The following is a 56,643-nucleotide window of genomic DNA, read 5'->3' on the forward strand; positions in this document are numbered from 1 at the left end:
GATGAAAAAATGGTGCCGCTTGCAGGACTCGAACCTGCGACCCCATCATTACGAATGATGTGCTCTACCACCTGAGCTAAAGCGGCATCTGCGGACGGGCGTGGCCCGTTGCTTGCGGTGAGGGGCTGATACAGGGATTGCCGGGTGATTTCAAGCCGGTTTTCCGGTGCCGGGAAAAATTTCCCCGGCCTGGTCGAGTGTGGCCGCCTTGATGCCATAGGCGACCAATGCGTGACCTATTTCACCGGCCAGGTCTTGGGCCAACTGCCGGGGTCGATCTCGTCGGTTTCGCTGAACTGTTCCGGGCAGTCGCGAAAGGTTTCCTCGGAAAGCACGAGCTGCGGGCCCATGGCGCCTTCGGCCAGGCGCCACCGGCTATAGGTGCCGCAATCGCCGATACCGCGTCCCTTGAAGAAGGAGGAGAAGGTCTTGTTTGTCCAGTCATAGGCGAGGTTGAAGGCCTGGGGCGTTGCACTCGGCGCGCCGTCGACCATGGTCGGGAAGGCGAGCTGGGCGATCATGCCGAAACTGTCGACATAAGCGACATAGGGGACGTTATAGGCGCCGCTCATGCCGCAGGGGGTCACGTAGAGCGTCGTGTTGTCATCGATCTTGTGCGACAGCGCATTGCCATTGAACATGCTCGAATCCGTGTCGGCGCAATCACTGCCTTCGGCGAAATGTGCGCGGATCGCGTCGGGCAGTTCGTCGATCGTCGCAATGTCGCTGATCGGCAGCGGCGGGTTGGGCGCCTTGTCGCCTGTGGCGTTCATCGCGTCCGTGTGGCCGATGCGGTCCTGATACTCGTCGATGAACAAGAGGCTCGCGGCCGCGCCGGCGAGCGGAAGATCGCCCTTGGCGATCTTGTCACCACGTTTCATGGTGATCGTCGCGGTCGTGCCGTTTTTCAGGCTCTCGATGAGACCGGTCCCGATGAAGTCGCCGTGGAGTTGGAAGGCATAGCTGCCGGCATCGGCCGTGACCGAGGGGGCCTTGAGTACCAATGGCGCGGCCCCGTCGACCGTAATGGTGACTTCCGGCGCGCCCTCGCTTTCGGCGACGGCACTGTCGCTCGGCGTGACCACAAGCGTCACCGGCGCTTCCGGCTTTCCGCTGCGTTGCAGCTCGAAGCCGGACAACGGGTTGTCGGAAATGAACTGCCGCATGGTGCAGGAGCGGGTCTGCGAGCAGAGAACCTGCCAGGATTTGAACTCCTTGTAGGAGCCGTCATCCGCCTGGCTAGAAAGGGTGCTGCCGACAAGGGCGGCGAGCGTGATGGTAAGTTTCAGCGCGTGCATGAGGTCCTCGCAAATCAGATCTGCGGGGACGCTAGCAGCGTCGGCCTCAGCCGCAAATCGCCTTTTTTGCGTATATATATTCGCGCTCCAGCCGGTCGACGACGGCGGCGACCGGTTCGATCGCCTTGACGACGCCGATCCCCTGACCGCAGCCCCAGATATCCTTCCAGGCCTTGGCCCCTGTCGTTGCCTTGTCGAAGTCCATTTTCGACGGGTCTGCGACCGGCAGATTGTCGGGGTCCATGCCGGCCGCAACGATCGAGGGCTTCAGGTAGTTGCCGTGGATGCCGGTGAAATAGTTGGAATAGACAATGTCATTGGCATGGGCATCGACGATCGCCTGTTTATAGGCATCCGACGCGCGAGCCTCTGTGGTCGCGATGAAGGGCGAGCCGATATAGGCCATATCCGCGCCCATGGCCTGGGCGGCCAGCACCGCGCCGCCGTTTGCGATCGCACCTGCCAGCAGCAGCGGCCCGTCGAACCATTCACGAATTTCCTGGACAAGGGCGAACGGTGAGAGCGTGCCGGCATGGCCGCCGGCCCCGGTGGCAACCGCGATCAGGCCATCGGCACCCTTGCGGATGGCGGAATTGGCGTGGCGGTTGTTGATCACATCATGCAGCACGATGCCGCCATAGGAATGCACGGCGGCATTCACCTCCGGCACGGCGCCGAGCGAGGATATCACGATCGGCACCTTGTATTTGACGCACATCATCAGGTCGTGCTCAAGCCGCTTGTTCGACATGTGCACGATCTGGTTGACCGCGAAGGGGGCTGCCGGGCGACCCGGGTTCTTGGCATTGTGGGAGGCAAGCTCTTCCGTGATCTCGGCCAGCCACTCGTCGAGCTGCGCTTCAGGGCGGGCATTGAGCGCCGGAAACGATCCCACGATGCCGGCCTTGCACTGCGCCAGCGTCAGCTGCGGATGCGATATGATGAAGAGCGGCGAGGCGACAACTGGCAGCCTCAGAGTGTCTTTCAGGATCGACGGCAGGGCCATCACTTCACCTCCCAGGAAGTTTACGTTTACGCAAACGTCAAATAGCAGATGAGGGGCGGGCTGAAAAGAGACGCAGATTAGGCGCGGATTCGCAAAGCTGTGGCAAGATCGATGCTCAAGGTCTCAATCCTGTGTTTATTCGTGACCATAGGAGGTTTCCGGGCTTGCCCTTGAAAAATCGAGCGTTTACCGAATCGAAACTATGGATGCGATGTGGCAGGGGCGATCCCCGAAGGAGTATGGCGACCAATGAGCGGATTGGAAACAGCCATCCGGAACGCCCTGGAGCGCTCTGACCGGGCCAATGCCGAATCACGGGCACGGGTCTATCAGTCGGCGCGCCAGGCACTCGAAACCGGTCTGCGCAAGCAGAACGTCGAGGATCCCGAAGCGATCAACCACCAGCGGCGCCGATTGGAGGCGCTGATCCATGCAATCGAGCTCGAAGAGCGTGCGCGACTTGATATGCGCGTTGAGCCGGCTGTCGAGCCGCCCGTCGTCGCAGCATCCTCCCAGACAGCGGCTGGTGATCGCCGTGTCGAGCCGCCGGTTGCACCACCAGTCTTCGGCGATCGGCCAGCCGGTCGCGTGGAACCTGGCTTTGCTGCCGACCCTGTGGACCATGCGGCCGCGGTGCCACCGGTTGACGATCGTGAGCCGGCCTTCGACGAAGACGTCGAGCCACCGAAGCCGGATCTGCGCGAAGCGCATCTGGCGGACGAGGGCCCGATGCCCGACATGCGGTCCGAGCGTGCCGTACAGCCTCGCAAGCGCAGGCGCGGCGGCGTGGCCCGGCTGATGATCTTTACCATTTTTTTGGCAGCCCTCGGGATCGGCGCCTGGTGGGTCTACACCTCAGGGCTGTTGCTGACGGCGGAACAGCGCGACACCAGCGTTCCCAATCCGCCGCCGCGCGCCGAGGAAGAGGACTTTGCCGGCAATGCCCAGCCGCCGGTCGAGGCGCCGAAAGGCCCACAGGCGATTGATACCCGCGGCGGCTTCACCGACGACTGGATCAGCGTCTTCACGCCGGACCAGGTATCTGCCCTGCATGCCCGTTCCAATGCGACGGTCGACATGGTGACAGCCAGCGACGGTACGGCCGCCCGTATCGTCTCGCGCAGCGGCGATGCAGCCGGTGCGATCGAGATCACCGTGCCGGCCGACGTTCTGCAGGAACTGGCCGGCCGCACCTCGACCATTGCCTTGACGGTGCAGTCGCCGGACGACAATCCGGTGCAGATATCGGTGGAATGTGATTTTCCCCGGATGGGCGACTGCCCGCGCCATCGTTTCACCGTCAATCCGCAGAAGCTGGACGCGCTGTTCCGTGTCACCTTCGACAGCGGCATGGCGCCCTCGACTCCGGGGCGTCTGATCGTGAACGCTGATGTGACGGGCAAGGGGAGGGGCATCAACCTCTATGCCGTTCGGGTTCTGCCGGGGCAGTGATCGCCCCGGTCCTGGACCTACCGGCCGCTTTGCCTCCAAACCAACAGTCTCAATCGAGAAAGCCCGGGCCGCTGCCGATAATCTTTTTGTCGAGCTTGCCGATCTTGTCCTTGTCCTTGCCCTCATAGTCGAGAGACAGAAGTATGTGGCGGATCAGGTTCAGCCGCGCACGGCGCTTGTCATTGGCATGCAGCACTGTCCACGGCGCGCGCTCCGTATGGGTTTCCTTCAGCATCCGGTCGCGCTTCTGGGTGTAATCGTCCCATTTGTGCAGGGCCGCAATATCCATTGGCGACAGTTTCCAGCACTTGAGCGGATCATGCCGGCGGTCGTGGAAGCGCTTGAGTTGCATTTCCTGCCCGGTATCCAGCCAGAACTTGAAGAAGTGGATGCCCTCCTGCTCGATCAGTTTTTCGAAGCGTGGCACCTGCTTGAGGAAGGCTTCGTACTGCTCGGGCTTGCAGAAACTCATGACCGGCTCCACGCCGGCCCGGTTGTACCAGGAGCGGTCGAACAGCACGAATTCCCCAGCTGACGGGAAATGGGAGATGTAGCGCTGGAAATACCACTGCCCCATCTCGGTCTCGGTAGGCTTGGTGAGCGCGACGACGCGGGCGGAGCGCGGGTTCATGTAAGCGAGGGTCGCGCTGATCGCACCGCCCTTGCCGGCGGCATCCCGGCCTTCGAACAGCGCCATCACGCGCTGCCCGGTTTTCTGCATCCAGAACTGTACCTTGACTAGCTCGATCTGCAACTCCGTCAGTTCCGCCACATACGCCTTGTCCGAAAGCTTCTTGTCGTAGGGAAAGCCTCCGGACTTCAGCGCCGCGTCCTCGATCCAGTCCGGCAGCTCCGGCTGGTCGATGTCGAAGATCCGTTCCTTGCCCCGGATCTTCAAGGTAACGGCGCGGCTTTGCGTTTGTGCGTCCATGATCTTCCTCCGGCCCGATCGGCTTTGTCTGTTTTCCATAATTGAGCGCAAGCGAAGATAGAGCGCAAGGCTCGGGCGCGAAGATGGGGGGCTTGGTGACGCGTGTGGGGGATAAAGCAGCACCAGCCATGGCAGGCCACCGGAACTTCTGTCATGAATCCCGTCTATCAGGCTTCATAGGATTGAAACGCGAGGTGCATCGCAGGTGGCAGACAACGGGCAGAGCAGCGGCTGGCGCCGTTCCCTGAGGCACATTCTGTCGCGCTGGTTCGCCATCGTCGTTTCGGGGCTGATGGCCCTGGCCGCCTGGTATTCCGGCGCGGCTGCCAGTTATTCCCTCGTCCTTTTCGCTTTGTTCATTGGCATGGTGATGGTGCTTGATCCGCCGGGCGAAGAGAAAGCAGGCCCGACGATCTCGATCCCGCAGCCGGCCCTGCCGGCCGATCCGCTGCCGTCGATTTGCGCCTCGATCGAGGCGCTCGACATGCCGGTCTTGGTGATGGGGTCGCAAGCAGACTTGCTGGCTCAGAATGCGGCGGCCGAGCGCGCCTTTGGTGACCTGGGCGAGGGGCGGCACGTCTCCGCCCGCTGGCGATCCCCGGGCATTCTCGACATGATAAGGGAGACAATCGACACGGGTTTGCCGAACCAGATCGAGCATTCCGAGCGTCTGCCGTCGGAACGCGTTTATATCGTGCGCGTCGCACCGGTTCAGGCGGATGCGCGGCAACTGTTTCTCCTGTCCTTCCGCGATATCTCCGAGCTACGTCGCCTCGATCGCATGCGCAGCGATTTCGTCGCCAATGCCAGCCATGAGTTGCGCACGCCGCTCGCCTCTCTTCGAGGTTTTATCGAGACGATGCAGGGTCCGGCGAAGGACGACGCCAAGGCCAAGGAACGTTTCCTGGCCATCATGCTCGATCAAGCGAACCGTATGAGCCGTCTCGTGGACGATCTCCTGTCACTCTCGCGGCTTGAACTGAAGGCGCATCTGCCGCCCGACCAGATGGTCGATCTGAAGCCGGTGCTGGGCCATGTGCGCGACAGCCTTGCGCCTCTGGCGGCGGACCTCGGCGTCGAGATCCGCCTCGACCTGCCGGATGATAAGATCGAGGTCATGGGCGACCGGGACGAACTCGTCGAGGTCTTCGAAAACCTCATGGAGAATGCCTGTAAATATGGTCAGGAGGGCAAGGTGGTCGATGTGGTGCTGCGCCGCGAGCCGGGTGTGGGGACGGAAGTGCGCGTCCGCGATCGCGGCCCGGGCATCCCCGCCGAGCATGTTCCACGCCTGACGGAGCGCTTCTACCGGGTCAATGTCGAAGACAGTCGGTCGAAAAAGGGCACCGGTCTGGGACTCGCCATCGTCAAACATATCCTCACCCGCCATCGCGCCCGCCTGATTGTGAAGTCGGAGCTGGGCGTCGGCAGCGAGTTTACCGTCAGATTTTGACATAAAACCTCCACCTCCTGTGATGGCGTTGAAAATTCATCAGTGTTTTCAGTCGGATGAATTGTCACAAATGTTTCATTCAACTGACATAAAAGCGTGAGCTGAGAGCCGCTATGAACGCAGCTGCCGGTGCTTGGCAGACGCCGCACACGGCCGCAAAGACACACAAGCCCATTCCGGGAGATGACTATGACCGCTCTGAAACTTTCCCTTGCTGCCTTGGCGGCCACCGTGGCCTTCGCCGGCGCAGCAATCGCCCGCGACCAGATCCAGATCGCAGGCTCCTCCACCGTTCTGCCGTACGCTTCGATCGTTGCTGAGGCCTTCGGCGAAAACTTCGACTTCGGCACCCCGGTCGTTGAAGGCGGCGGCTCCGGCGCCGGCCGTAAGAAGCTCTGCGAAGGCGTGGGTGAAAACACCATCGACATCGCAAACTCTTCGTCGCGCATCAGCAAGTCCGACATCGAGCTCTGCAAGACCAATGGCGTGACCGACATCCAGGAAGTCCGCATCGGTTACGACGGCATCGTCTTCGCCTCTGAAATCAGCGGCCCGGAATATGCCTTCACCGCAGCCGACTGGCACAGCGCTCTTGCAGCTCAGGTCGTCAAGGACGGCAAGCTGGTCGACAACCCGTACAAGAACTGGAACGAGATCCGCGCCGACCTGCCGGCTCAGCCGATCCTCGCCTTCATCCCGGGCACCAAGCACGGCACCCGCGAAGTCTTCGACGTGAAGGTCATCGAAGCCGGCTGCGAAAAGGACGGCACGATGGAAGCCATTCTCGCTTCCAACGGCGGTGACAAGGATGCGGCGAAGAAGGCGTGCAACGTCCTGCGCACCGACGGCGTATCGGTTGACATCGACGGTGACTATCCGGAAACGCTCGCCCGTATCGCCGCCAACAAGAACGCCATCGGCGTCTTCGGCCTGTCCTTCTACCAGAACAACACCGACAAGCTGCGTGTTGCCACCATGGAAGGCGTCGTCCCGTCCGTTGAAACCATCGCCAAGGGCGAATACCCGGTTTCTCGTCCGCTCTACTTCTACGTCAAGAACGCCCACCTCGACGTTATCCCGGGTCTCCAGGAATACGTAGAGTTCTTCGTTTCTGACGAAATCGCCGGCCCGAACGGCCCGCTCGCCGCTTATGGTCTGGTTTCGGATCCGGAACTGGCCAAGACGCAGGCAGCCGTCAAGGCTCGCACGCCGATGGCGCCGCTGAACTAAGTCTCGAGTTGACCGGCGGCACTCAAGTGCCGCCGGTTTCCGTTTCCAGGAGCATGGCGGGGCAAAATGGACGTGAGTATCATCATCCTGGGCGTATTGGCCCTTGCGGCGATCGGTTACGCGCTGGGGCGCCGACGGGCGATGTCCCTCTCGGCCGAACGCGGCAGAAAGCTGCATTCTCTTCCCGGTTTCTACGGTCAGACGGTCGCCCTGATTACCGCCGTCCCGGCGCTGATCCTGCTGATGCTCTGGCTGACCCTGCAGCATCCGATCATCGATGGCCGGATCAGTGGCATGATCACGGACGCCTCCGTGCCGGAAGGCGGCGCGCACAGTCTCGTGATGGCGGATGTCCGCCGCATTGGTGATGGTCTTGCTGTTCTGCGCGAAGCCGATGCGAAGGCGGGTGCCGATGTCGACATCAAGGCTCTCGACGCCGACAACATTCGCAGCCGCCTTGCCGGTGCTGGCATTGCGCTCGGTGCCGATGTCCCGGCCGAGGTTTTCGAGGCCGCCAAGGCATACCGCGCGGACATCGATTTCAGCCAGCTCCTGATGACCATCGCGGTCTTGGCGCTTGCGATTGGCGCGCTGCCGCTCGCCTATATCCGCATCGATCCCGAACTTCGGGCGCGCAACATCAGCGAGAGCTTCGTCAAGGCGATCTTGATGATCTCCTCGCTCGTGGCGATCATGACCACGGTTGGCATCGTCGGTTCGCTGGTCGTCGAAACCTATGTCTTCTTCACCATCTATCCGGCCCAGGACTTCTTCTTCTCGACCGTCTGGAACCCGCAGTTCCGCGGTGGATCCGACCTCGGTATCCTGCCGCTGCTATGGGGCACCTTCTACGTCTCGCTGATCTCGCTGATCATCGCCGTTCCGATCGGCCTGATGATCGCGGTGTTCCTGTCGGAATATGCCGGCCCGAAGACCCGCAGCATCGTCAAGCCGGCGATCGAAATGCTGGCCGGTATCCCGACCATCGTCTACGGTCTCTTCGCACTCGTTACGGTCGGCCCTTTCCTGCGCGACTGGCTGGCCCAGCCGCTCGGCCTCGGAAGTTCGTCCTCGTCCGTTCTGACGGCTGGCCTCGTGATGGGCGTGATGATCATCCCCTTCGTCTCCTCGCTGTCGGACGACATCATCAATGCCGTTCCCCAGGCGCTGCGTGACGGTTCTTATGCACTGGGTTCCACCCAGTCGGAGACGATCAAGCAGGTCGTCCTGCCGGCCGCTCTTCCGGGCATTGTCGGCGCCGTCCTGCTCGCCGCCAGCCGCGCGATCGGCGAGACCATGATCGTCGTGCTCGGGGCAGGGGCCTCGGCGAAGCTCGATCTCAATCCTTTCGAGGCGATGACGACGGTGACGGTCAAGATCGTCAGCCAGCTGACTGGGGATACCGAATTTGCAAGCCCCGAGACCCTGGTTGCCTTCGCGCTCGGCCTCACCCTTTTCGTCATCACGCTCCTCCTGAACGTGATCGCCCTCTACATTGTCCGTAAGTACCGGGAGCAGTACGAATGACCGACCTCACCGCATTCGGAGCCCCCGCAGCAAAGGGGCAGGCCAAGTCTCTTTTGAGCCTCGACGAACGGACCCGCAAGCGCAATGCCGCTGAAGCGCGTTTCCGCCTGCTCGGCAAGGCCGCCGTCGCCTTCGGCATCATCGCGCTCGTCGGCCTTCTCGCCTCGATCCTGTCGAACGGCCTGTCCTCCTTCCAGCAGACCTACATCACCATCGACGTCTATCTGGATCCGGCCAAGCTCGATCCGTCCGGTACCGGAGATCGCGCTGCCATCGCCAAGGTCTCGACCTTTGGTTACGCGCCGCTGATTCAGAAGGCTCTGGGTGACGCAATAGCCGCCAAGGGCCTGGCCTCAGAGGGTTTGACTCCCAAAGCTGTAGGCGAACTGATCTCCAAGGATGGGCCTGCCAACCTCCGCAACTACGTGCTGGCCGACCCCTCCGTCATCGGCAAGACGGTCTCGTTCGACCTCCTGGCTGCCGGTCGCATCGACGGCTACTACAAGGGCCGCGTGACGATGGAGAGTGCCAAGCTCGACCGCAATGTTTCGCCCGAGCAGCTGGTGCTGGCCGACAAGCTGAAGGAAGCCGGCATTCTGGTGACCAAGTTTAACTGGTCCTTCTTCACCTCGGCAGATGCCTCGGACACCCGTCCTGAAGCCGCCGGCCTCGGTATCGCCATCATCGGCTCCGCCTACATGATGCTGATCGTCTTGGTGCTTTCGCTGCCGATCGGCGTCGCCACGTCCATCTATCTGGAAGAGTTCGCGCCGCAGAACTGGTTCACCGACCTCATCGAGGTGAACATCGCCAATCTGGCGGCCGTTCCCTCCATCGTCTTCGGTATTCTGGGCCTCGCCGTGCTGATCAACTTCGTCGGGCTGCCCCAGTCGGCGCCGATCGTCGGCGGCTTGGTTCTGACCCTGATGACCCTGCCGACCATCATCATTGCCACCCGTTCGGCGTTGAAGGCCGTGCCGCCTTCGATCCGCGACGCCGCCCTCGGTGTCGGCGCCTCGAAGATGCAGTCGATCTTCCACCACGTCCTGCCGCTCGCCATGCCGGGCATCCTCACCGGTGCGATCATCGGTCTGGCCCGTGCGCTGGGCGAGACCGCACCGCTGCTCCTGATCGGCATGGTCGCCTTCGTCAAGGAATTCCCCGCCGGCCCGCCGGACGGTTTCTTCCAGCCCGCCTCGGCGCTGCCGGTGCAGGTCTACAACTGGACCCAGCGCGGTGACCCGGCCTTCGTGGAGCGTGCCTCCGGCGCCATCATCGTCCTGCTGGTCTTCCTGATCCTGATGAACCTGGTTGCAATCATTCTTCGTCGCCGCTTTGAGCGCCGTTGGTAAGGGGGTGTATGATGATGAACAATCTCTCGACAAAGATGACGACGACGAAAGCGCCAATCATGACTGAATCCAAGATCACCGCACGCGACGTGCAGGTTTACTACGGCGAGAAGCAGGCCCTGCGCGACGTGAACATCGAGATCCGTCCGCGCTCGGTGACCGCCTTCATCGGTCCGTCGGGCTGCGGCAAGTCGACCTTCCTGCGCTGCATCAACCGGATGAACGATACGATCGCCAGCTGCCGCGTCGAGGGCAACATCCTGATCGATGCGGAGAACATCTACGACGCCAAGGTCGATCCGGTGCAGTTGCGCGCCAAGGTCGGCATGGTCTTCCAGAAGCCGAACCCGTTCCCGAAGTCGATCTATGAGAACGTCGCCTACGGCCCGCGCATCCACGGCCTCGCCAAGAACAAGGCCGACCTCGACGAGATCGTTTCGACCGCCCTGCAGAAGGCCGGCCTCTGGAACGAAGTCAAGGATCGCCTGGATGCGGCCGGTACCGGTCTGTCCGGCGGTCAGCAGCAGCGCCTGTGCATCGCTCGCGCCGTTGCCGTCAGCCCGGAAGTCATCCTGATGGACGAGCCCTGCTCGGCGCTTGACCCGATCGCAACCGCAAAGGTCGAGGAACTGATCCACGAACTGCGCGAGAACTACACGATCGTCATCGTCACCCACTCGATGCAGCAGGCCGCCCGCGTCTCCCAGCGTACGGCCATGTTCCATCTGGGCGAGCTCGTCGAAGAGAACGACACGGACAAGATGTTCACCAACCCGGACGATCAGCGCACGCAAGACTACATCATGGGCCGCTTCGGCTGAGGTCACTCGGTCACATCGGGCTCACTTCAACATCAAGGATCTAGGTTATGGCTTCCTCACACATCTATTCGGCCTTCGACGAGGAACTGAAATTCCTGATGCGCCGCATTTCCGAGATGGGCGGTCTGGCGGAGCAGATGGTCGCTGAAAGCGTGCGTTCGTTGGTCAATTCCGACGCAGCACTCGCCCAGAAGGTCATCTCTGACGACGTCGTCATGGACGCGATGGAAAAAGAAATCGGCGAAAAGGCTGTGGTGACCATCGCCAAGCGCCAGCCGGTCGCTTCGGACCTTCGCGAAATCATCGGTGCCCTTCGCATTGCCGCCGATCTGGAGCGCGTCGGCGATCTCGGCAAGAGCAACTCCAAGCGCGTTGTCGCCATCCAGGCGACGGGCGTTCCGCGCAAGCTCGCCCGCGGCCTTGAGCATCTCTCCGATCTGGCACTCGCCCAGCTCAAGGAAGTGCTCGACGTCTACACGACCCGCTCCGCCGAGAAGGCGAAGTCGATCCGCGACCGGGACGAAGAGATCGATGCGATCTACACCTCGCTGTTCCGTGAGCTTCTGACCTACATGATGGAAGATCCGCGTAACATCACCAGCTGCACGCATCTTCTCTTCTGCGCCAAGAACATCGAGCGCATCGGCGACCACGCGACCAACATCGCGGAGACCATCTACTACATGACAACAGGTGCGCCGCCGGAAGGCGAGCGCCCGAAGGAAGACCTGACGTCTTCCGTCGGTGCGATCACCGAATGAGCCTTGGCCACAGCGAGGTGATGGTCTGATGCAGCCGAAGATTGCCGTGGTGGAAGACGAGGAGGCGCTGAGCGTCCTCCTGCGCTATAATCTGGAGTCGGAAGGATATGAGGTCGAAACGATCCTGCGCGGCGACGAGGCCGAGATCCGTCTGCAGGAACGGGTACCGGACCTGCTGATCCTCGACTGGATGCTCCCGGGCGTCTCGGGCATCGAGCTCTGCCGGCGCCTGCGCGTGCGACCGGAGACCGAGCGCCTGCCGATCATCATGCTGACCGCGCGAGGCGAGGAGAGCGAGCGAGTGCGCGGACTGGCGACGGGGGCCGACGACTATGTCGTCAAGCCCTTCTCGACGCCGGAACTGATGGCCCGGGTCAAGGCGATGCTCCGTCGTGCCAAGCCCGAGGTTCTGTCGAGTGTGCTCCGCTGCGGCGACATCGAGCTCGACCGCGAGACGCATCGCGTGCACCGCAAGAGCCGCGAAGTGCGCCTCGGCCCGACCGAGTTCCGGCTTCTCGAATTCCTGATGACCTCGCCCGGCCGCGTTTTCTCGCGTTCGCAGCTGCTCGACGGCGTGTGGGGTCACGACATCTATGTCGACGAGCGCACGGTCGACGTGCATGTCGGGCGCCTGCGCAAGGCGCTGAATTTCTCCAACATGCAGGATGTGATCCGGACCGTTCGCGGTGCGGGCTATTCGATGGAAGCCTGAGGCTTCGAGCACTTGCCAACCAACCGAGGCCGCACGGAGGATTGTCCGTCGCGGCCCTTTTTGTTTTAACCTGCGGTTCAAAAGAAACGGGCCCCGAAGGACCCGTCTACATCATCTGATGTTCTTTCGATCGCTTAGCGAGCGGCCTTGCGGCGGTCGCTCACCGGCTGATAGGCCAGCTTTGCGTGATAAGTGCAGTAAGGCGATGCGTCGTTGATTTCGCAGCCGCAGAAGTGGAAGTCGTCCTTCATCGGATCGCCGATCGGCCACTTGCAAGTGCGTTCCGTCAGTTCCGTCAGCGCCAGACGGCGCGAGATCGGAACAACGACGTTCAGCGGACGGCTGACCTCGACTTCGTGGAAAGCGTCGACTTCGACTTCTTCTTTCAGCAGGGTGGCGCCGGAAGCCCGGGCAACGGTGCGGGTGGTGGCATTGGCGGCCGGACGGGCCTGGAAGGTCGTCGGGCGTTGCGTCTGTGTGGCGCGCTTGGCAGGACGCGCCGCAGAGGAACTGCCGCCGGCCTTGGCCCGGCCCGGCAGGTTCAGCCGGTGTACTTTGCCGATGACGGCGTTTCGGCTCACGCCACCCAGTTGCGCTGCGATCTGACTTGCGCTCAGGCCTTCGGCCCAGAGACGCTTCAGTTTTTCGACCCGCTCATCAGTCCAATTCATGCCATACTTCTCCGCCGCTCGCGTGTGTCATGGCAGAATCCGTCACCGTTGCTTCGAACGAATTCGAAACAAAACCGCCTCGTAACTGTCGGTGATCACTTCCGCCGCATGCAATCTCTTAATGAAATTTAACCTAGAGGCAGGCTGACTCTGTGACAAGAGTCGCAGGAATCATCTGGAATCGATTTTCCGGTTTTCCCCAACTTGCTTCCCGAGTGAGTCAAGTATGCAACAGGTGGAATCTGCGCCCGGGACTCGCGCGCGGTTCGGATCCGTTTTCCCCCGCGGACCCAAGTTTCGCCAAGTTTCGTTGACATTGCAGGGTTAAATGAAGATAGTGCCCTCGCCGCCGCAAGGCGGCATTTTTAATTGTCTCGAGCCCGCGGGGCTCGACCCCCGTACCCACTGCGGGATCAAGAAGGAATGCAATCGCCATGGCAGACGCTACGCCGCTCTATCAGACCTACAATCGGGCGCCGCTGCGTTTCGAGCGAGGCGAGGGCGTCTGGCTGATCACCGAGACCGGCGAGCGCTATCTCGATTTTGCCGCCGGCGTCGCCGTGACCTCGGTTGGCCATGGCAACCCGCATGTGGTAGGCGCGCTGAAGGATCAGGCCGACAAGGTCTGGCACCTGTCGAACCTCTATGAGGTGCCGGGTCAGGAGAAGTTGGCCAAGCGCCTGACGGATGTCACCTTCGCCGACCGCGTCTTCTTCACCAATTCGGGTGCCGAAGCGCTGGAATGTGCAATCAAGACGGCGCGCCGTTATCATTTTGCCAAAGGCCATCCGGAGAAGTTCCACATCATCACGATGGAAGGCGCCTTTCATGGCCGCACCATCGCGACGATCGCTGCCGGCGGTCAGGAAAAGTATCTCGAAGGTTTCGGTCCCAAGGCGCCCGGCTTCGACCAGGTTCCCTTCGGTGATCTCGATGCCGTCAAGGCCGCCATCACGGATGCGACGGCCGGTATTCTCGTCGAGCCCGTTCAGGGCGAAGGCGGCATCCGCCCGATCCCGGTCGAGATGCTGCGGGCACTCCGCGACCTGTGCGACGAGCATGGCCTGCTTCTGATCCTCGACGAGGTCCAGTGCGGCGTCGGCCGTACCGGCAAGCTATTCGCCCATGAATGGGCCGGCATCACGCCCGATCTCATGGCGGTTGCCAAGGGCATCGGCGGCGGTTTCCCGCTTGGCGCCTGCCTGGCGACCGAAGAGGCCGCCCACGGCATGAAACCGGGCACCCATGGTTCGACCTATGGCGGCAATCCGCTTGCCATGGCCGTCGGCAATGCCGTGCTTGACGTCGTGCTGGCCGAAGGCTTCCTCGACCATGTTCGCGATGTGGCGCTTGTCTTCCGCCAGGGTCTGGCCTCACTCGGCGACCGCTATCCCGATGTGATCGAAGAGGTCCGCGGTGAAGGCCTGATGCTCGGCATGAAGGCCAAGGTGCCCAACACCGAACTTTTGATGGCGATGCGCGACGAGCATCTGCTTGGCGTTCCCGCCGGCGATAACGTCATCCGCCTGCTGCCGCCGCTTACCGTCAGCGTCGCCGAGGCCCGTGAGGGCATCGCCCGCATCGAGCGCGCCGCAGAACACATCCGCGCCAAGGCCGCTGTAACCGCGTAAGGTCAAGACAGGTACAACTCATGGCATCCCCGAAGCATTTCCTCGATCTCTCCGCCGTTTCAGCGCAGGACCTGCGTCACATGCTGGACGACGCGCGCACCCGCAAGCAGGCGACGAAGGTCGGCAATGCCGACAAGCCGCTTGCCGGCAAAATGCTGGCGATGATCTTCGAGAAGCCGTCCACCCGTACCCGCGTCTCGTTCGACGTCGGCATGCGCCAGTTGGGTGGCGAAACCCTGTTTCTCTCCGGCACCGAAATGCAGCTCGGCCGTGCCGAGACCATCGGCGATACCGCGAAGGTGCTTTCGCGTTACGTTGACGCGATCATGATCCGGACGACGGATCACTCCCGTTTGCTGGAACTGGCAGAGCATGCGACGGTGCCGGTGATCAACGCCCTGACGGACTTGACCCACCCCTGCCAGATCATGGCAGACATTCTGACGGTCGAGGAACATCGTGGCCCGATCGCCGGCAAGACGCTGGCCTGGACCGGGGACGGCAACAATGTGCTGCATTCTTTGGTCGAAGGTTCGGCCCGTTTCGGTTACAAGATGAACATGGCCGTGCCGCTGGGCTCCGAGCCGGATGACAAGATCCTCAACTGGGCCCGCAACAATGGCGGCGAGATCATGCTCTGCCATGATGCCGACCGTGCCGTTGCCGGCGCCGACGCAGTGATCACCGACACCTGGGTGTCGATGAACCAGGAGCACAAGGCGCGCGGCCACAACGTCTTTCAGCCGTTCCAGGTCAATGCGGAGTTGATGAAGAAGGCGAAGCACGAGGCGCTCTTCCTCCACTGCCTGCCGGCTCATCGCGGCGAAGAAGTAACGGACGAGGTGATCGACGGCGCCCAGTCGGTGGTCTTCGACGAGGCGGAAAATCGCCTTCATGCGCAGAAGTCCATTCTCGCCTGGTGCCTCGGCGCCATCTGAGGCGCGGGGCAAGCGGGCAGGGCGATGTCTTGACCTTTGGCGCAGGTGATCCCATCTGTGCGCTTTCTGATCGGGCTGCTCAAGCCCTGCGATTGGGCGTTTCGGCGCCAGGAGTACATTCATGTCGAATAGACAAGCAGAACTCGGCGAATTCGGTTTCGCCGGTGACGACAGCGTGGTGCCCTTTCAGGTCGAAGGGCTCGACGTGCGCGGCCGTGCCGTCCAGCTCGGGCCGCTGATCAACACCATTCTCGACCGCCACGCCTATCCGCAGCCGGTTGCACGCCTGCTCGCGGAAGCCATCGTCCTGACCGTCCTGATCGGCACGTCGCTGAAATTCGAAGGCAAGTTTACGGTTCAGACCAAGGGTGACGGGCCGGTCGACCTGCTGGTCGCCGACTTCACCACGCCGGAAAACGTCCGCGCCTATGCCCGCTTCGATGAACAGGCGCTGGCCGACGCCGTTGCCGCCGGCCGCTCGTCGCCGGAACAGCTGCTGGGCACCGGCGTGCTTGCCTTCACCATCGACCAGGGCTCTTTCATGCAGCCCTATCAGGGCATCGTGCCGCTAGACGGAACCTCGCTCGAAGACATCGCCGGCGTCTATTTCCGCCAGTCGGAACAGATTCCGACGCGGGTGCGCCTGGGGGCTGCCGAGCTCTTCGACCGCGACGAGAATGGCAAGCCGCGCCGCACCTGGCGGGCCGGTGGTCTGATCGCGCAGTTTCTGCCTGAGGCACCGGAGCGCATGCGTCATCCGGACCTTCATGGCGGCGACGGTGACGATCGTGAAACCGACCTGCATGGTGACGAGGCGTGGGACGAGGCCCGCATGCTAGTCGACACGATCGATGCCGACGAACTGACCGACCCTCAGGTTGGCGTCGAACGGCTGTTGTTCCGACTCTTCCACGAGCGCGGCGTGCGGGCCTTCGCCCCCCAGGCGGTACACGACAGGTGCAATTGTTCGCGTGACAAGATCAAAGGCGTGCTGCAGGGCTTTTCCGCAGAAGAGATCGAGTCGAGCATGGAGGAGGGTCAGGTGACGGTTACCTGCGAATTCTGTTCGACCAGCTATCACTACCAGCCAAGCGAGCTTATTGCCGCGTAAACATAAGCTCTGCCGGCCGGCACTGATCCGGCCGGTCTACCCCAGTTAGATTGCATGCCGCGAATGGTTGTATCCTATCGCGACATTCATTTATTCTAAACGGCAGATGCCTAAAATCCGGCAATACCTTCGCGAGGGATGCCATGGGGTTTAATGCAAATAGAGCAGTGCCGTACGACACATCGCGCAGGGACAGGGACGCGGAAGGCACTGTTGATCCCCCGGGGTTCGGCAAACTCCTTCGTCATCTCAAGAGCCAGTATCATGTCTGGACCAGCGCTACGCGCCGCCGCGCCATGGCGGATGCGTATCGACCGATTGTACGGGGTTTTCTGCTGCCAGGTTGTGCCTATTATGTCTTCGTGACATGGGGACACTGGGAAGACGAGACGGGACTCCCGTTCCTGATCCTCGCCGGCATCAGCCTTTCTACCGCAATCCTTTACGCCATCTTCCGCTGGGTTATGCTGCCTGCTGGTGGCACACCGCTCCGCAGGCTCGAGGCGATCGGTCTCATCACGAACCTGCTGATGTATGCAAACGTCCTCGCCTATATGACGCTGCATTTCGAAGAGCAGAAGCTCATCTATTTCGTGCTCATGGCGGTGGTTTTTTCGACCACCGGCGTCACACTGCGGGCAACGCTTGCGAGCGTCGTCATTTCCATCGGCACCCTCTTCATTTTCGCCCGCCAGGCCACGCCCGAGATTGCACATCAGTTCGCCTTCATCGGCGTTGCCACCTCCTTCGCCTCGCTGGGCATGGCGACGCTGTTGCGCAAGGCGATCCTGCGCCAGATCGACGCGCGCCTCTTTGCCGATCAGCTTGCGGCTCTCGACAGTCTGACGGGGATCGCCAATCGACGCTCGATCTTCGCCCGCGTCGACAGGCTGGTGGAGGAGAAGACGCCCTTTTGGATCGGCATTCTCGACCTTGATGGTTTCAAGTCGATCAATGACATTTATGGCCATGCCGTCGGTGATCATGTCCTGTGCGAAGTCGTGGATCGGCTGGGCGATCGGGGTGATGCCGGCATCCAGTTCGGCCGCATCGGTGGCGACGAATTCGCCGTTGTCGTCATCGGAGAACACGAGGCAAGCGAAATAGAGGCAATCGGCAATGGTCTGATCAAGGCAATCAGCCGGCCCTATGAAATGCAGCCAATGCTGCTTTCCCTGGGAGGTACGATTGGCTTCGCGCAGTTCCCCGCCATGGGAGACAGTACGCGACAGATCTACGAGAAGGCTGACTTTGCGCTCTACCGCGGCAAGCAGTCTGCCCGAGGGCAGACGGTGGTCTTTACATCCGACCAGGATCAGGAGATGCGCGAAGCGCTTTCCCTGGAGCGGGCGCTGCGCGAGGCCAATCTGGAGCAGGAACTCTACCTGCTGTTCCAGCCGCAATTCGACGTCAAGAAACAGGCAGTCGTCAGCTTCGAGGCGCTTGCCCGCTGGCAAAGCCCGGCCCTTGGATTGGTCCCGCCTGATCGCTTCATCCGTGCTGCCGAGCGGGCCGGGCTGATCCAGAGTGTCACGCAGGTCCTTTTCAGCAAGGCGCTGGACGCACTAGACCTGTGGCCGGAGCACATCACCATTTCCTTCAATCTCTCGGCTCAGGACCTGGCCGATCGCGCCTTTCTCTTTTCGCTTGTGGCTCAGGTCACGAAGCGGGGCATCGCGCCGTACCGGGTAGAATTCGAGATCACCGAGACGGCGGTGATGAAGGACATCGCCGCCTCCAGGCTCCTGCTCGAGGATCTTTCCGGCCTCGGCTTCAGGATCGCCCTCGATGACTTCGGCTCCGGCTATTCAAGCTTCGAATACCTGGACCAGCTGCCGCTGAACAAGGTGAAGATCGACAAGACATTCGTGCGCAAGGTGGCGCAAAGCGCAACCTCCCGCGAGATCGTCGCTGGCATCATCACCCTGTGTCGCAATCTCGACCTGAAATGCGTTCTGGAGGGCGTCGAGACGGAAGAAGAGATGCGGAACCTCAGCCCGCTTTCGCCTCAACTGATCCAGGGCTATCTCTACGGAAACCCGATGTCACAGCGCGACGTACTCGGCCTGTTGCTCGCGGCAGAGCATGCGGAGGAAGCCGAGTCCACCGCATAAGATGCGGTTACGCTGACTTGCCATCGCAGTCACAGCACGTTAGGACATCCGCATCCACTAGGACCCGGTGCAAATCCGGGTGGCTCTTCTGGCCGCCGATCCGCCAGACAACCTCAGCAACGCAATCCTCCCCCAGTCAGGCTCTGCCCGGCTCGTTGTCCTATTCTGTGGTTTTTATGACATCCTTCATCACCTATCGACGCGAGTGGTCCGCCAACCCTCTGCGTGAAATGCTCGCCGGCGCGGTTGCCACTTTCGCGCTCATCCCCGAGGTCATCGCCTTCTCCTTCGTCGCGGGCGTCGATCCGCAGGTCGGCCTCTTCGCCTCCTTCGTGATCGGCATCGTGATTGCCTTTGCCGGCGGGCGTCCTGCGATGATTTCCGCAGCCGCAGGCTCCGTTGCTCTCGTCGTGGCACCCTTGGTCGCGGCACATGGTCTGCCTTATCTGCTGGCCGCCGGCCTGCTGGCGGGCCTGATCCAGATCGTCTTCGGCCTTCTGCGTCTCGGCGCTCTGATGCGCTTCGTGTCGAAATCCGTCCGTACCGGCTTCGTCAACGCGCTGGCAATCCTCATCTTCGCGGCGCAACTGCCGCATATCCTGGATGGCGGCTGGCTGAACTATGCGATGATCGCAGCCGGCCTTTGCATCATCTATCTCGTGCCTCGGCTGATGACGGCCATCCCGTCGCCGCTGATCTGCATCCTGGTGCTTACGATCGGCGCCTCGGTCCTCGATCTGCCGGTCCTGACGGTTGCCGATCTCGGTCACCTGCCGGACTCGCTTCCCACCCTTTCCTGGCTCACTGTGCCGCTCAATCTGGAAACGCTGCAGATCGTTGCCGGTCCCGCAGTGGCCATCGCGATGGTTGGACTGTTGGAATCAATGATGACGGCAAGCGTGGTCGATGACCTGACGGACACACCGAGTTCCAAGAACCGGGAAAGCACCGGCCTTGGCCTTGCCAATGTCGCTGCCAGTCTCTTCGGCGGCATTGCCGGTTGCGGCATGATCGGCCAGACGGTCAGCAATGTGAAATACGGTGGCCGCGGCCGCCTTTCCACGCTGTTCGCCGGCGCGCTTCTGCTTGTCCTGATGGTTCTGCTGAAGCCTTGGGTGTCCCAGGTTCCGGTCGCGGCACTCGTTGCCATCATGGTGATGGTTTCGATGGACACCTTCGACTGGTCGTCGCTCCGGAGCCTCATTGTGCATCCGAAGATGTCGAGCGTCGTGATGGTCGCGACCGTGATTGTTACGGTGCTGACGGCAAACCTCGCACTCGGCGTCGCCGTTGGCGTGTTGTTGAGCGGCGTCTTCTTCACCTTCAAGGTCGCGCGCCTGCTGAAGGTCGAGACGGTAGCCGACGAGGCGGCGGGCCTGCTTCGCTACCAGGTCTCGGGACAGGTCTTCTTTGCCTCTGCCGATCTCTTCGTCGACGCATTTGATATCCGTGACGCCGAAGGCCTTCGGGTCGTGATCGATCTAACTCAGGCTCATCTCTGGGACATCACGGCGGTCGCTGCCCTCCACCGTGTCGTCCAGCGGTTCCAGGCGCACGACATCCCCGTAGAGGTGCTGGGCCTCAATCAGGCAAGCGCGACGTTGATCGACAGCGTTGGGCCGGCAGGAGAAGCGCGCCCGGCCTGACCTCCTATAGGCGACAACAATCCGCCGGGTTCCGAGGGAGCGCGGCGGCTTAACATTGTAAAGGCATTGGCGTTTCTCAGGCCGGTACGGAGGCCGACCTTTCCGCCAAAGCGGCCTCCACCGCAAGATCCGCCATCGCCAGGATCGCCTCGCGGGTCGAGGCGGCGGCGATGAAGCGGCCGTTGTGACAGAAGCTGGCGCCCTTGACGCCGCAAATGGCTTCGAGCTCGCCATTGCTCAAGCCCGCCCAGGCGGCCGGCAAGTCGGCTCGAAGTTCAAAACCTTCGTCCGTTCGGCGGATACCGGTGATGCACCAGTCCTTGTCCCGAGGATGCACCACGAAGAGCAGGTGGTCGGCACCGGCCTTCACAATGGCCGGGCGGAACGGCATGCCGACGGGAAGTTCCAGCACACGCCCCTCACCAGTCTGCGCGATGGCTGCGGTCACCACAGACTCCGCCCGGCATTTGGCGGCACGCTGGGCGATGCCCGCTTCGACGAGGCTCCGGGCGATGGCGAGCGCCGCTTGGAACCCGCGCTCCTCAGCCTCTGTGCTGCGGTCGTCAAAGACGGGTTTCAGCGTCTCCAAGAGGCTGGGGAGCGTCAGGTCGGCAAGAGGGCCGGCGCTAGCCGGGCTCAGGGCGCCATTGTCCATCAGGTCCACCGGCAGCACAAACTTCCGGTCGAAGCCTTGATGAATGTTCTCGATATCGGCTTCGGGAATGCCGAGTGCCGCGAGATAGGCTTGGCCGTAGTGTTTCCAGACTAGGCCGAACGAGCTGTAGGGCTGGCCGTCGTCGCGCAAGGGCGCGCCGCGCTGGTGGTGGTCGAAGATTTGCGCCTCGGCATCATAGCGGCCGCCGACATCAAAGATGATCCTGTCTGTCGCCGGCGTGATCCACTCCGGCGCCCGGCTGCGCACGATGCGTGCCTGCGGAAAAAGCCGCGTGAGGATGACGCTGGACAGAAGTTCATCGGCATGGAAGCCACCATTATGGGTGACGAGGAAGGCTGGGTTCATGCCGGGATACCTTTTGCCAGACGAAACGGGTGCCAGCTCTGATAGCGTCCGCCGCAAGCGAACTCAACCCGCTCTAGTTCAGCGTACGATGCATGCCCGGGCTGTCGAGAGAAAAGGCAGGAATATCGACATCGAACGTCTCCCCATCCTCGGTTTCCATGCGGTACGAGCCGTACATCATGCCAGACGGCGTATCGAGCGGGCAGCCGGAGGAATATTCATAGGTCTCGCCTGGGTCGAGCCGTGGCTGCTCGCCAACCACGCCTGGGCCGCTCACCTCGTCGACCTGGCCGTTCTGGTCCGTGATATGCCAATAGCGGTGGGTCAGCCGCACGGCCGAGCGCGAATGGTTTGAAATCACGATCCGGTAACCCCAGACATAGCGGCTGTCGTCCGGGTCGGACTGTTCCTCGAGATAGTAAGGTTCTACGAGAACCTCGATGTCCCGTGTCAGTGCGCGATACATGCCTGGACCCTGCTCAATCTGCCTGCGTTCATGTCAACATGGAAACCTTCTCACCGGCAACAAGGACCGGCGCGACATTTGTAACCATGCCATGGGATAACGACGCAACGGTGTGCGTCAAGGCCGATTGCTCAGCCGCAGGCTTGGCTGCGGCTGAATATTTTTGGGTTTGGTTCAGTCCTGCGGCGATTTCATAGCCCTTTGAGGGCCTTGGCAAAATCTTCCAGCAGGTCAGCAGTGTCTTCGATCCCGCAAGACAGGCGCACGGTTCCGCCCGAGATGCCGAGCTCGGCCCGTGCCTCGTCGTTGAGGTTCTTGTGCGTCGTGGTCGCCGGATGGGTGATCAGGCTCTTGGCATCGCCGAGATTGTTGGAGATCTTGATGATCTCGAGCGCATTCTGCAGCTTGAAGGCTGCTTCCTTGCCGCCCTTCATCTCGAAGCAGACCAGCGTCGAGCCGCCGGTCATCTGCTTGGCGATGATATCGGCCTGCGGATGGTCCTTGCGGCCCGGGTAGATGACCTTCGCGACTGCATTTTGTTCCGCCAGGAAATCGGCGATCGCTGCTGCATTGGCCGTCTGCTGCTTGACGCGCAGGGGCAGCGTCTCGATGCCCTTCAAAAGCGTCCAGGCATTGAACGGCGACATGGCCGGGCCGGTATGGCGGAAATAGTCGTGCAGATTCTCATCGATCCATTCCTTCGACGACAGCACCACGCCGCCGAGGCAACGGCCCTGGCCGTCGATATGCTTGGTCGCGGAATAGACGACGACATGGGCGCCGAGTTCCAGCGGCTTCTGGAAGAGCGGGGTCGCGAAGACGTTGTCGACAATCAGCTTGGCGCCGATCTGGTCGGCGAGCTTGGCGACGCCGGCAATATCGACCACTTCGAGCGTCGGATTGGTCGGGCTTTCGAGGAACATCACCTTGGTGTTCGGCCGGATGGCGGCTTCCCAGTTGGCGAGATCGCGGCCATCAACGAGCGTGCATTCGACGCCGTAGCGCGGTGCGAGCGTCTCGACGACATAGCGGCAGGAGCCGAATAGGGCACGGGCGGCGACGATATGGTCGCCGGCCTTGACCTGGCAGAGCACGGCAGCCGCAACAGCCGCCATGCCCGATGCCATGGCGCGGGCATCTTCGGCACCTTCCAGCAGGCACATGCGCTTCTCGAACATGTCGTTCGTCGGGCTGCCGTAGCGGGCGTAGATATAGCCGTCATTCTCGCCCTTGAAGCGTGCTTCCGCCGCTTCCGAGCTGTCATAGACGAAGCCCTGGGTCAGGAAGATCGCTTCCGAGGTTTCGCCAAAGGGAGACCGCAGCGTGCCGCCATGGACGAGTTGGGTGGCCGGGCGCCAGTTCTTGCTCATGCACGTGCCTTTCGAACACAAAAAAACCGGTCGCGTGAACGGACCGGTTTCGTAAACCCGGTCTATTTAGCTACTTGTTTAACGTGGCTGCAAGCCGACCGGCCAAATCACCACGGGATAAGGCTGCCTTACGCCTTCGCGGGCCTTGCGTCAATTGGCGGGCTTTGGTTTTGTCAAGCCCAAACAGGATAGAGAAAATGACCAGTAAACCCGGCATTCTGGCGGATCGCGCCATCGGCGCCTTGTTCGGCGAGGGGCGGCTGATCAGCGAAGCCATGCTCGACCACGACCAGATCCAGCCGGCGAGCCTGGATCTGCGGCTCGGCGGCAAGGCGATCCGCGTGCGCGCCAGCTTCATGCCGGGCCGGGCACACACGGTCGCCGAGAAGCTGGAGCGGCTGACCCTGCACGAAATCGATCTCGAAAACGGCGCGGTGCTGGAAACCGGCTGCGTCTACATCGTGCCCTTGATGGAAAGCCTCGACCTGCCGGCCGATATCTCGGCCTCGGCCAATCCGAAGAGCTCGACCGGCCGCCTCGACATCTTCACCCGCGTGATGGTCGATTACGCGCAGGAATTCGACAAGGTGCCGGCCGGCTACAAGGGAAAGCTCTATCTGGAGATTTCCCCGCGCACCTTCCCGATCATCGTCCGGCGTGGCTCGCGCCTGTCGCAGATCCGCTTCCGCGTCGGTCATGCGCTGCTCGCAGAAACCGAACTCTTCGACCTGCACAAGGCCGAGACTCTGGTCGCGAGCGACATGCCCAACGTCTCCGGCGGCGGCATCGCGCTGTCGATCGACCTCAAGGGCTCCGGCCCGCAAGGACTGATCGGCTATCGTGGCAAGCACCACACCTCGGTCATCGATGTCGACCGCAAGGGCGCTCACGAGGTTCTGGATTTCTGGGAACCGCTCCACAGCCGTGGCCGCGACGAACTGATCCTCGACCCGGACGAATTCTATATCTTGGTGTCCAACGAGGCCGTGCACGTGCCCCCGCTCTATGCCGCCGAGATGACGCCCTATGACCCGCTTGTCGGCGAATTCCGCGTCCATTACGCCGGCTTCTTCGACCCCGGCTTCGGCCATGCCCCGGCCGGCGGCTCCGGCAGTCGCGCGGTGCTGGAAGTCAGAAGCCACGAGGTTCCCTTCATCCTCGAACACGGCCAGGTCATCGGTCGCCTGGTCTACGAGCACATGCAGGAACGCCCGGAAGGCCTCTACGGTACGGGCCTCGGCTCCAACTACCAGGCTCAAGGGTTGAAACTCTCCAAGCATTTCCGCCTGCCGGAGTAACAAAGGCACCGGCAAACCCGGCCGCCGCCGCTTGACACCGGCGGCGAACTGTTGGATTCCTCTCCCCGTCGCGGGTGTAGCTCAATGGTAGAGCAGCAGCTTCCCAAGCTGAATACGAGGGTTCGATTCCCTTCACCCGCTCCAGCTCACCGTTGTAAGTGCGCCTAGATTTGCGCCCGTTTGTCCCCCATAGGCGTGGGACTTCAGAGTAGATAGAGCTATGATGTGGGCATGAGCAGTGATGAGTACGGGCACCAATGCTAAGCTTTGCACGTCAAATTAGACAGAACCTTTTCCCAAAACCGCGAGAAAAAGGGTTACGGCGTACTCCTTTTTATGTTCGCTATCCCTATTCGGGACGAGTAAGCATTGTCATGGCGGACATGAGGGGGATGTGTGGCATCGAACGCGGCTTCTTCTTCAATCGGATTCCCAAGTCGGCGAATTCGACCGTGTCGGTGTTTGTTGCCGGCAGCAGTGGTATCTCAAGTGTGCCGGGCGATCTGGTGGGCAATTGGGCAAAGTATGCCTTCCCGAAGCCGAGTGATCTGGAGACCGAGCAGCTCGAAAAATTCGAAGCTAGTTTCAAGTTCACATTTGTCCGAAATCCTTACACGAGGGTTCTATCGGCCTACCTGGACAAGGTGAAGACTGGCAAGAAAATGCCCCCTCTGCCGGATTTTTACAGTTTTTGCCAATACCTCGATCGGGGAGGCCTGCATGCAAACGCTCATTGGGCACCGCAGTCCAGTTTGCTCTTAATCCCGCTGCATCGGTTCGATTTCATCGGCCGCATGGAGACCCTGTCTCAAGACATGTCGGTAGTTGGAAGACGATTGGGTTTTCGGGCGGTAGACGGTAATGTTCGTGCGGGGCCAAAATCCACCAATGCGGACAAGTTGCTGGCTGAACATCTTGATGACGGCAGTCGCCTTATCCTGAATAGGCTGTACGCCGAGGATTTCGACGCCTTCGGCTATACCAAGTTGTGAGCAGGGTGCAGGTCCACGAGTAGGGCTGGATAGCGTATGGCGTTAGGATCCCCTTTACTCGAACTCCCCCGCAAACCGCCCAAACGCCGCCAGCAAATCCCCCAGTCGCTTGGCTGTAGCCTCGTCCGTCAGCTTGCCCTCCGCGTCGAACAGCGTATGCGCCCGCGACACCATCAGGCGTTTCTCCGAAAACACCCGGCAGCCAAGCGTATGCAGGACCGAGAGCCAGGCATTCTGGCTGAGCAGCGTGCCGAAATTGCCGGGTGAAGCGCCGACCAGGGCGAAGGGCTTGCCGCCGAAGACCTTGGCTGTGTCAGAGGAGGGGCGCGACAGCCAGTCGATGGCGTTCTTGAAGGGGCCGGGAATGCCGTTATTGTATTCGGGGGTGAACAGGATCACGCCGTCGGCGGCGATGATCTTGTCTTTCAGCGCCGTGACGGCAGCCGGGATGCCTTCGGCCTCTTCCAGATCGCCGTCATAAAGCGGAATGCCATGGATGCCCGCAGCCTCCAGCGTATAGCCTTCGCCCTTGATCTCTGTCGCGGCCCTGAGAAGCGCCGTGTTGAGCGAGCCCTTGCGCAGGCTTCCCGAAATGCCGAGCAGTGTCACCATGGTCTTTTCCTCGTCTCGATTTGTTGTAAGGGAGGGTAGAACAGGGAGACGACCATGACCAGCGGCCTGCACCACATCACGGCAATAACCCGCAAGATCCAGGCCAATGTCGACTTCTACTGCGGCTTCTTGGGGTTGCGCCTCGTCAAGCGCACCGGCGGCTTCGAGGATGCGGCACAGCTGCATCTCTTCTATGGGGATGCGGTGGCAAGCCCCGGCTCGCTCGTGTCATTTCTTGCTTGGGAGGACGGCTCTCCGGGCCGCGTTGGTCACGGTGCGGCAAGCGAGATCGCCTTTGCCATTCGCCCTCAGGCGTTCGGCTTTTGGCTGACCCGGGCGCTGCAATCGGGAATTGGAACCGAAGGTCCGGCGATGGAGTTCGGCGAGCCGGTGCTGCGGCTGAAAGATCCCGATGGTATCATCGTCAAGCTTGTGGGGACCGAGGCGGTCAAGGGCGGCACGCCCTGGAACGCACGTGGCATCGAGACTGACGACGCGATCATCGCCCTGCGCGGGGCGACGCTTCTGTCCGAGCATACGACCGAAACGACAGGTTTTCTGGCGCGCCATGGCGGGTTTGTGCCTGTGGAAACGGCCGGCAGCATCACCCGCATGATATCGCAGAGCGGCCAGATCCTCGATATTAGGGACGCGACCGGTTTCTGGCCGGCAGCACCTGGCACCGGCGCCATCGATCACGTGGCACTGCGCCTGCCCGATGTCGCCGCCGTGGATGCCGAGGTCGCGTCGCTGGCGAGCGAGGGGATCGATGCGGTCAACGTGCATGACCGCAAGTATTTCTATTCGCTATATGTCCGCGAGCCGGCCGGAGGCCTGATCGAACTGGCGACGGATGATGGTCAGGGCTTTTCCATTGATGAACCCCTGGAGGTGCTCGGAACCACCCTCTTCATTCCCGATCATTTTCGCCTGCGCCGCGAGGATATCGTGCCCATGCTGCCGCAGTTCGGTTTACCCGGCGAGCCGCGCATCCTCTATCGCGACCTGCCTTTCGTCTATCGAATCCACGAGACTGACGCCCCGGATGGCTCAACCCTGATGCTGTTGCACGGGACAGGGGGTAACGAAGCGAGCCTCCTGCCGCTCGGCCGCAAGATCCGGCCGGCAGCCACCCTGATCGGGTTGCGCGGTCGCGCAACGGAAGAGGGTGTCGCGCGCTTCTTCCGCCGCTTCGGGCCACTTGAGTTCGACCAGGCAGACATCCGTGCGGAAGCGGACGCCTTCGCGGCCTTTGTCGAGCAGGCGGTTGAGGCTTATGGGCTGGCGGCGCAAGAGACGGCCTATCTCGGTTATTCGAACGGGGCCAATCTCCTGGCTGCGGCAATGCTGCTGCATCCGGGTCTCGTGCGCCGAGCCGTCCTGATCCGCCCGGTGCCGGTGCTGGATCCCTGGCCAGAGACAGACCTTCGGGGAAGTGATATCCTGATCCTTGCTGGAAGCGAAGACCCTTACCATGCGCGCTCAGTTCGCCTTGCAGACGGTCTGCAGGCGCTTGGGGCCAAAGTGACGCTGGAGGATGTCGACGCCGGTCACGAACTCTCCGGCGAGGACACGCTGCGCGCCGCCGCCTTCTTGCGCTGATCCATCGCCAAGCGGCTGGGGCTGTGGGGCGTCTTGTTCCAGTAGAAGGGGCGCAGACGCAGCTCCACCACGGCTTTCCAGGCGGCCAGAGAGACGGACATCCAGTAAACCGGGATCATCAGCCATTTCCACCCCATGCCCTGCTTCTCGCGGTCCGTCATCGGTGTGGCGCCGAGCGCGAAGAAGACCGTGTAGCTGCCGATGATGTTGACGATGTCGATGCCGAGCATCATCGAGGTGAACAGGCCGGGCTGAGGGGCGGGGATCTTCAAGAGGGACAGGATCGAGAGGGTCACAAAGATCAGCATGCCGGGATGGCTGAGTGCCGCGACCAGCATGCCGCCGACAAGCAGTTGAAAGACCAGAAAGGAAAGCCAGCCCATGTCCCGGCCTGTGCGAAGCGGATGGCGCATCAGCACCAGCCAGGTTTGCAGCCAGCCCTTGTACCAGCGGGTTCGCTGTCCGAGCCACACTTTGAATGAAACGGGAGCGTCTTCCAGTGTGGGTAAGGTGATGGTCGAAGCGTGATAGCCCATACGATGAAGTCGCATGCCGAGATCGGCATCCTCCGTCACGTTGAACGGATCCCAGCCGCCGCTGTCGATCAACACCCGGGTGCGGAAATGATTGGACGTTCCCCCGAGCGGCAACGGCATGCGATGAAAGCCGAGCGCCGGCAGAAGACGGCGAAACAGGGCGGAATATTCGAGCGCGAAGATGGCGCTGATCCAGCTTTCGCCGGCATTGGCGATCACCAGCGGCGCCTGCAGGCAGGCGAGTTCCGGCGGGCCTAAGCGAAAGGCGTGATAGGCTTCGCGCAGTTGCTGCGGATGCGGGCGGTCCTCTGCGTCGTAGATGGTGAGGAATTCGCCGCGCGCACCCGCAAGCGCATAGGTGAGCGCCTTCGGTTTCGTCCGCGGCGCCAGCGCCGGAACCTCGACAACCTCGATATGCGGCCCGGGCTTGGCGGCACGAATGGCGGCCAAGGTCTCTTCATCATCCGCCTCGCAGACGAGCTTGATGTCGAGCCGGCTCTTCGGCCAGTCCAACGTATTAAGGGCTGCCAGCAATTGCGGCACGACAGCCGCCTCCCTGTAGATCGCCACCATCACGGTGTAGACCGGAAGCCGCCCCGTCTCCGCCTCCAGCACAGCCCGGCGCGGCGGGTTCTTTCGGCCATAGGCCACCACCATCAGCCGGAGGAAGAGCCCGCCAAGATGGAAGACGGACAACAGCATGTGAATGATGGCGAGACACAGGAGGGGCGCGAGCATGGCCGAAAGGCTCACGACGCAGAGAAAGAGGCCTGCAACAAAGCCCTGGTCGCCGGTCACCACCAGCCGGGCGGAATTCGGCCGGGCCGTGTCAAATAGCTGGTGCACCGCCAATCTCGCACGTCGGTCCTGCCCGACCTGCCATACGGCGCGCCGAAGGGCAGTCGGCGTGGTGATTACCATCTCCTCTGCAAAACGGTCGCTTCGCTGCAAACGCGCGCGCATGCTTTCCATTGACGTGATGCAGGGCACGATGGCCATGACCGGCGGCCGATCGGGATAATAGAGTCGCAACAGGCGCGGTTCGGTCAGCTGACTGTCGATCGCCCGATGGTCGACCACGAGGTCAGGTGAAATTTCGGCCAGGAAGGACAGGCCATACATGCGCGCCAGACCGGCGAAGTAGGCGTCTTCCTCCACATCGCCGCTCTTCAGCAGCTCTTCCTCAATGGTCGTCCCGGTCTCTAGAGCGCGCCTGATCATGCGCGCGAGGAGCGGTTTGGATATGCCGAGAGAATGGAGAAGCCGCGCCTCGGCCTCAAGGTTCGATAGGGGACGTTCCAAACCGGCCGGCTGGCTTTCGCCTGACCCGTTCTCATGTGATGCAGAAGCATTGCGCACGGCGACGAGCCGCGGGCCGTATTCCCTCGTCCACACCAAACTGATACACGTCACCGGATCACGACGACGCCCCCACTCACCCGGTTGATGATGATAGAGATGCGCGTAAAAGTTACATCCCTAGATTTTAAAGGGTTGTGCCAGGGGCTGGCGTTGCTGTCCCTTGTCCTCGTCCTGCAGGTCGGCCAGGCTCAGGCTCAGCCGGCAGATCTGCCCGTGCTCTTCGATGCGCGTGAAAGGCTTGTGCGTCCGGATGTGAACGGCATGCTGCGTCTGCGCTTCCTGACAACCACGGATTTTCCGCCCTTCAATTTCATTGACCAGGCCGACCGTCTGTCCGGCTTCCATGTCGATCTTGCCCGCGCGCTTTGCGAAGAGCTGGCGATGCAGGCGCGCTGCCAGATCCAGGCGCTGCCTTACGAGCAACTCGCCGATGCCCTGGACGCGGGGCAAGGCGAGGCAGTCCTTGCGGGCGTTGCGGTGACGCCTGAGTTGCGTAAGCGGTTCCGGTTTACGCGTCCTTACCTGCTTTTGCCTGCCCGCTTCCTCGTCGACCGAAAACAGCATCCTGCCGGGACCGGTGCGCAAGATCTCTTCGGTCGCCCTGTCGGAGTCGTTGAAGATACAGCCCATGCGGCGATGTTGAAGACCTTCTTCCCCGACATCCGCGCTGTTCCGTTCAAGGATCGGGACACGCTGATGGAGGCACTGAGAGACAAGCGGATCGATGCGGTTTTCGCCGACGCGCTGCAACTCTCCTTCTGGATGCAGAGCTCGGCCGCTGGCAATTGCTGTGCCTTCCTCGACGGTGCCTATCTTTCGGAAAGCCATCTGGGTGAAGGCATGACCATCATGGTCGCAGGCAAGGACGACAGCCTTGCTGCAGCGCTTGAAAGTACGCTGGCCGCTCTGTCGAAGAACGGGCGGCTGGAAGAAATCTACCTACGGTATTTCCCGGCCGGCCTTTATTGAGCTTGGACTCCGGCCGAGCCCCGTCAGGCCCGCCGATAGCGGGCAGAGGCACTGCGCTCCAGGGCCGCGCAAGTAAGCTTGTCTAGGTCGAAGCGGTCGCGCAACAATTGCAGCAGGCGCAGTTCTTCCGGCTTGACCGACAGGTCGACGGCAATGATTTCCACTGCCAGCGCATAGGCCGTTTCCCGCAGCCATTCCGGCAGCGCGTCGCGGATCGTCTCCAGCGCAATATCAAGACCTTCCGGCCCCGAAAGAAGCTTCGCGCAGCGCTGCGAGACCTCGATCAACTGGTCCTTCTCGAAGTCATCGAAGACGGGAAGGATGTCGATCAGCTGGCCGATACGCGTGAGTTCGGTTTCGGCCATGGCATTGTCGACCGCAGACGCCATCACCATGACGAAGATCAGGGCTTCTTGCGGGGAAACGTGGTTGTTCATCTGTCTTTTGTTCCTGTTGGCTGGCGAAAGAGTAGGGAGCATGACGACCCGTTTCAAGCAATGCCGCAGCCTTTCGGCCTAGGACGGCAAAGGCGCGGCTCGGAGGGACGCGGTGCAGCACAGTGGAATGGGTTGGTGCTAGCGTACGGCATCACCAAAAAGCCCGCGTCTTTCGGCGCGGGCGATTTCGGTGAGGGAGGCAAGAGAGGAGGTCGGCTCTGCCTCCGCCCATCCCTGTTTGGCAAGCCAGGCAGAGACGTCCTGCAGGCCGATCCAGCAGCGCGTGCGGATCTCGCCCGTCCACACCGTGCTGGCGGCTTCGCAGGCGAGTGAACGGTTGCGGATGAACAGACGCTGCTGAGTTCTGGCCATCACCCCGCAAGCCCACTGGCTGCCTCCGGAATCCGGACAGCTGCGTTCGAGCGTCGTGGGGGTGACATCGAGCAGTCGGATGGTCTGCGCCGTGCCGAAGCTGATCAAGCCTGCCTGGAGACTGGTCGGCCGGTGCAGGAGGACAACCGCGGCCCTGGCCCGCTTGGGCGGGTCGGCACGCGGCATCCGCGCCTCGATCCGTTCCAGGTTCTCGGCATCAGCAAAGGCCGGTGAGGCGAATTGCTGCGGCTCGATGGCCCGGACCCGACGAGATGGCTCAAGGACCGCATCTGGAGACGACGTCCCGGCATCAGCCGGCGGCGCGGCACTGACATCCGGCAAGTCAAGCTCTGCCGGGTCGGGAACGTCGAGGTCCTGCATGTCGTAATCAACGGGATCCTCACGGAAGCTCTGGCCCGCAGTGACCACGAGAAAACCCCAGATGAGAAGGCCGATCACGCCCAGGATGATGGTGACGGTCCGTCGCATAGGTTCCAATTCCTACTGGCTGGCCCAGATGATCCGCGCCACCCATTCCACATCGCTCATCTCGAGACTGCGCGGCGGATGCTCCGGATTGAGCGACTGCAACTCGATCGTCTTGGCGCTCTGCCGGGCAAGGATCTTGGCCATCACCTCGCCTTCGCGGGTCTTGACCACGACGCGGTCGCCGCGCCTGACCTGAGCACCCGGCTCGACGATCAGGATGTCACCGTCGCGATAGAGCGGCTTCATGCTCTCGCCCTGAACTTCGAGCGCATAGACGCCGTTGTTGCGCCCGGGCGCTGCCGGAAACTCGACCAGATCCCAGCCCTGGCCGGCGGGAAATCCGCCGTCGTCGAAAAACCCGCCCGCACCCGCCTGGGCCATGCCGAGCAGGGGGATCGAGCTCGCCTGCGGCGGGAAAGATCCCTCCGGCAACTGGTTTCCGCGCAGGCTGTCCGGCGACACGTAGCGCATGAACTGGTCGAGGCTGGCGCCGGTTGCCTCCAGCACCTTGGAGATGGATTCGGTGGAGGGCCAGCGCATGCGGCCGTCGGCGCCGACGCGCTTGGACTTGTTGAACGAGGTTGGGTCGAGCCCAGCACGGCGTGCGAGACCGGAAGGCGTCAGCGCGTGCTGCTCCGCCAGCCTGTCAATCGCGGCCCATATGCTGTCATGCGAAAGCATTTTTCGCGCCCCACCTTTAACCGGCAGGTCGGATGGGTCCTGTCCGGCAGTCGCCAGAACCATACTGGAGCGGAAACGCCGAGTAAAGCGAAAAGGAATAAAATCCTCAACAATGGAGGTTGATCAGGCCACCATCGCCATGTTGATCTTGCCGAGCTGGATGACCGCCTGGGTCCGGCTGTCGACCTTGAGCTTCAAGAGGATGGCCGAGACATGGGCCTTGATCGTCGCTTCGGATACCCCCAGCTCATAGGCAATCTGCTTGTTGAGCAGGCCTTCGCCCAGCATGCCGAGCACGCGGCTCTGCTGTGGCGTGAGCGTGCGCAGGCGGTTGATCAGATCGGCGACATCAGGGTCGGTCTCCTGCCCACCGGTATAACTGGCGGGCGTTGCGATATCGCCTTCCAGAACCGACTGGATTCCAGCCCGGATGTCCTCGATCCCGGCCGATTTCGAGATGAAGCCGGAGGCGCCGAGCTCCAGTGCGCGGCGGATGGTGACGGGATCGTCGGTCGCAGACACGATGACCAGCGGCAGGCTGGCGAATTCGGCCCGAAGCGCCATCAGGCCGGAAAAGCCGGAGACGCCCGGCATGGCAAGATCGAGCAGCATGAGATCGGCATCGGGATGACTGGCGGCCGCCTTGCGCGCCGCCTCGAAATCGCCCGCCTCAATGATGGTCTGGTTTCCGTCTATGCCCGTGACCGCCTGGCGCAGGGCGCCGCGAAACAGCGGATGATCGTCAGCGATGATGAAGGTCGATGCAGCCATGTCAAAGCCCCCTCCCAAGAGCGTTGTCATTTGCGCGTGATCGCGTCTTCATCTTTTAGCGCTTGCTGCGGCACTAGACAATGGTTGTGCGACGATTGGCACACGCGGTGCCATGCGCGTCAGGTTCTGTCGGGCGCGGGCTTGTTCTCTTCGCCCCGGAATTCTTGCACCAGGTTGAAGAAGGCGCGCATGAAGCGTTCCATGATGCCGATCGATCGGTCGATTTCCGCATCGCTCGGCAAGGGGGCGCTGGCGGCCGGGCGTCCGCTCGCCAGTTGCTGCTCCAGTGCCTCCACGCGCTTCTCCAGTCGGGCGAGATCGGCATCGTAGGCCGCACGTTCATCGGCGCCCATCCGGCAGGTCAGAGTGCCTTCAGCCTCGGTGCAAAGCGTAACCGCTCCGGTCTGGCGGTCGAGCCGGACGAAGCCGCTATCGGATTTTTCCAATGTGTAGCGGTCGGCGACACCGTCCTGAGCCAGGACCGGTGCGGCGAACCGCAATGGAGCGAGACTTGTGACCGCGAGCAGCAGAATTGCGGGTTGGGAAAAACGCATGGTGACCTCCTCTTGATCGGGACCGCAGGCCTGCGGCGTGGACATTTGGCGCGGTTTCCGGCAAACCGCAGCCCGACGCCTGATCAACGAGAGAGGAGCCGGACCGTGGTGAAAACCATATACAAGATCGTGCCGCAGGAATTGTGGCGACAAGCCCGGCAAGAAGGTGTTTTCCGGGGCGCTCCGATCGACCTGAAGGACGGCTACATCCATTTCTCCACCGGGTCACAGGCCGTGGAGACGGCGCGGCTGCATTTTTCCGGCGAAGCGGACCTTGTGCTGGTGGCGGTGGATGCGGGTGTCTTTGGCGAGGCCTTGAAATGGGAACCGTCGCGCGGCGGCGATCTTTTCCCGCATCTGTTCGCCGATCTGCCGCTCGATGCCGTGCTCTGGGAAAAGCCGCTGCCGCTCGGGGCTGATGGCGTCCACGTATTTCCCGCCGACATGAAGGAGGCTTGACCGATGCCCGATCTTTTCTCGCTCGGCCGTCGTGGCCTCTTCCTTTTCGATGCCGAGACGGCCCATGGCCTGTCGATCGCAGGGCTGAAGACGGGCCTCGTACCCGCTTGCCGGACCGCTGCCGATCCGCGCCTCGCCCAGACTGTTGCCGGCATTCGTTTCGCCAATCCGCTCGGCATGGCCGCCGGCTATGACAAGAATGCAGAAGTGCCGGATGCGCTGCTCTCGCTCGGCTTCGGTTTCGCCGAAGTCGGCACGCTGACGCCCAAGGCCCAATCCGGCAATCCGAAGCCGCGCATCTTCCGGTTGGAGCGCGATCGCGCCGTGATAAACCGCCTCGGCTTCAACAACGAAGGCCACGACGCAGCGCTCGCGCGGCTATCGGCGAGAGGCAACCGCGCTGGCATCGTCGGCGTCAATATCGGCGCCAACAAGGATGCGGCAGACCGCGTGGCCGACTATGTCGCCGGGATCCGCCGCTTCTATTCGGTGGCGAGCTATTTCACCGCCAACATCTCCTCGCCCAATACGCCGGGTCTTCGAGACCTGCAGGCCAAGGAGAGCCTGGACGCGCTCCTTTCCGCCGTGCTGGCCGCCCGCGCGGAAGAAGCGATCCGGGCTGGCAAACGCCTGCCGGTCTTCCTGAAGATCGCACCCGATCTCGCCGAGGAAGGTTTGGACGACATCGCCGAGGTGGCGCTTGCCCATGATCTTGACGGTCTGATCGTTTCCAACACCACTCTGTCACGCGATGGCCTCACCGACCGCACCCATGCCGGAGAGGCGGGCGGCTTGTCCGGCGCGCCGCTCTTCGACAAGTCGACTGCGGTTCTGGCACGCATGCGCAACCGGGTCGGTTCCGCTCTTCCGATCATCGGTGTCGGGGGTGTGTCATCGGCCGAAACGGCACTTGAGAAGATCCGGGCGGGTGCGGATCTTGTCCAGCTCTATTCCTGCATGGTCTATGAAGGCCCGGCGCTTCCCGGCCGGATCGTCAAGGGGCTTTCCGCGCTCCTCGATCGGGAAGGCGTGTCGAACATCCGCGATTTGCGCGATACGCGACTCGATCACTGGCTCTCCGCGAAGGTCTGATCGGCCTTCGCTTTCAGTCGCGACAGGAGCAGCAGCCCGCGGAGCGCCAGGAACACGTTGAGCGCCATCCAGAGCCCATGATTGCCGAGAAGCGGCACGAGCATGGCGACGCTCGCGAGGTAGCCGAGAAGCGCGAGGATCATCATATTGCGCATCTCGGACGACCAGGTGGCGCCGATGAAGACGCCGTCCATTTGGAAGGCAAGCGCGCCGGTGAGCGCGGTCAGCGCCGCATAGGGCAGGTAGGTTTCGGCAAGCGCCCTGACTTCGCCGGCGGTGGTGATGAAGGCGATGATCGCGTCGCCAAAGGCGAGGAAGAAGCCGAGGCTTGCAACAGCCAGACCGAAGGACCACAGCCCGGTCAATTGCACCGCCTTGGTGAATGCCGGCCGATAACGTGCACCGACAGCCTCGCCGACGATCTGTTCGGCGGCAGTCGCCATGCCGTCGAGGTAGAAACTCGAGATCATGAAGAAGTTCATCAGCACCGCATTGGCAGCCAGTGTCACCGCGCCAAAGCCGGAGCCGATGCGGGTCATCACCGTGAAAGCCGTGATCAGCGAGAAGGTGCGAATAAGGATGTCGCGGTTGAGGCGGAAGAGCGCCAGCAGTTTGGCACCATCCGTCAACATCGTGAGGCGGGGCAGGGCCGCTGATTTATAGCGCCAGAAGATGAAACTGATGCCGGCCAACATAGCGACGGTTTCGCCGATCACCGTGCCCCAGGCGACGCCGCTTATGCCATAGCCGAAGGTAAGGCCGAGCAGGATCGACATGACGATGTTAACGCCGTTGAGCAGGATCTGCAGCGCCAGTCCGATGGACCCCAGCCCGCGCCCGAGCACGAAGCCAAGCAGGGTGAAGTTGGCAAGCGTCACCGGCGCGGACAGGATGCGGATGCCGATATAGGTCGCCGCCGCCGTCTGAACGTCTTCGGTGGCGCCCATCAGGGCTGGGCCGCCACGGATGATCAGGGGCGACGCAAGCAGGATCAACAGCCCGAAAACGATCGAGAGTGCGATCGATCGCCAGAAGACAGCGAAGAGCTCGCCCGTTTCACCACGCCCCTGCGCCTGCGCCACGAGTGCCGTCGTTGAGGCGCGCAAGAAGTTGAGGCTGGCGAAAAGCAGGTCGAAAAGCGCAGCCGCAATGGCAAGCCCTGCCAAGGCTTCGGCTGACCCAGAACGTCCGACCACCGCAGTGTCTGTCAGACCCAAAAGGGGTGTGGTGACAAAGCCGAGCGTCATGGGCACGGCGATCGCAAGAACGGATTGGTTGGTGACTGTGAATGTCCGGATGGGGGAGGGGGAGGAATTCATGCGTTGCTCCGGCGGGAACCGGAGCGGAGAATCGCTCAGGCCGACAGCACCATGGCCCAATAAGGCCGGTTACCGGAAGAGGCATCCCAGGCGACGGCGACGCCGAGCCCGTTAAAATTTCCCAGCATGTTGTCGAGGTGGCGCTTCGAATCGATCCAGGCCTGCACCGCGCGCTGGACCGTATCCTGGCCGGCCGCGATGTTCTCGGCAGCGGGCAGGGGCACGCCATGCCCCTTCATCCGCGCGGCGAAGCTGTCGTTGAAACCGATCAGGTGGGACATCTGGCCCGCCCGCGCCATGCGTTTCGCCTGGGCGACGGCGGCGACTTCCGCCTGCGCATTCCGGCTAAGTGCAGAGAGGCCGCGCGATTGCCGGAGCGTGTTGACCATGGACAGGGCCGCCGTCGTCTCCACCCGGGACTGGCCGTCGGTGGGCGTGAGAACGTCCGTGGTCCGGCAGCCGGCGATCACGGCAGCAAAGCCGCCTGCAGACAGCAGGAGCAGCCGCCTGCGCGGCAGGGAAGGGATTGTCATCAGGGGTCAGTTCCGGGAAGCGAACAGGCGCAGCAGAATGAAGGCAGGGATCACCACCGTCGCACCGATCAGGAAATATTGCCCCACCCGGCCCAGCGCATCGAAGCCCGTGTGCCAGAGATCGATGATGAAATAGCGGATGCCGTTGATCAAATCCATCGGCTCAAGCCCGAAGACGGCCATGACGAAGCCGACGATCAGCGAAACGACGATCAGCTTGACCAGCGTTCTGCCGGGTGTGTCGCCGAGAAATCGATTGATACCGTCCGCCATGCCTGTCTCCTTTTGTTGGCGAAGATATGGGCGAACCGCCCTTTCCATGCAAGTCGCCGGCTCTGGTCTTGCCGATAGGACTTGAGTTTTTTCCGCCGATCGGTCAAGACCGCGCGCCTTGGCCGCTTTGGAAAAGGCGTTGAGGACCTTAGCCGATGCACCCCACGCAGTTCTCGTCCGGCGACGTCATCGCCGATCGCCGCGCAGATTATGCCCGCATGCTCGCCGACAATGGCGAACATGAGGCGGCCGTCGAACTGATGGAGCAGGCACTGGAACTGGCCCCGGACTGGCCGGCGGGCCTCGTGCGGCTCGCGGACTATGCAGAAAAGGCCGGTGCCAAGGAGAAGGCCGTTGTCGCCTTGCGCAAGGTGCTGGAGCGGGATGTTGAAGACCTGTTCGGCGCCCGTCTGAAACTGGCGCTGCTCGGCGCCGAGGCGGTGCCCGATGGACCGCCGAGCGCCTATGTCGAAGCGCTGTTTGATGACTACGCAGACCGTTTCGACAAGGCTCTCGTGGAGCGCCTCGATTACACGGTTCCGGCAAAGCTTGCCGCGCTCGTCGCGGAGCATCATCCGGATAGGTTCGGGACCACCGTCGACCTCGGTTGCGGCACGGGCCTCTTCGGCGCCGAGATCCGGGAGCGCACGTACAGGCTTGAGGGTTTCGATCTCTCGGTCAACATGCTGGCCAAGGCCGGCGAGAAGCATCTCTACGATCTTCTGGGCAAGGCTGATCTGTCGCTGGAGGCCGCGGGCTCGGGCCTCTTCGGCGATGGGCTTCACTGTGCCCGGGCTGACCTCGTTTCCGCCGCAGACGTGCTCATGTATCTTGGCGATCTCGGCAACGCTTTTTCGCTTGCGGCAACCCTTGCAAGGCCCGGCGGCCTTTTCGCCTTTTCGGTCGAGGACGCCGGCGAGGACGACGGCTTTGTTCTTGCCCCCAGCCTGCGATACGCCCACAGCGAGGACCATGTCCGCGTGCGTTTGGCGCAAACCGGTTTCGAGCCGATCTTGCTGCGGCGAACCACCATTCGCATGGATGGCGGCAAACCGGTCTCCGGCATCCTGTTTCTTGCGTTGAGACGGCCCTAGAGAGCAGCTTTGTTGCGATTTGCTCGATAGGTCAGCTTTCCTGACCCATCGCTCTTGCGGATAGCCGATTCTCGCGTACTATTTCGTCTCGGGAGGCCACCGGTTTCTGGAGAGATGTGATGGCGCAAATGACGAGCATGCTGGGCATCTGGAACTCCAACCCGACCCGCCACAGTCCGGCGGAAGATCTTCAGGGACTCGTGGCCGGCAGCCTGATTGCCGCCCTTGGCCTTTATTTCCTCGCCAAGGTCGGCCTCCTGACCGGCGGCATGGCCGGCCTCGCTTTCGTTCTGCATTACTGGAGCGGCTGGAGCTTCGGTCTGCTCTTCTTCCTGCTCAACCTGCCCTTCTACATCCTGTCCTTCCGCCGCGTCGGCCTTGATTTCACCATCAAGACCTTCATCGCTGTCGGGCTCACCTCCTTCCTGGTCGAAATCGAGAGCCGCTTTCTGGTGATCGAAAGCATTGCCCCTGTCTGGGCCGCAGTGCTGGGCGGTTTGTTGCTGGGCTTCGGTCTCTTGGCGCTATACCGCCACCGCGCCAGCCTCGGCGGCCTCGGTATCCTGGCCGTCTACATTCAGGACCGTTTCGGCATCCGCGCCGGCCTCGTCCAACTGGCCTTTGATCTCTGCGTAATGGCCCTCGCCTTCGCCGTGGTCAGCCCGGGCGTGGTGCTTTATTCTGTCATTGGGGCGGTGGTGCTGAACCTGTTTCTGGCGATCAATCACCGCTCGGATCGGTATATTGCGCTGAGGTAACACTCTTGGCCGCCACAGACAGCTCGCAACCGGCATCTCTCCAACGTCGTCTCGCAACCTTCTACGGCGTGACGCTCGGCGTCTCCTGGAGTTGGTGGGGCTGGATGTTTTTCACCGGTCAGATGGTCGAACCGGGTTCATCTGCGTCGCACCTTCCGGGACTGGCCGGACCGCTGGTCGGAGCGATTATCTCTACCGCAGTCTTTGACGGCAAGGCCGGCCTACGGGAACTGCTTGGCAGAGGTCTGCGCATACCGCGACGCCCCTGGCTTGCGCTCGCGCTCATCCTTTTGCCGCTCTTGCTGCTCGCCTTTGTGATCCTCGTCGGCCATGCCAGAGGTGAGGGCTGGCCGGCGGTCAACGCGTTTTTCGACTATCCTGGTGTACCGTCGACCACGGGATGGCTGATGTCGATCATTCTCGTCCTTCTGCTCAATGGGTTTGGAGAAGAAGTCGGCTGGCGGGGATATGCATTTGAGCGGCTGGTGGCAGAACGTTCGGCGCTCAGGGCGACCCTCTGGGTCTCTCTGCTCTGGCTCGTCTGGCATCTCCCCTTGTTCTTCGTTCACCGCAACATGGCGGAGATGATCGGTCCCGCTCTCCTCGGTTGGGCCATAGGGCTCCTGCTCGGCGCCTTCGTTCTATCCTGGCTTTATCTAAGCTTTGAGCGCTCGATCCTCGTATGCGCCCTTTGGCACACCGCCTATAATTTTGCCGTGGCGACCCCAGCCGGTGGTAATCTGGCGCCCGCAGTCATCTCGACAGTCGTCATGTTCGCAGGCCTCTGGGCCGCATGGGTCCTGCGCGAAAGCCAGAAGCCAGAACCGAGATAGACTGTCGGCTGCATGCCTCTTCTCTTTCCGCTCCCGTCCACTACCTTGGCGCAGTGAACACATCTGATTCCGATCTCTCGCGACTACCTGTCCCCTTCCTTCGCTGGTTCGGCGAAAAAGGATGGCGCCCGCGCGCGCATCAGATGGAGCTGCTGGCGCGGGCGAGGGGGGGCGAGAGCCTGCTGCTGATAGCGCCGACAGGTGCGGGCAAGACGCTTGCGGGTTTCCTGCCAGCCTTGACCGACCTGACCGAGCGCGGGCCTAAGAAACCGGGCGAGACCTTCACGGGCATCCACACGCTCTACATTTCGCCGCTCAAGGCGCTTGCCGTCGATATCGAGCGGAACCTGATGAAGCCCGTCACCGAGATGGGGCTGCCGATCACCATCGAGAACCGGACCGGCGATACACCGGCTGGCAAGCGACAGCGTCAGAAGCTGAACCCGCCCGACATCCTGCTGACCACACCGGAGCAGCTGGCGCTGCTTCTGTCCCATTCCGACGCCACCAGGTTCTTCAAGGACCTGCGCTATGTCATCTTCGACGAGTTGCATTCACTGGTGACGTCGAAGCGCGGCCATCTTCTGTCGCTGGGCCTTGCCCGCCTCAGGCGCCTGGCTCCGGAGTTGAAGACCATTGGTCTTTCGGCGACGGTTGCGCAACCGATGGACCTGCGCCGCTGGCTGGTCGGCCAGCTTCAAGGGGCGCAGCCCGCAGCAGGCCTGATTACTGTCGAAGGCGGGGCAAGGCCCAATATCACGATCCTGGAGACCGAGGAGCGCATTCCCTGGTCGGGCCATTCCGCCCGTTATGCCATCCCGGACGTCTACAATGTCCTGAAGGATTTTCAGACGACGCTGCTCTTCGTCAACACGCGCTCCCAGGCCGAAATGCTGTTCCAGGAGCTCTGGACGGTCAACGACGACAATCTGCCGATCGCACTGCATCACGGATCGCTCGATGTCTCTCAGCGCCGCAAGGTCGAAGCGGCGATGGCCGATAACAAGTTGCGCGCCGTGGTCGCCACCTCGACGCTCGATCTCGGCATCGACTGGGGTGATGTCGATCTCGTCGTCCACGTCGGCGCACCGAAGGGCGCATCAAGGCTTGCCCAGCGCATCGGTCGTGCCAATCACCGCATGGATGAGCCGTCCCGCGCCATTCTCGTCCCGGCGAACCGCTTCGAGGTGATGGAGTGCCAGGCGGCCCTCGACGCCAATTATCTCGGCGCGCAGGACACGCCGCCGGTGGGCGAGGGCTCGCTCGACGTGCTTGCCCAGCATGTGCTCGGCATGGCCTGTGCCGGCCCCTTCGATGAGGAGGACCTCTACGGCGAGGTTGTGAGCGCGCTGCCCTATGCGGAACTCCCGCGCGAGACCTTCGCCCGCATCGTCGATTTCGTCGCGACCGGCGGTTATGCGCTCAGGACCTATGAACGCTACGCCCGCATTCGCAAAACCAGGGAAGGCCTCTGGCGTGTCTCCAACCCGCAGGTGGTGCAGCAGTATCGCCTGAACCTCGGCACCATCGTCGAAATGCCGATGCTGAATGTCCGGCTCGTCAAGCGCAACCATCTGGGCTCGATCGGTCGCGGCGGCATGACGCTCGGCAAGGTCGAGGAATACTTCTTCGAACAGTTGACGCAGGGCGATACCTTCCTGTTCTCCGGCAAGGTGCTGCGCTTCGAAGGCATCAGGGACAACGAGTGTCTCGTCTCGAACGCCTTCTCGCAGGATCCGAAGATCCCCGCCTATGCAGGCGGCAAGTTCCCGCTCTCGACCTATCTCGCCGATCAGGTCCGCGCCATGTTGGATGATCCCGATCGCCGCACGAGCCTGCCTGATCAGGTGCGTGACTGGCTGTCGCTGCAAGAGGAGAAATCCGTGCTCCCGAAGCGGGGCGACCTGCTGATCGAGACCTTTCCGCGGGGCGAGCGCTTCTACATGGTCATCTATGCCTTCGAGGGCAGGCTGGCTCACCAGACGCTGGGCATGCTCCTGACCCGGCGGCTGGAGCGCATGGGGGCAAAACCACTCGGCTTCGTCGCAACCGATTATGCGCTCGCCATCTGGGCTCTCGAAGACATGGGTTCGCGCATAGCCCGAGGCGTGCTCAGTCTCTCCGACCTGTTCGACCAGGATATGCTGGGCGATGACCTTGAAGCCTGGCTCGACGAGAGCTGGATGCTGAAGCGCACCTTCCGCACCTGTGCTGTCATTGCCGGACTGATCGAAAAGCGTCATCCGGGTAAGGAAAAGTCCGGACGCCAGGTGACGGTCTCGGCTGATCTGATCTATGACGTGCTGCGCAGCCACGAGCCGGACCATATCCTGATGCAGGCGACGCGACAGGATGCCGCCGCGGGACTTTTGGACATCGCCCGACTTGCCGATATGCTGGAGCGAATCAAGGGCCACATCCTGCACAAGCGGCTGGACCACATCTCGCCGCTTGCCGTGCCAGTCATGCTGGAAATCGGCAAGGAAACGGTGGCGGGTGAGGCGCAGGAACATGTGCTGTCCATGGCGGCCGAGGACCTGATCGCCGAGGCCATGGCCTGACATCGGGGCAACCCGAATGATGAAACGCCGGGAACGGCAGGACGAAAGCATGACGAGCTTGACCGCAAGGCGCCTGGCGCCGCCTGAGATGGCCGAGGTGGCAACCGAGATCGCGCTCTGCGGCGTCGCGGCCGTCTGCGATCTGACCGGGGCCCTGTATCTGCCGGATCTCGACACGCTCGTCGTCTCCGATCTGCATCTGGAAAAGGGTGCGGCCTTCGCCCGCCGTGGGCAGCTTCTGCCGCCCTATGATACGCAGGCGACCTTGCAGCTGCTCGACGCTGTCGTCACGCGCTACCAGCCGAAGACGGTGATCAGTCTGGGGGACAATTTTCACGACCGTGTCGGTTCGGTTCTGATGCCCTCGCTCTATCGCGAGATGATCCAGTCGATCGCGCGCGGTCGTGATCTCGTCTGGATCAACGGCAACCACGATCCCGACGGCACGTCCGATTTACCGGGCATCTCCGTAGACGAGATCGCGCTTGCCGGTCTGACCTTCCGGCACGAACCGTCTCTGGCGCACGGCAAGGGTGAGGTCGCCGGTCACCTTCACCCCTCGGCCACTGTACGGCGTCGCGAAAAATCCGTGCGCCGGCCGTGTTTTGCGACCGATGGTAATCGGCTCGTCATGCCGTCCTTCGGCGTGACGACAGGCGGCCTGGACCTGCGCCACAAGGCCTTCACCGGCCTCTTCACCCGCACGGACCTGATCGCACACTTGCTTGGCCGCGACCGGATCTACTCCGTACGTTTCGGCAACCTGCTGGGCTGAGCCCGGCTCACTCAGTCTGAACGGACGGCGTAACGCAGGATCACGGCGCCGGTGTCGACCGGTCGAGCTTCCAGCAGCGTCAGTCTCTTTTCAGGACCGTGTTTGAACAGTGGGCTGCCCGTTCCAAGCAGGACGGGGGCGACGCAGACGCGGATCTCATCCACCAGTTCGGCCTCCAAAAGCATATGCTGCAGCTCCGCACTGCCAAAGACGAAGATGGTTTTGCCGCACTGTACCTTCATCGCCCGCAACTCGGAAACGGCATCCGCCAGCACGCGCGTGTTGTTCCAGGTCGCCTCATGCAGTGTTCTGCTGGCGACGCCCTTGGGCTTCGCATTCATATAGGCCTTGATATCGAGCTCTTCCGTCGTGTCCGGCCAGTGGGCTGCCATGCCTTCATAGGTCTTGCGGCCGAAGACGATGAAGTCGGTTTCCTCGCCGAGGGACAGGGCATAGCTGCGCAGATCCGCGCCCCAGGCGAGAAGATGAAATGCAAGGTCCCAGGGGGTGTCGCCCTCGAAATACCCGTCCAGCGACATCAGGTTCCAGCCCACCAGTTTCCGCATGACTTCCTCCTCAATCCGATTGCATATTGCAACTGGTTGATTGCTACCCCAACTGATGGCATTACGCAATCGGTTTTGGAGTCCACTGGATGACGATGCAGCGCTCGGGCTGTCCCATCAATCTCACCTTGGAGGTGATCGGCGATCGCTGGAGCCTGATCGTTATCCGCGACGTTATGTTCGGAAACCGACGGCATTTTCGGGAATTGCTGCAGCAGTCGGAAGAAGGCATTGCCTCGAACATCCTAGCCGACCGGCTGAAGCGTCTGGTGGCCCATGATCTTCTGTCACGCAGGGACGATCCGACGCACAAACAGAAGGGCGTCTATTCGCTGACGGAAGCGGCGATACAGCTGGTTCCCGTATTGGCGATGATGGGCGCATGGGGGCGGCGGCACCGGCCCGTCAGCGAGGATCTGGCCATCCGAGCGGAACTGCTGGAACAGGGTGGCCCAGCGCTCTGGGACGACTTCATGGCCGAGCTTCGGGTCGTCCATCTCGGCGTAGCGCGCCATCCGGATGCCCGTGACGTCCTTGCCGACCTGACGGCGGCCTATCTGGCGGTAAAGGCGCGCATGGCGGAGGAAGCCGTCCTCAATCCTTCCGGAACACCAGGCTCGCCAGCCAACCCGTGATCAGGGCTGTCATCACCGCAAATAGGCCGTAGACGAGCGGCTGTTCATGGGCGGCTTCGGTGATTGCTTCTTCGAGGCCCGTCTTGATGACGCGCAGCGGCAATTCCTTTTCCGCGATGAATTCGCCCGACTTGAACAGATAGGCATGCACCATGTGCACCCCGTCCGGAATGTTGGCCGGCAGGCGCAGCGTGGCCTTGAACAGGCTCGAGGAGACGAAGCGCACGCCGTTGGTATCCCGCTGGTAGAGCCCCTGGCTCTGCTTCAGGCGCCGGAACGCGTCCCGGAACTCGGCGAGGTTGGCGGCGGTGGTGATATAGCCGGTCGGCGTCAGCGCCAGATGGTCGATACCGATATTGCGGGAGGTCAGCTCGCGCGCGGCCGAGATCTGCTCGACCGGACGGGTGCTGGCCAAGGAATAGGAAATCGGCATCTGCTCGAAGGTCATCGACGTCCGGTTGACCCAGATGCCGAACAGCCGCTCTTTCCGCCGCACCGTCGTCCAGTCGCGCGGCCCTTCCAGCGTCACCACCACATCGTATTGGCCGATGGCGAGCAGCAACTGGTCTGTATTGGCGAGCGCCCCGAAAATGGTGAGGTCGGCGCCGGAAAAGTCGGAGGTGATCGCGATTTCGCTCGTCGAGGTGCCGATGTCGAGGCTTTCCCTGCCGGTAAAATCGAGCGCCAGTGGATCCTGGGCGTGAGCCGGGAGGGCGCAGAGCAGAGAGATCAAGAGCGCGGAGGCGATGGCCGGGAGGCGAAAGATCATCTCAGCCCCCGATCGCAATCGAATAGATGTCTTCGGGCGGCACGATAAGTTCGATCGCAAGACGAACGCCAACGGCCAGAACCAGCAAGCCGAGCAGGGCGCGCAATTGCTCCCCGCGCAGTTTCTGACCGACTCGGACGCCATATTGTGCGCCGATCACGCCGGCGACCATCAGGATGAAGGCAAGCACGATATCGACCGAATAGTTCGTCGCCGCCTGCACGATCGTCGTATAGGCCGTGGTGAAGATGATCTGGAACAGCGAGGTCCCGACAACGACATTGGTCGGGATGCGAAGCAGATAGATCATCGCCGGCACCATGATGAAGCCGCCGCCGACACCCATGATCGAGGTCAGGATGCCGATGCCGAAGCCGAGTGCCAGAATAGGGATCACGCTCAGATAGATCTTCGATTTCTTGAAGCGCATCTTGAAGGGCAGTCGATGCACCCAGTTGTGCTGGCCGGGACGCTTCAACGGTGCCGTCTCGTTGCGCGCTGCGCGCCTGAGCGCCCGCAGGCTTTCTGCCAGCATCAGCCCGCCGATCGTGCCAAGAAACACGACGTAAAGCAGCGAGATAATCAGGTCCAACTGGCCGAGGCGGCGCAGCCAGGAGAAGATCCCGACACCGACACTGGCGCCGGCAAGACCGCCGATCAAAAGCACCGTGCCAAGCTTCATGTCGAGCGAGCCACGGCGGAAATGTGTGATGGCGCCGGACACCGACGAGGCGACGACCTGGTTTGCGCCGGTCGCAACCGCAACGACGGGAGGGATATTGTAGAAGATCAGGAGCGGCGTGATCAGGAAGCCGCCGCCGACCCCGAACATGCCCGAGAGAAAGCCAACAGCCGCACCCATGCCGAGGATGATGAAGATATTGACCGACAACTCGGCGATCGGCAGATAGATCGTCACGTCAGGACCTCAAATGCGATTATCCGCGCCTGAGGCGCGGATCTCGTGCGGACCTGTTCGGCCCCTGTTTTTGGATCAGTTCAGATTGACCAAGTCCTTGATCGGACTTGATCCCTCGGCATTTCCTTCTTGCGCCCGCATATCCCGCGAGTCAATTCAGCATCCCTGCATAGGCAGGGATTTTAGGCCTTTTGTGACAACGCGATCACTTGTTGCGGGCAAGCAGTTCCTTGACCAGCTTGTCGCTGACCTGACCATTCGGCTCTTCGCCAATCGAACTCTGGAAAGCCTTGATCGCAGTCACCGTCTTGGCGCCCATGACACCATCCGGATTGCCCGCATCGAATCCGTTCTTGTTGAGGATCGCCTGGATGTTTCGGATCGCCTTCTTCATGTCGATGCTGGCGGTCTTCAACCCCTTGCCGGCCCATTCGTCCGGCGTATTGGCGGAGTTGGCATCCGGGTCGAGCGGGGTTGCCTTCCACAAATCAACCTCGGAGCGGGCGCGCTCCAGCTGATCCGGTTTCATCGCATTGGCGACTTCGTCACGCTTCTGCGCAGCATCCTTGTCGCCACCCTTGGCTGCAATCGCGAACCACTTGTAGGACTGGACGAGATCGGGTGCAGCACCATTGCCGCGCGCATAGAGAATGGCGAGGTTGAACTGGCTGTCGGAGACGCCGCGTTCAGCGGCCTTCCCAAACCATTCCACCGCCTTAGCATAATCCTGTGCGCCATCCTTGCCGGAGGCGTAGATGACGGCGAGGTTGTGCATGGCGCTGGCATTACCGGAAGCCGCTGCCATCTCGTAATAGCGCTTGGCCTCCTTGATGTCTGGTGCGAGACCGGTGCCCTTCTCCAGGAAGTTTGCCAGACGGTATTGCGCAAGCGCAAAGCCCTTGTCGGCTGAGAGCTTGTACCATTTTGCCGCCTCGGCAAAATTGTTCGCCACGCCGCGGCCCTCAGTGTAGCGCGCACCAATTTCAAAGAGCGCCAGCGGATCGCCATCCTTGGCCGCGATCGACAGCGATGGAGGCGTGATCTCGGCCGGCACGACGATCTCGGCGGCCGGAGCCGGCGGGGTGGCTGCGGCAACGGTGGCCGGTGCAGCGGGCGCTTGCGCAGCAACAGGGTTCGCAGCGGCAACCGGGGCTACACTGTTGTCGAGGGTCTGGGCCGGACCGGCTTCAACCGGTGCCATCAGCGCGTTTACCGGTGCTACTGCCGGAGCGGCAGCCGAAGCCGTGACGGGCTCGGCCGGCGGGGGTGTAAGCGTCGGTCCGGCATCGCCGGGTGCCTGTGCCGCGATTGGTGGCCCGGCACTGTCTGCGACGGCGGTCGCGCCGTCAGCCGTCGGCTGGTCATCATCCGCTGCGGCGGGCACAACCTGGCTTACACTGTCGGGGTTGGTCGACGCGGGTGGTGTCGCGAGCGTATTTTCTTCGGGTGCTGTTTCTTCAACGACGGCTGGTGCTTCGCTCTTGGTCAGCGTGTTGATCAGCGGCATGGCCATGGCGGCAAGCAGGATCGCGCCGACGGCCATCAGGATCGGCCGGCGATAGCGGGCAAACAGCGACGACTGTCCAGGTTCGGCGGCAATCTTCACCTTTGCATTGGCCTTGCCGGCAGATTTGCCGGCGATCGCCTTGGCTGCGGGGCTCGCCTTTTGCGTCTTGTTCATTTCCATAGCAGCGGCCTGTGCAGCGCGACGGGCAGCGGCGATATAGTCGGTGCGGTCACCGGTTTCGGTTTCCGAAGCGGCGGACTTGGAGGCTTGCTGGCTGGCGCGCACGCGCTCGAGGATCTTGCGCACGTCGGGAGCGCCCGAACCGGGTTCCAGCAGTTCATTGGCTTCGTCCGGCGGCAGGACGTCGACCGGGTCGATGGACGGGGCTGGCTCAATGACCTCGCGGCCTTCCATCTTCGCGGCCAGAGCTGCCTTCGGAACCTTCTTGCTCGGCATCAGCTTCTTGCCGAGCCCGGCGAGCAGGCTGGGCTTGGATGCCTTCTTTTCGCGGGCGGCATCGATGACGGGCATGGCCGTCATTGTCTGGGCGAAATCGTCTGCGGCCGCCAGAAGTTCTTCATCCACCGGGTGGCTAGGGGCAGGAGCTGGCATTTCAGGCGGCTTCACGCTCGCCGAGGCTGGCATCGGCTCGACGGGACGTGACGGCTGTACCGCGGCGATCGGAGCCTGAGCGAACATCGGTGCCGAATCCTGCCGCTGGGAGGATTCGTGCAATTCGTCCAGCCGGCCGGCGATCTGTACCAGCGTATCGTGAAGGGCTTCGAAGGTGCGGTGGGTCCGCTCTTCGGAATGACGCGAATAGTCCTCAAGCTGCTTCAGGTGCTCGGAAAGAGCCGTCAGCGCCGAAAGATCGGCAGGCTGCGCCGCGCCGCTCAGGAGATTGCGCTGGGTGAAGTTTGCCATCACCGTTTCAGCCGCCTGGCGAGCTGCCTCGATGATATATTCGTCGCTGGTCGCAACATAGTCTTCCAGCGCCGAAATGCGGCCCGCCACTTCCGGATCGGCGGAGGGCTGGCTGATCAGGGCGGAGAGATGGGCGATCTGCTCTTCGAGACCGCGAAGGCTGGCGCTTTCGGAGCCTGGAACGCTCGAACTGGTTTCCTCCAGTCGGTCGACGACGGCATTCAACCGATCTTCAAGGTTCCGAAGCGCGGTGTCGTCGATCACGGCGGCCGCATGCGGCGCATCCAGATCTTCAATGCGACGCGCAAGAATCTCCAGGCGGTCGGCCAGGCGATCGTTGACGGCGCCGCTGTCGAGCGCATCGATCTTTCGCGAGATATCGGCGAGATAGCCGGTCAATTCCGGTGCCGGGACAGACGCCTGGCCCCGCTCCAGCATATAGGACAGCTGGTCCAGTCGTTCTTCAAGGCGTACCGCACCCTGTTCGGCGGAGAGCTGCTCGATGCGGACGGTCAGCAATTCCAGCCGTTCGGCCAGTTCCTGCGAGACATCTGTTTCGGGTGTGCGGCGCTCGGAAAGCGTCTCGATCTGCCGAGCGAGCCCGACCAGGCGATCTTCCAGCCGGTGGAACGTGGCCGGATCATTTGCCGGTCCGCTGGCGCGGCTATTGGCGGCAATGGCACGGGTGATTTCGTCGAGGCGCAGGTCGAGCCCGGCGAATTGCTCCATTACCATGCGCTCGTTCGGGTCGATATGCGCGCCGATGTGCTCAAGCGCGCTGGCGACGGTCATCAGCTTGTCTTCGAGCGCCCGAATGGTGCGGCTGTCGCCCATGCTTCCGAGCTGGGCCTTGATGTCGTCAAGGCGATCGGCAAGCCGAATGATCTCATCGCGCATGGCGCTGGTGTCCAGCTCATCGAGGCGCACCTCGACATCGCTCCAGCGTTGTTCCATGCGCTGCACGGTCTCTTCGCGGGCAAGCCCGTCCATGAGGGAGCGCAGAGCGTTAAAGTCCTGCCGCAAGCCATCCGTCCCGGGAGTATGGGCGGAATCGAGATGTTGGATGCTGTCGGCTAGGCGTGCGAGATCGGCGCGCAAATCGTCCTGCGGACGCTGCTGTTCGGCAATGGCGCGAATCGCGCGCATCTCGCTGCGCAGCCCGGCGATCTCGCGGGAGATTGTTTCTGTCACGTCCTGACGCAAGTCCTGGCGCAGGCCGTTGAGCGGCTCGCCCATGTCACGGGTTTTAGGAGCGGTAGCGGCTGGAAGGGATACGCTTGCTCGCGCTTCGCTGCGGGTGCTGAAGCCGGGGCGAGGCTCGGCCAGCGGCGGGGTCCCGACGGGTACGCGCGTGGGCTGCTCATCACCACGGCTGTAGAGGCTGCCACGGTCGACGCCGCGGCTGCGGCTTTCTTCAAGGGCCTTCTGGCGCTCGCGAATCTCGGCGAGCGGGTCCGAACGTCGCGGCGATTCCTCGGGCCGGCTGCGCGGCAGCGGGCGGGCGGGTGCCTCGGCTGCGGCGGTCGCTCTTGCGCCCGATTGATTCATCAGGCCCTCGATCCTTGCTTCCAGCCCTTCGATGGTGCGGCTCAGCGCATCCAGCGAGGACGGGCTGCCGGGGCGCGGAGAGGGGGATCGAGATCCGTTCATGGTTCTGCTCGCTTCATGATGCGGGGAGGGACGTGCTCACCCCGATGCGTCCGAGGCCGCCGATCCGGCTGTCCAATCCCCTCGTCCTGGCCCAGGTGCTGGGTGAGGTGACGGGAATCGGCTTGGGATCATCGGCTTTCAAACGCAACCTTTCATGAAACATGGTAAACAAGCCGTTAAGTCCGGTTAAGAAATGCGCAAACCCAGGTAAGTTCAGCTATGCCTGAAATGCTCCGCACAAGTCGGATCGGACAGACTGCGCGGGGAGGCGTGGCGGTCCGAACTCACGCGAAAAACGGGCTCCATGTAAATTTTGACGTTTACGCGCACGTCAATTATTTGTATAAGCCAGATCAGTCCGATCCCGTCGGAACCGAAGTCTTTGGAGGAAGATGACCGATGCCTGTCTACAAGGCCCCCGTAAACGACACGCTTTTCATTCTCAACGACGTCCTTGGTCTCGAGCGGTACAACAACCTGCCCGGCTTCGAGGACGCGACACCTGACATGATCGAGGCGATCGTTGGAGAGGCCGCCAAGCTCGCAGAAGAGCAGCTTTTCCCGCTCAATCTCTCCGGCGATCAGGAAGGCTGCGTTCGTTCGGATGATGGATCGGTCAGAACACCTAAGGGCTTCAAACAGGCCTATGACGCCTACTGTCAGGGGGGGTGGCTGGGCCTCTCGATCCCGGCCGAATACGGCGGCCAGGGTCTGCCTTACGTGCTGCATTCCGCCGTCGGCGAATACATGTCGTCGGCCAACATGGCGTTGATGATGTATCCGGGCCTGACCCAGGGCGCGATCGCCGCGATCCTCGTTCATGGTTCCGACGAGCAGAAGCAGAAATATCTGCCCAAGATGGTCGAGGGTGTCTGGACCGGCACCATGAATCTCACCGAACCGCATTGCGGCACCGACCTCGGCCTCTTGCGCACCAAGGCGGTTCCGAATGGCGACGGCACTTACAAGATCTCGGGCCAGAAGATCTTCATCTCGGCCGGCGAACACGACATGTCGGACAACATCATCCACCTGGTGCTTGCCCGCATCGAAGGTGCGCCTGAAGGCACCAAGGGTATATCGCTCTTCATCGTGCCGAAGTTTATGGTCGGCGACGACGGCTCCGTCGGCGCACGCAATGGCGTCACCTGCGGTGCTATCGAGCACAAGATGGGCATCCACGGCAACGCCACCTGTGTGATGAACTATGACGAGGCGACGGGTTATCTGATCGGCGCCGAGAACAAGGGCTTGGCTGCCATGTTCGTCATGATGAACGAGGCCCGGCTTGGAGTCGGTCTGCAGGGCCTGTCGATCTCCGAAATCGCCTATCAGAACGCTGCCAACTATGCCCGCGAACGCATCCAGGGTCGCTCTCTCTCCGGTGCCAAGGCGCCGGAAAAGAAGGCCGACCCGATCATCGTGCATCCGGACATCCGCCGCGCTCTGCTGACCATCAAGTCCTTCAACGAAGCCGGCCGTGCTTTCACGCTCTGGACCGCCTTGAAGTCCGACATCGCGCATCGCTCGGGCGATGCCGCTGAAAAGCAGCTTGCCGACGACGTTCTCGGCCTGATGACCCCCATCCTCAAGGGTGTCCTGACCGACAAGGGCTTCGACCATGCGGTTATGGCCCAGCAGGTTTATGGCGGCCACGGTTACATCGAAGAATGGGGCATGAGCCAGTATGTCCGCGATGCCCGCATCGCGATGATCTACGAAGGCGCTAACGGCATCCAGGCGCTCGACCTCGTCGGCCGCAAGCTCGGACTGAACGGCGGTCGGGCGGTCATGGCGCTGTTCAAGGAAATCGGCGATTTCTGCGAGGAGCATCGCAACGACGAGAAGATGGCCTTCTTCACCAAGGGCCTGAAGAAGGGCTTGAACGACCTGCAGGCTTCCACCATGTGGTTCATGCAGAATGCGATGGCCAAGCCCGACAATGCCGGCGCCGGCTCGACCGACTACATGCACCTCTTCGGTCTTGTTGTCCTCGGCTACATGTGGGCGAAGATGGCGAAGGCCGCCAACGACAACCTCGCCTCCGGTTCGGGTGATGCCGATTACTACAAGAACAAGCTGTTGACCGGCCGCTTCTACATGGAGAAGGTCATGCCGGAGACGGCGCTGCGCAAGGCCCGCATCGAGACCGGCGCCGACAGCTTGATGGAAATGGCCGCGGAAGCGTTTTGATTGCGCGACCTGCTCCCTCCCCCTTGTGGGGAGGGATGGGGAGGGGCCTTGTAAGGATAACCCCCTCCCCGTCGCTGCGCTCCGACCCTCCCCATAAGGGGAGGGTTGACCCGAGGATGCGGCCCCGCCTTGCCCAGAGAACGGCAGGCAGAGGACAGTAAAATTCCGGCGCCCCTACGCGCCCAAGGGAGAGAGACGATGACTGAAGTCTTCATTTACGACCACGTGCGCACGCCCCGCGGGCGCGGCAAGAAGGACGGATCGTTGCACGAAGTGCCGACGCCGCGCCTGGCCGCCAAGACGCTGGAAGCGCTTCGCGACCGCAATGGCCTCGACACGTCGACCGTCGACGACATCATCTTCGGTTGCGTGGACCCGGTCATGGAAGCCGGCGCCGTGATCCCGAAGGCGGCTGCCTTCGAGGCCGGCTATGATTTCTCTGCCCCTGGTATCCAGATCTCGCGCTTCTGCGCCTCCGGCCTAGACGCAATCAACCTTGCTGCAGGCAAGGTTCTCGCCGGCTCCGACGACATCGTCATCGCAGGCGGTGTAGAAAGCATGTCCCGCGTCGGAATGGGCATGTCCGGCGGCGCCTGGTACATGGACCCCTCGGTCAATTTCCCGGGCTATTTCATGCCACAGGGCGTCTCCGCCGACCTAATCGCCACCAAATATGGCTTCACCCGTGATGACGTCGATGCCTATGCCGTCGAGAGCCAGAAGCGCGCCGCCGCCTCCTGGGCGGCCGGCAACTTCGACAAGTCGGTGATCCCGGTGAAAGACGGCAACGGCCTCGTCATCCTGGATCGCGACGAACACATGCGTCCCGGTACCGACATGCAGTCGCTGGCGAGCCTCAACCCCTCCTTCCAGATGCCGGGCGAAATGGGCGGCTTCGAAGCCGTCGCCATCCAGGCACACCCGGAAATCGAGCGCATCAACTACATCCACCATGCCGGCAATTCCTCCGGCATCGTCGATGGCGCTGCTGCCGTTCTCGTCGGCTCCAAGGCGGGTGGTGAGGCCATGGGCCTGAAGCCCCGCGCCCGCATTCGCGCCTTCACCAATATCGGCTCCGATCCGGCCCTGATGCTGACCGGCCCGGTCGATGTGACGGAAAAGCTCCTGAAGCGCACCGGCATGAAGATTTCCGACTTCGACCTGTTCGAACTGAACGAAGCCTTCGCCGCCGTCGTCCTGCGCTTCATGCAGCATTTCCAAGTCGACCATTCCAAGATGAACGTCGCCGGCGGCGCAATCGCCATGGGCCATCCGCTTGGTGCCACCGGCGCGATGATCCTCGGCACGGTGCTCGACGAACTGGAACGTCGCGATCTGAATACGGCCCTCGTCACCCTGTGCATCGGCGCCGGCATGGGCACGGCCACCGTCATCGAACGCGTCTGATTTCCCGGGAGGAGTAAGATATGACTTACAAGAACTTCACCATCGAGACCGACGCAGACGGCATTGCCCTCGTGACCTGGGACATGCCTGACAAGTCGATGAACGTCTTCACCGTGGAAGTGATGGACGAGATCGAGAAGATTGTCGATCAGACCTGCGTCGATGACGGCATCAAGGGCGTCGTCTTCACCTCCGGCAAGTCCTCCTTCTCCGGTGGCGCCGATCTCACCATGATCAAGGGCATGTTCTCCATGCTCGAAGAGGAAAAGGCCAAGGACCCGGCCGCCGCTGTCCAGAAGCTCTTCGACGCCGCCGGCCGCATGACCTGGCTGTGGCGCAAGATCGAAACCTGCGGCAAGCCGTGGGTCTCGGCGATCAATGGCACCTGCATGGGTGGCGCGACCGAGCTGTCGCTCGCCTGCCATGGCCGCGTGGCGTCGAACGCGAAGTCGGTCAAGATCGGCCTGCCGGAAGTCAAGGTCGGTATCTTCCCCGGCGCCGGTGGCACGCAGCGCGTGGCACGTCTCGCCAACACGCAGGATGCCCTCCAGATGATGACCACGGGCCAGACGCTGTCGGCTGCCCGCGCCAAGGCGATGAACCTCGTGCACCAGGTCGTCGAACCCGGCGAACTGATTAATGCTGCAAAGCAGATGATCAAGGATGGTCTGAAGCCGGTTGCTCCCTGGGACGAGAAGGGCTTCAAGGTTCCAGGCGGCGGCATCTGGACCCCGGCCGCAGCCCAGCTCTGGCCCGCTGCTTCCGCCATCCTGCGCCGCGAAACTGCCGGCAACTACCCGGCAGCGCTCGCGATCCTGAAATGCGTCTACGAAGGGCTGCAGGTGCCCTTTGATACGGGCCTGAAGATCGAGCAGCGCTACTTCACCGAGATCGTCCAGACCACCGAAGCCTATTCAATGATCCGCTCGCTCTTCGTCTCGATGCAGGAGCTGAACAAGGGCGCCCGTCGCCCGGCCGGTCAGCCGAAGTCGGAGATCAAGAAGGTCGGCGTCGTCGGGGCCGGTTTCATGGGCGCCTCGATCGCTTATGTGACGGCCGCAGCCGGCATCAATGTCGTGCTGATTGACCGTGACATGGAAGCAGCGACGAAGGGCAAGACCCATTCGGAAGGCCTCGTTGCCGGCGCCGTCGGCAAGGGCAAACTGACCAAGGACGAGGGCGACAAGCTTCTCTCCCTGATCACGCCGTCGGATGACTACAGCACGCTTTCCGATGCCGATCTTGTCATTGAAGCCGTGTTCGAAGACCGCGACGTCAAGAAGGCCGTGATCGAGAAGGTCGAGGCCGTGCTGCCGGAAGGCGCGATTTTCGCCTCCAACACCTCGACCCTGCCGATCACCGGTCTCGCCAAGAACTCCAAGCGCCCTGTCAATTTCATCGGCATCCACTTCTTCTCGCCGGTCGAGAAGATGATGCTGACGGAAGTCATCCTCGGCAAGGAAACCGGCGACAAGGCGCTGGCCGTGGCCCTCGACTATGTCGCTGCGATCAAGAAGACCCCGATCGTCGTCAACGACACCCGTGGCTTCTTCGTCAACCGCTGCGTCTTGCGCTACATGGCTGAGAGCTACAACATGCTCATCGAAGGCGTGCCTCCTGTCATGATCGAGAATGCCGCGAAATTCGCCGGCATGCCGGTCGGTCCGCTCGCCTTGAACGACGAGGTTGCAATCGATCTTTCCTACAAGATCCTGAAGGCCACTGTTGCCGACCTCGGCGAGAAGGCGATCGACCCGCGCCACATGGAACTGGTCGCCCGCATGGTTGAAAAGGAAGAACGCTTCGGCCGCAAGAACGGCAAGGGCTTCTACGACTATCCGGCAAAGCCCGCAAAGAAGCATGTCTGGCCGGGCCTGAAGGATCTCTATCCGCAGCAGAAGCCGGACGCCGTCAACGTCAAGACCCTGCAGGAACGCTTCCTCGCCACCATCGCGCTCGAAGCCGCCCGCACCGTCGAGGAAGGCATCGTCACCGACCCGCGCGAAGCTGATGTCGGCTCGATCCTCGGCTTCGGCTTTGCGCCCTACACCGGCGGTGCCCTGTCCTATATCGACGGCATGGGCGTGAAGACCTTCGTGGAACTCTGCGAGCGTCTCGCGAAGGACTACGGCGCGCACTTCACCCCGACGCCGCTCTTGAAGGACATGGCTGCGAAGGGCGAGACCTTCT

At 62.2% G+C, this 56,643-nt stretch carries 49 protein-coding genes, 2 tRNA genes, 1 riboswitch and 1 other annotated feature (1 of these 53 only partly in view); of the genes, 29 read left to right on the forward strand and 22 right to left on the reverse strand.

Features of this window, described 5'->3' with window-relative positions; genetic code table 11:
* Nucleotides 1-10: 10 nt before the first annotated feature.
* From FJQ55_RS02215 to FJQ55_RS02225, 3 genes are all read right to left on the reverse strand, one after another.
* Nucleotides 11-86, reverse strand: a tRNA-Thr gene (locus FJQ55_RS02215).
* Between the two features lie 150 nt (nucleotides 87-236).
* Nucleotides 237-1,298, reverse strand: a complete 1,062-nt coding sequence (locus FJQ55_RS02220) for a DUF1176 domain-containing protein (protein ID WP_140826096.1) — start codon at nucleotides 1,296-1,298, stop codon at nucleotides 237-239.
* 46 nt (nucleotides 1,299-1,344) lie between these two features.
* Nucleotides 1,345-2,304 (reverse strand): NAD(P)H-dependent flavin oxidoreductase, encoded by a 960-nt coding sequence (locus FJQ55_RS02225; protein ID WP_140826097.1) that lies wholly within the window; start codon nucleotides 2,302-2,304, stop codon nucleotides 1,345-1,347.
* A gap of 249 nt (nucleotides 2,305-2,553) precedes the next feature.
* On the opposite strand from FJQ55_RS02225, the gene FJQ55_RS02230 reads away from it, so the two are divergent.
* Entirely contained in the window at nucleotides 2,554-3,756 is a 1,203-nt protein-coding gene (locus FJQ55_RS02230; protein WP_140826098.1) for a hypothetical protein, read from the forward strand.
* 49 nt (nucleotides 3,757-3,805) lie between these two features.
* Here FJQ55_RS02230 and ppk2 read toward each other — a convergent pair whose 3' ends face one another.
* A complete protein-coding gene (gene ppk2, locus FJQ55_RS02235; RefSeq protein WP_140826099.1) occupies nucleotides 3,806-4,687 on the reverse strand; it encodes a polyphosphate kinase 2 in 882 nt (293 codons plus the stop codon).
* 292 nt (nucleotides 4,688-4,979) lie between these two features.
* On the opposite strand from ppk2, the gene phoR reads away from it, so the two are divergent.
* The 7 genes from phoR (at nucleotide 4,980) to phoB (ending at nucleotide 12,543) form a co-directional block, all read left to right on the forward strand.
* Entirely contained in the window at nucleotides 4,980-6,140 is a 1,161-nt protein-coding gene (gene phoR, locus FJQ55_RS02240; protein ID WP_140829038.1) for a phosphate regulon sensor histidine kinase PhoR, read from the forward strand.
* A 189-nt stretch (nucleotides 6,141-6,329) separates the two neighbouring features.
* Nucleotides 6,330-7,370 (forward strand): substrate-binding domain-containing protein, encoded by a 1,041-nt coding sequence (locus tag FJQ55_RS02245; RefSeq protein WP_140826100.1) that lies wholly within the window; start codon nucleotides 6,330-6,332, stop codon nucleotides 7,368-7,370.
* 66 nt (nucleotides 7,371-7,436) lie between these two features.
* Entirely contained in the window at nucleotides 7,437-8,897 is a 1,461-nt protein-coding gene (gene pstC / locus FJQ55_RS02250; protein WP_140826101.1) for a phosphate ABC transporter permease subunit PstC, read from the forward strand.
* Nucleotides 8,894-10,249 carry a phosphate ABC transporter permease PstA gene (gene pstA, locus FJQ55_RS02255; protein WP_140826102.1) on the forward strand — a complete coding sequence of 452 codons (1,356 nt, stop codon included), beginning with the start codon at nucleotides 8,894-8,896 and terminating at the stop codon, nucleotides 10,247-10,249. Before pstC ends, pstA begins: the two co-directional genes overlap by 4 nt.
* 35 nt (nucleotides 10,250-10,284) lie before the next feature.
* Nucleotides 10,285-11,070 (forward strand): phosphate ABC transporter ATP-binding protein PstB, encoded by a 786-nt coding sequence (gene pstB / locus FJQ55_RS02260; RefSeq protein ID WP_246085115.1) that lies wholly within the window; start codon nucleotides 10,285-10,287, stop codon nucleotides 11,068-11,070.
* Between the two features lie 47 nt (nucleotides 11,071-11,117).
* The gene (gene phoU / locus FJQ55_RS02265) at nucleotides 11,118-11,831 is read left to right on the forward strand and encodes a phosphate signaling complex protein PhoU (RefSeq protein ID WP_140826104.1); all 714 of its coding nucleotides are present in this window, start codon (nucleotides 11,118-11,120) and stop codon (nucleotides 11,829-11,831) included.
* Between the two features lie 28 nt (nucleotides 11,832-11,859).
* Entirely contained in the window at nucleotides 11,860-12,543 is a 684-nt protein-coding gene (phoB, locus tag FJQ55_RS02270) for a phosphate regulon transcriptional regulator PhoB (RefSeq protein WP_062276616.1), read from the forward strand.
* A gap of 134 nt (nucleotides 12,544-12,677) precedes the next feature.
* Here phoB and FJQ55_RS02275 read toward each other — a convergent pair whose 3' ends face one another.
* Complete coding sequence (locus FJQ55_RS02275; RefSeq protein WP_140826105.1) at nucleotides 12,678-13,214, reverse strand: GcrA family cell cycle regulator; 537 nt, start codon at nucleotides 13,212-13,214, stop codon at nucleotides 12,678-12,680.
* 434 nt (nucleotides 13,215-13,648) lie between these two features.
* On the opposite strand from FJQ55_RS02275, the gene FJQ55_RS02280 reads away from it, so the two are divergent.
* From FJQ55_RS02280 to FJQ55_RS02300, 5 genes are all read left to right on the forward strand, one after another.
* Nucleotides 13,649-14,845 (forward strand): aspartate aminotransferase family protein, encoded by a 1,197-nt coding sequence (locus tag FJQ55_RS02280; RefSeq protein ID WP_140826106.1) that lies wholly within the window; start codon nucleotides 13,649-13,651, stop codon nucleotides 14,843-14,845.
* A gap of 20 nt (nucleotides 14,846-14,865) precedes the next feature.
* A complete protein-coding gene (argF, locus tag FJQ55_RS02285) occupies nucleotides 14,866-15,783 on the forward strand; it encodes an ornithine carbamoyltransferase (protein ID WP_140826107.1) in 918 nt (305 codons plus the stop codon).
* Nucleotides 15,784-15,904: 121 nt separating this feature from the next.
* Complete coding sequence (locus tag FJQ55_RS02290; RefSeq protein WP_140826108.1) at nucleotides 15,905-16,894, forward strand: Hsp33 family molecular chaperone; 990 nt, start codon at nucleotides 15,905-15,907, stop codon at nucleotides 16,892-16,894.
* Between the two features lie 143 nt (nucleotides 16,895-17,037).
* Nucleotides 17,038-19,008 carry a putative bifunctional diguanylate cyclase/phosphodiesterase gene (locus FJQ55_RS02295; protein ID WP_208758175.1) on the forward strand — a complete coding sequence of 657 codons (1,971 nt, stop codon included), beginning with the start codon at nucleotides 17,038-17,040 and terminating at the stop codon, nucleotides 19,006-19,008.
* Nucleotides 19,009-19,065: 57 nt separating this feature from the next.
* Nucleotides 19,066-19,121 (forward strand) — a sequence feature (sul1 is cis-regulatory element that is thought to sense ions involved in sulfur or methionine metabolism; They are found in Alphaproteobacteria).
* Between the two features lie 63 nt (nucleotides 19,122-19,184).
* The gene (locus FJQ55_RS02300) at nucleotides 19,185-20,654 is read left to right on the forward strand and encodes a SulP family inorganic anion transporter (RefSeq protein ID WP_140826109.1); all 1,470 of its coding nucleotides are present in this window, start codon (nucleotides 19,185-19,187) and stop codon (nucleotides 20,652-20,654) included.
* A gap of 76 nt (nucleotides 20,655-20,730) precedes the next feature.
* On the opposite strand, the gene FJQ55_RS02305 is transcribed toward FJQ55_RS02300, so the two are convergent.
* The 3 genes from FJQ55_RS02305 to FJQ55_RS02315 all read right to left on the reverse strand — a co-directional run bounded on the left by FJQ55_RS02305 (nucleotide 20,731) and on the right by FJQ55_RS02315 (nucleotide 23,511).
* On the reverse strand, nucleotides 20,731-21,675 hold the full coding sequence (locus tag FJQ55_RS02305; protein WP_140826110.1) for an MYG1 family protein: 945 nt from the start codon (nucleotides 21,673-21,675) through the stop codon (nucleotides 20,731-20,733).
* A 73-nt stretch (nucleotides 21,676-21,748) separates the two neighbouring features.
* Nucleotides 21,749-22,141 (reverse strand): Co2+/Mg2+ efflux protein ApaG, encoded by a 393-nt coding sequence (gene apaG, locus FJQ55_RS02310; protein WP_140826111.1) that lies wholly within the window; start codon nucleotides 22,139-22,141, stop codon nucleotides 21,749-21,751.
* Nucleotides 22,142-22,332: 191 nt separating this feature from the next.
* Nucleotides 22,333-23,511: an O-succinylhomoserine sulfhydrylase gene (locus tag FJQ55_RS02315; RefSeq protein WP_140826112.1), complete on the reverse strand. Its 1,179-nt coding sequence runs from the start codon at nucleotides 23,509-23,511 to the stop codon at nucleotides 22,333-22,335.
* Nucleotides 23,512-23,556: 45 nt separating this feature from the next.
* Nucleotides 23,557-23,635, reverse strand: a riboswitch (SAM riboswitch).
* A 73-nt stretch (nucleotides 23,636-23,708) separates the two neighbouring features.
* Between FJQ55_RS02315 and FJQ55_RS02320 the strand changes: the two genes are divergently transcribed.
* From FJQ55_RS02320 to FJQ55_RS02330, 3 genes are all read left to right on the forward strand, one after another.
* Entirely contained in the window at nucleotides 23,709-24,809 is a 1,101-nt protein-coding gene (locus FJQ55_RS02320) for a 2'-deoxycytidine 5'-triphosphate deaminase (protein WP_140826113.1), read from the forward strand.
* A 70-nt stretch (nucleotides 24,810-24,879) separates the two neighbouring features.
* Nucleotides 24,880-24,953, forward strand: a tRNA-Gly gene (locus FJQ55_RS02325).
* A 230-nt stretch (nucleotides 24,954-25,183) separates the two neighbouring features.
* Nucleotides 25,184-25,801 carry a sulfotransferase family protein gene (locus FJQ55_RS02330; RefSeq protein WP_161596934.1) on the forward strand — a complete coding sequence of 206 codons (618 nt, stop codon included), beginning with the start codon at nucleotides 25,184-25,186 and terminating at the stop codon, nucleotides 25,799-25,801.
* Between the two features lie 54 nt (nucleotides 25,802-25,855).
* Here FJQ55_RS02330 and FJQ55_RS02335 read toward each other — a convergent pair whose 3' ends face one another.
* A complete protein-coding gene (locus FJQ55_RS02335; RefSeq protein ID WP_140826115.1) occupies nucleotides 25,856-26,413 on the reverse strand; it encodes an NADPH-dependent FMN reductase in 558 nt (185 codons plus the stop codon).
* Between the two features lie 54 nt (nucleotides 26,414-26,467).
* Here FJQ55_RS02335 and FJQ55_RS02340 point away from each other — a divergent pair, with 54 nt between their 5' ends.
* Entirely contained in the window at nucleotides 26,468-28,015 is a 1,548-nt protein-coding gene (locus FJQ55_RS02340; protein ID WP_140826116.1) for a VOC family protein, read from the forward strand.
* Here the strand turns inward: FJQ55_RS02340 and FJQ55_RS02345 are convergent.
* Complete coding sequence (locus tag FJQ55_RS02345; protein WP_246085002.1) at nucleotides 27,964-29,853, reverse strand: glycosyltransferase family 2 protein; 1,890 nt, start codon at nucleotides 29,851-29,853, stop codon at nucleotides 27,964-27,966. The two genes, FJQ55_RS02340 and FJQ55_RS02345, sit on opposite strands and share 52 nt — an antisense overlap.
* Nucleotides 29,854-30,009: 156 nt before the next feature.
* On the opposite strand from FJQ55_RS02345, the gene FJQ55_RS02350 reads away from it, so the two are divergent.
* On the forward strand, nucleotides 30,010-30,882 hold the full coding sequence (locus tag FJQ55_RS02350) for a transporter substrate-binding domain-containing protein (protein ID WP_140826117.1): 873 nt from the start codon (nucleotides 30,010-30,012) through the stop codon (nucleotides 30,880-30,882).
* A gap of 23 nt (nucleotides 30,883-30,905) precedes the next feature.
* Here FJQ55_RS02350 and FJQ55_RS02355 read toward each other — a convergent pair whose 3' ends face one another.
* The 5 genes from FJQ55_RS02355 to FJQ55_RS02375 all read right to left on the reverse strand — a co-directional run bounded on the left by FJQ55_RS02355 (nucleotide 30,906) and on the right by FJQ55_RS02375 (nucleotide 34,186).
* Nucleotides 30,906-31,319, reverse strand: coding sequence for a tellurite resistance TerB family protein (locus tag FJQ55_RS02355; RefSeq protein ID WP_140826118.1), 414 nt, complete (start codon nucleotides 31,317-31,319; stop codon nucleotides 30,906-30,908).
* 138 nt (nucleotides 31,320-31,457) lie between these two features.
* Entirely contained in the window at nucleotides 31,458-32,180 is a 723-nt protein-coding gene (locus FJQ55_RS02360; RefSeq protein ID WP_140826119.1) for a thermonuclease family protein, read from the reverse strand.
* Nucleotides 32,181-32,192: 12 nt separating this feature from the next.
* A complete protein-coding gene (locus FJQ55_RS02365; protein ID WP_140826120.1) occupies nucleotides 32,193-32,861 on the reverse strand; it encodes a S24 family peptidase in 669 nt (222 codons plus the stop codon).
* Nucleotides 32,862-32,984: 123 nt separating this feature from the next.
* Entirely contained in the window at nucleotides 32,985-33,632 is a 648-nt protein-coding gene (locus FJQ55_RS02370; RefSeq protein WP_062276586.1) for a response regulator, read from the reverse strand.
* Nucleotides 33,633-33,751: 119 nt separating this feature from the next.
* Entirely contained in the window at nucleotides 33,752-34,186 is a 435-nt protein-coding gene (locus tag FJQ55_RS02375) for a hypothetical protein (RefSeq protein WP_140826121.1), read from the reverse strand.
* A gap of 105 nt (nucleotides 34,187-34,291) precedes the next feature.
* Between FJQ55_RS02375 and FJQ55_RS02380 the strand changes: the two genes are divergently transcribed.
* Nucleotides 34,292-34,645 (forward strand): DUF952 domain-containing protein, encoded by a 354-nt coding sequence (locus FJQ55_RS02380; RefSeq protein ID WP_140826122.1) that lies wholly within the window; start codon nucleotides 34,292-34,294, stop codon nucleotides 34,643-34,645.
* A 3-nt stretch (nucleotides 34,646-34,648) separates the two neighbouring features.
* On the forward strand, nucleotides 34,649-35,737 hold the full coding sequence (locus FJQ55_RS02385) for a quinone-dependent dihydroorotate dehydrogenase (protein ID WP_140826123.1): 1,089 nt from the start codon (nucleotides 34,649-34,651) through the stop codon (nucleotides 35,735-35,737).
* Here the strand turns inward: FJQ55_RS02385 and FJQ55_RS02390 are convergent.
* From FJQ55_RS02390 to FJQ55_RS02400, 3 genes are read right to left on the reverse strand one after another with little or no spacing between them, the layout of a single operon-like run.
* Nucleotides 35,713-37,056, reverse strand: coding sequence for an MATE family efflux transporter (locus FJQ55_RS02390; RefSeq protein WP_140826124.1), 1,344 nt, complete (start codon nucleotides 37,054-37,056; stop codon nucleotides 35,713-35,715). The two genes, FJQ55_RS02385 and FJQ55_RS02390, sit on opposite strands and share 25 nt — an antisense overlap.
* 35 nt (nucleotides 37,057-37,091) lie before the next feature.
* Complete coding sequence (locus FJQ55_RS02395) at nucleotides 37,092-37,589, reverse strand: CAP domain-containing protein (RefSeq protein WP_140826125.1); 498 nt, start codon at nucleotides 37,587-37,589, stop codon at nucleotides 37,092-37,094.
* Nucleotides 37,590-37,595: 6 nt separating this feature from the next.
* A complete protein-coding gene (locus tag FJQ55_RS02400) occupies nucleotides 37,596-37,862 on the reverse strand; it encodes a DUF6460 domain-containing protein (RefSeq protein WP_140826126.1) in 267 nt (88 codons plus the stop codon).
* Nucleotides 37,863-38,017: 155 nt separating this feature from the next.
* On the opposite strand from FJQ55_RS02400, the gene FJQ55_RS02405 reads away from it, so the two are divergent.
* The 5 genes from FJQ55_RS02405 (at nucleotide 38,018) to pdeM (ending at nucleotide 43,883) form a co-directional block, all read left to right on the forward strand.
* Nucleotides 38,018-38,956, forward strand: a complete 939-nt coding sequence (locus tag FJQ55_RS02405; protein ID WP_140826127.1) for a class I SAM-dependent methyltransferase — start codon at nucleotides 38,018-38,020, stop codon at nucleotides 38,954-38,956.
* Nucleotides 38,957-39,075: 119 nt separating this feature from the next.
* Entirely contained in the window at nucleotides 39,076-39,714 is a 639-nt protein-coding gene (locus tag FJQ55_RS02410) for a DUF6198 family protein (protein WP_140826128.1), read from the forward strand.
* 5 nt (nucleotides 39,715-39,719) lie between these two features.
* Entirely contained in the window at nucleotides 39,720-40,547 is an 828-nt protein-coding gene (locus FJQ55_RS02415; RefSeq protein WP_140826129.1) for a CPBP family intramembrane glutamic endopeptidase, read from the forward strand.
* A 53-nt stretch (nucleotides 40,548-40,600) separates the two neighbouring features.
* Entirely contained in the window at nucleotides 40,601-43,108 is a 2,508-nt protein-coding gene (locus tag FJQ55_RS02420) for a ligase-associated DNA damage response DEXH box helicase (protein WP_140826130.1), read from the forward strand.
* Between the two features lie 88 nt (nucleotides 43,109-43,196).
* The gene (gene pdeM, locus FJQ55_RS02425; protein WP_246085116.1) at nucleotides 43,197-43,883 is read left to right on the forward strand and encodes a ligase-associated DNA damage response endonuclease PdeM; all 687 of its coding nucleotides are present in this window, start codon (nucleotides 43,197-43,199) and stop codon (nucleotides 43,881-43,883) included.
* Between the two features lie 11 nt (nucleotides 43,884-43,894).
* Here the strand turns inward: pdeM and FJQ55_RS02430 are convergent, their stop codons facing one another.
* Nucleotides 43,895-44,449 carry a dihydrofolate reductase family protein gene (locus FJQ55_RS02430; RefSeq protein WP_140826132.1) on the reverse strand — a complete coding sequence of 185 codons (555 nt, stop codon included), beginning with the start codon at nucleotides 44,447-44,449 and terminating at the stop codon, nucleotides 43,895-43,897.
* 89 nt (nucleotides 44,450-44,538) lie between these two features.
* Between FJQ55_RS02430 and FJQ55_RS02435 the strand changes: the two genes are divergently transcribed.
* A complete protein-coding gene (locus FJQ55_RS02435; RefSeq protein WP_140826133.1) occupies nucleotides 44,539-45,084 on the forward strand; it encodes a winged helix-turn-helix transcriptional regulator in 546 nt (181 codons plus the stop codon).
* Here FJQ55_RS02435 and FJQ55_RS02440 read toward each other — a convergent pair.
* The 3 genes from FJQ55_RS02440 to FJQ55_RS02450 all read right to left on the reverse strand — a co-directional run bounded on the left by FJQ55_RS02440 (nucleotide 45,044) and on the right by FJQ55_RS02450 (nucleotide 50,853).
* A complete protein-coding gene (locus tag FJQ55_RS02440; protein ID WP_140826134.1) occupies nucleotides 45,044-45,853 on the reverse strand; it encodes a TIGR02186 family protein in 810 nt (269 codons plus the stop codon). The two genes, FJQ55_RS02435 and FJQ55_RS02440, sit on opposite strands and share 41 nt — an antisense overlap.
* 1 nt (nucleotide 45,854) lies before the next feature.
* Complete coding sequence (locus FJQ55_RS02445) at nucleotides 45,855-46,772, reverse strand: sulfite exporter TauE/SafE family protein (RefSeq protein ID WP_140826135.1); 918 nt, start codon at nucleotides 46,770-46,772, stop codon at nucleotides 45,855-45,857.
* Between the two features lie 205 nt (nucleotides 46,773-46,977).
* The gene (locus FJQ55_RS02450; RefSeq protein WP_140826136.1) at nucleotides 46,978-50,853 is read right to left on the reverse strand and encodes a peptidoglycan-binding protein; all 3,876 of its coding nucleotides are present in this window, start codon (nucleotides 50,851-50,853) and stop codon (nucleotides 46,978-46,980) included.
* A gap of 399 nt (nucleotides 50,854-51,252) precedes the next feature.
* On the opposite strand from FJQ55_RS02450, the gene FJQ55_RS02455 reads away from it, so the two are divergent.
* From FJQ55_RS02455 to FJQ55_RS02465, 3 genes are all read left to right on the forward strand, one after another.
* Nucleotides 51,253-53,046, forward strand: a complete 1,794-nt coding sequence (locus FJQ55_RS02455) for an acyl-CoA dehydrogenase C-terminal domain-containing protein (RefSeq protein ID WP_140826137.1) — start codon at nucleotides 51,253-51,255, stop codon at nucleotides 53,044-53,046.
* A gap of 198 nt (nucleotides 53,047-53,244) precedes the next feature.
* On the forward strand, nucleotides 53,245-54,453 hold the full coding sequence (locus FJQ55_RS02460; RefSeq protein WP_140826138.1) for an acetyl-CoA C-acetyltransferase: 1,209 nt from the start codon (nucleotides 53,245-53,247) through the stop codon (nucleotides 54,451-54,453).
* Between the two features lie 20 nt (nucleotides 54,454-54,473).
* A protein-coding gene (locus tag FJQ55_RS02465; RefSeq protein ID WP_140826139.1) for an FAD-dependent oxidoreductase crosses the window boundary here: on the forward strand, nucleotides 54,474-56,643 show its 5' portion. Its footprint extends 44 nt past the window's final position; only the first 2,170 of its 2,214 coding nucleotides appear in the window; the start codon lies at nucleotides 54,474-54,476; its stop codon lies beyond the right edge, outside the window.

This window comes from Rhizobium glycinendophyticum (assembly GCF_006443685.1).
Taxonomy (GTDB): Bacteria; Pseudomonadota; Alphaproteobacteria; order Rhizobiales; family Rhizobiaceae; genus Allorhizobium; species Allorhizobium glycinendophyticum.

Excerpts from the sequence above, each read along its gene's own strand:
- FJQ55_RS02440 (WP_140826134.1), bottom strand. The coding sequence starts at position 45,853 with ATGATCTTTCGCCTCCCGGCCATCGCCTCCGCGCTCTTGATCTCTCTG.
- FJQ55_RS02330 (WP_161596934.1), top strand. The coding sequence starts at position 25,184 with ATGGCGGACATGAGGGGGATGTGTGGCATCGAACGCGGCTTCTTCTTC.
- argF (WP_140826107.1), top strand. The coding sequence starts at position 14,866 with ATGGCATCCCCGAAGCATTTCCTCGATCTCTCCGCCGTTTCAGCGCAG.
- FJQ55_RS02225 (WP_140826097.1), bottom strand. The coding sequence starts at position 2,304 with ATGGCCCTGCCGTCGATCCTGAAAGACACTCTGAGGCTGCCAGTTGTC.
- FJQ55_RS02335 (WP_140826115.1), bottom strand. The coding sequence starts at position 26,413 with ATGGTGACACTGCTCGGCATTTCGGGAAGCCTGCGCAAGGGCTCGCTC.
- FJQ55_RS02275 (WP_140826105.1), bottom strand. The coding sequence starts at position 13,214 with ATGAATTGGACTGATGAGCGGGTCGAAAAACTGAAGCGTCTCTGGGCC.
- FJQ55_RS02405 (WP_140826127.1), top strand. The coding sequence starts at position 38,018 with ATGCACCCCACGCAGTTCTCGTCCGGCGACGTCATCGCCGATCGCCGC.
- FJQ55_RS02375 (WP_140826121.1), bottom strand. The coding sequence starts at position 34,186 with ATGCGTTTTTCCCAACCCGCAATTCTGCTGCTCGCGGTCACAAGTCTC.
- FJQ55_RS02430 (WP_140826132.1), bottom strand. The coding sequence starts at position 44,449 with ATGCGGAAACTGGTGGGCTGGAACCTGATGTCGCTGGACGGGTATTTC.
- FJQ55_RS02305 (WP_140826110.1), bottom strand. The coding sequence starts at position 21,675 with ATGAACCCAGCCTTCCTCGTCACCCATAATGGTGGCTTCCATGCCGAT.
- FJQ55_RS02355 (WP_140826118.1), bottom strand. The coding sequence starts at position 31,319 with ATGAACAACCACGTTTCCCCGCAAGAAGCCCTGATCTTCGTCATGGTG.
- phoB (WP_062276616.1), top strand. The coding sequence starts at position 11,860 with ATGCAGCCGAAGATTGCCGTGGTGGAAGACGAGGAGGCGCTGAGCGTC.
- FJQ55_RS02320 (WP_140826113.1), top strand. The coding sequence starts at position 23,709 with ATGACCAGTAAACCCGGCATTCTGGCGGATCGCGCCATCGGCGCCTTG.
- FJQ55_RS02350 (WP_140826117.1), top strand. The coding sequence starts at position 30,010 with ATGCGCGTAAAAGTTACATCCCTAGATTTTAAAGGGTTGTGCCAGGGG.
- pdeM (WP_246085116.1), top strand. The coding sequence starts at position 43,197 with ATGGCCGAGGTGGCAACCGAGATCGCGCTCTGCGGCGTCGCGGCCGTC.
- FJQ55_RS02315 (WP_140826112.1), bottom strand. The coding sequence starts at position 23,511 with ATGAGCAAGAACTGGCGCCCGGCCACCCAACTCGTCCATGGCGGCACG.
- phoU (WP_140826104.1), top strand. The coding sequence starts at position 11,118 with ATGGCTTCCTCACACATCTATTCGGCCTTCGACGAGGAACTGAAATTC.
- FJQ55_RS02385 (WP_140826123.1), top strand. The coding sequence starts at position 34,649 with ATGCCCGATCTTTTCTCGCTCGGCCGTCGTGGCCTCTTCCTTTTCGAT.
- FJQ55_RS02220 (WP_140826096.1), bottom strand. The coding sequence starts at position 1,298 with ATGCACGCGCTGAAACTTACCATCACGCTCGCCGCCCTTGTCGGCAGC.
- FJQ55_RS02295 (WP_208758175.1), top strand. The coding sequence starts at position 17,038 with ATGGGGTTTAATGCAAATAGAGCAGTGCCGTACGACACATCGCGCAGG.
- FJQ55_RS02340 (WP_140826116.1), top strand. The coding sequence starts at position 26,468 with ATGACCAGCGGCCTGCACCACATCACGGCAATAACCCGCAAGATCCAG.
- FJQ55_RS02230 (WP_140826098.1), top strand. The coding sequence starts at position 2,554 with ATGAGCGGATTGGAAACAGCCATCCGGAACGCCCTGGAGCGCTCTGAC.
- pstC (WP_140826101.1), top strand. The coding sequence starts at position 7,437 with ATGGACGTGAGTATCATCATCCTGGGCGTATTGGCCCTTGCGGCGATC.
- FJQ55_RS02455 (WP_140826137.1), top strand. The coding sequence starts at position 51,253 with ATGCCTGTCTACAAGGCCCCCGTAAACGACACGCTTTTCATTCTCAAC.
- FJQ55_RS02400 (WP_140826126.1), bottom strand. The coding sequence starts at position 37,862 with ATGGCGGACGGTATCAATCGATTTCTCGGCGACACACCCGGCAGAACG.
- apaG (WP_140826111.1), bottom strand. The coding sequence starts at position 22,141 with ATGTATCGCGCACTGACACGGGACATCGAGGTTCTCGTAGAACCTTAC.
- phoR (WP_140829038.1), top strand. The coding sequence starts at position 4,980 with ATGGCCCTGGCCGCCTGGTATTCCGGCGCGGCTGCCAGTTATTCCCTC.
- FJQ55_RS02300 (WP_140826109.1), top strand. The coding sequence starts at position 19,185 with ATGACATCCTTCATCACCTATCGACGCGAGTGGTCCGCCAACCCTCTG.
- FJQ55_RS02280 (WP_140826106.1), top strand. The coding sequence starts at position 13,649 with ATGGCAGACGCTACGCCGCTCTATCAGACCTACAATCGGGCGCCGCTG.
- FJQ55_RS02245 (WP_140826100.1), top strand. The coding sequence starts at position 6,330 with ATGACCGCTCTGAAACTTTCCCTTGCTGCCTTGGCGGCCACCGTGGCC.
- FJQ55_RS02360 (WP_140826119.1), bottom strand. The coding sequence starts at position 32,180 with ATGCGACGGACCGTCACCATCATCCTGGGCGTGATCGGCCTTCTCATC.
- pstB (WP_246085115.1), top strand. The coding sequence starts at position 10,285 with ATGACGACGACGAAAGCGCCAATCATGACTGAATCCAAGATCACCGCA.
- FJQ55_RS02450 (WP_140826136.1), bottom strand. The coding sequence starts at position 50,853 with ATGAACGGATCTCGATCCCCCTCTCCGCGCCCCGGCAGCCCGTCCTCG.
- FJQ55_RS02370 (WP_062276586.1), bottom strand. The coding sequence starts at position 33,632 with ATGGCTGCATCGACCTTCATCATCGCTGACGATCATCCGCTGTTTCGC.
- pstA (WP_140826102.1), top strand. The coding sequence starts at position 8,894 with ATGACCGACCTCACCGCATTCGGAGCCCCCGCAGCAAAGGGGCAGGCC.
- ppk2 (WP_140826099.1), bottom strand. The coding sequence starts at position 4,687 with ATGGACGCACAAACGCAAAGCCGCGCCGTTACCTTGAAGATCCGGGGC.
- FJQ55_RS02290 (WP_140826108.1), top strand. The coding sequence starts at position 15,905 with ATGTCGAATAGACAAGCAGAACTCGGCGAATTCGGTTTCGCCGGTGAC.
- FJQ55_RS02390 (WP_140826124.1), bottom strand. The coding sequence starts at position 37,056 with ATGAATTCCTCCCCCTCCCCCATCCGGACATTCACAGTCACCAACCAA.
- FJQ55_RS02435 (WP_140826133.1), top strand. The coding sequence starts at position 44,539 with ATGACGATGCAGCGCTCGGGCTGTCCCATCAATCTCACCTTGGAGGTG.
- FJQ55_RS02410 (WP_140826128.1), top strand. The coding sequence starts at position 39,076 with ATGGCGCAAATGACGAGCATGCTGGGCATCTGGAACTCCAACCCGACC.
- FJQ55_RS02395 (WP_140826125.1), bottom strand. The coding sequence starts at position 37,589 with ATGACAATCCCTTCCCTGCCGCGCAGGCGGCTGCTCCTGCTGTCTGCA.
- FJQ55_RS02365 (WP_140826120.1), bottom strand. The coding sequence starts at position 32,861 with ATGCTTTCGCATGACAGCATATGGGCCGCGATTGACAGGCTGGCGGAG.
- FJQ55_RS02460 (WP_140826138.1), top strand. The coding sequence starts at position 53,245 with ATGACTGAAGTCTTCATTTACGACCACGTGCGCACGCCCCGCGGGCGC.